Source organism: Acinetobacter sp. YH01006 (assembly GCF_013420445.1).
GTDB lineage: Bacteria > Pseudomonadota > Gammaproteobacteria > Pseudomonadales > Moraxellaceae > Acinetobacter > Acinetobacter pseudolwoffii.
In genome coordinates, this window is the sequence record NZ_VOYB01000012.1 from 1 (window position 1) to 57,671 (window position 57,671).

A 57,671-nucleotide genomic window follows, 5' to 3' on the forward strand; every position below is an offset into this window, starting at 1 on the left:
CTCGGTTAATTAAGGCTCGGTTATAGGATGACCAATTGGTTGTACGGTAGATTTTAGAGGCAGGCTTATTCATTTTGAAATTATATTGCTGAATAAGCTTTTGATGCTAGGTTTGTGCAACAAAGCCTTATATAGGTATAAAGTTGATTGATTAAATATTAATCTTTCCCAAATTAAATGAAAAAACAAATATGTGATGGGTTTTGCATTATTTTAACGTTTGCAGAATCAATATAGCCGATAAAAGATGAATCAGTTTAATTTTAGGAGTTTTAAACTGATTCAAGCATTATGTTAAAGATAAATTAAATCACATTCTTCAGATCTTTTTTATGCTGTTTCACTTGTTGTGCATAACGTTTGCCTTGCTTACGCATTTTACGGTTTTTCTCATAGGCAGTCGGACCTACATTATAATAGCCCAGTGCTTTTTCTAAGCTGCCACTGGATTCATGATAACGAGAAAGAATATGGCTACCACATGAAATATTTATAGCTTCATTATATAAATCATCACCACAAGTCGCTTGCCAATATCTTGGCATAATTTGCATGAGGCCAACAGCTCCAGCATGTGAAGCCACTTGGCTACGATAAGTTGACTCCTGACGAATTACGGCTGCTACAAGTAATGGATCCAGACGATTTTTTTCTGCATTCTGAATAATCAAAGGTGAAACGCGAGTTGCGGTGGTTGCTGGAACACCGTAGGCTGTCTGAATTCCTTTAGACAGTTGAGCAGAACGTTTTTCTAAAGAATTGCCGCCAAGAGAAGAACAGGCACTAAAAAACACGGTACTTAGACCAAGCAGCCCAATTTTAAAAATTGTGCTATTGAATACTGGTAATAATAAGTTTTTTCTAACAGAAAATTTGCCTAACAACTTTCAGCTTCCATGTATTTTTAAAATTAAACTGATCTTAGGAAGATGTATAAAAATCGTCAAGAAATTATATGATTTGTTTACAAAGTCAAAGCAGATCTGCTTGAATCATGGATGATTTATGAAGAGGTGATCAAAGAAAAGCCGATTGGAATAGAGATTTATTTAAGGCTTTTCTTGGTGTTATGGAGAAGATGAGGATCGACATCGATTAGGCTAGATTTTTAAGCATCCAGATTTCACAGGCTTGACTATGGCCAGTGTCGCCTTCAGGCCGATCCAGATGCTCAAAACCTAAGTTCTCGTACAGCTTCACCGCTTGCCAAAGGTTTTTGGTAGTCTCGATATAAATCCGTTCAAATTTATGTTGTCGGGCAAAATCAAAGGCCAAATTCAAAATCTGTTTTGCAAAGCCATATCTACGAATGGCTGGTAGAAAATACATTTTCTGTATTTCTAAAATATTGTGATCACCTTGTAGTGGAGCAATACCACCACCGCCATAGACCTGATCCTGTTCATCAACAATGACCCAATAGGCAGAATTTGGCTGTTGATATACGTTATACAGGTGATCCAGGATTGAATCACCTACAGCGAAACCGGACTCCGCTGCTAGACCAAACTCCATGGAAACGTTACGAATAATCTTGGCAATTTGAGCATTATCTTGAGGCTGAAGGGGACGAATAGAATACATAGCACATGACATAAAAGAAGATGGAATTTTTATAGTCCGAAAACTTTAAAAAAGCCATCTTTTTCGTTTAATTTTTCTTCGATAAAGTTTTATTTTAGCTCACTCGAAGATTTACCCAGTTCGCGTCGGGCGATAATCAGTTGTTGAATCTGCTGGGTACCTTCAAAAATATCCAGAATCTTGGAATCACGTGCCCATTTTTCCAACAGTTCAGTTTCGTTATAGCCTACCGCAGCTGCCAATTCTACACATTTTAAGGTGATTTCATTACCCATACGTCCAGCTTTGGCCTTTGCAATAGATGCTTCACGTGAATTCGGTTTATGATTATCTGCCATCCACGCCGCTTTGAGCATCAGCAAGCGCGCAGCTTCCCATTCTGCTTCCATGCGATAGATTTGTGCAGCGATATTGGAGCTTTGTAAATAGGGCGTGACATAACTGGAATCCAGTTGATCCTTAAAAATTTCCTTGATACGTTCCAGCGAGGCTTTGGCACAGCCAATTGCCATGGCAGCGACCAATGGCCGGGTATTATCAAAGGTTTCCATTACACTGGCAAAGCCCTTGGCAACATCGATTTCTGCATGACCGAGCAAGTTTGCCGCAGGTACTCGACAATTGATCAGGCGAATCGTGGCAGTATCCGAAGCTTTAATTCCTAACTTATGTTCCAGTCGTTCAACCTTCATTCCAGGCGTACCTTTGGTCACCACAAATGATTTAATTGCCGATCGTCCCAGTTTTTTATCTAATGTTGCCCAGACCACGACCGCATCGGCACGTTCCCCAGAGGTCACAAAAATCTTCTCACCATTTAAAATATAGTTATCACCATCTTTGGTCGCAGTGGTGCGAATTGCAGCGGAATCTGAGCCGAAACCTGGTTCGGTAATCGCCATGGCTGCCCAAGTCCCATGAAAACGTTGTCGCTGTTCTTCATTTGCCACCGCTGCAATGGCTGAATTTCCTAAACCTTGACGTGGCATAGACAGCAATAAACCCGTATCGCCATAGCACATTTCAATAATACTCAGGGCAGTAGACATATTAATACCATTTTTATTGCTGCTGTCGGTCTCGCCCCGTTTATTCACTGCTGCGCCCGCATTCATACCTTCACTGCCTTGGTTCATACCATCTACGATGGAGGCCAGCATATCCAGCTCTTTAGGATAAGTGTGTTCAGCCTTATCATATTTACGCGAAATAGGGCGGAGTACATTGAGTGCAACTTCGTGCGCTTGATCAATCAGGAGTCTGAATTTTTTTGGATTTTGTAGATTCATGATAGTTTTCTTTATTCTCCGATCAGGCATGTAGGCCAGAATGAACAATCGCAGTGGCTCTGAGGTCTCGATACCAGCGCTCGACCGGATGTTCTTTGGTAAAGCCATGACCACCCAAAATCTGCACGCCATCTGTACCGATTTTCATGGATTTTTCTGCGCAGAGTAAACGTGCCAGATAAGCTTCTCGATGAAAAGGTTGGCCGGATTCAGCCAGACTGGCAGCATTGAAAATCAGCATCTGCATGGCATCAATTTCAATCGCCATATCGGCAATCATAAAAGCGACACTCTGACGATGGGAAATAGGTTCACCGAAAGCAGTCCGTTCATTGGCATATTGTATGCAGTATTTTTTCATGGCTTCACAAGTGCCGACGGCCATGGCACACCACATCAAATTGCCTAAATCAACGAAAGTACGATAATCAAAATCATCATCACCCAAACGCTGCGCTGGTGTATTTTTAAATTGAAGTGTGACGCTTTCAGTTGCTTTTAGACCCATGGCAGGGGATTTTTTTGCAGTAATGCTAGGGTCACGTTGTACCACAAAGACCTCAGGTGTTCTGTCTAGATCTGCACTGACCAGATAAAGATCCGCATTTTCTCCGAGCATGACCAAGGTCTTTTCACCGCTAATCAGATAATGCGCCTGATGAGCAATCGCTTGAGTTTTTAGTTGATAAGGATTAAATGCGGCGGTTTCTTCCTGTACCGCAAAGCTTGCTTTCAGCTCTGGATTTTCTGCGAAAGCACCAAGATATTTTGCCTGAATCTGCTCTGAACCCCAGCGGGTAATGGCATTGATCACACTAAAGCTAGACAGTAAACCAGCAGTCAAACTGAAATCCCCCCGAGCCAAATGTTGCGCAATTAAAATATTACTGACAATGTTCTGTTCGGAGGCGACCCCTAACGCTTCGGGCAAGGCATAGAAATTCAGGCCGAGATCGGTGTTATATTGCCACAGTTCATACGGAAATATTTCCTGCTGATCGGCAGCATGCGCCAATGGATAAAGTACCTCTTGAGCAAATTTCTGCATCGCATCGCAGGTCAGTTGCTGTTCTGCAGACAGGTTTAGATCAAACAGTGCTTTAGATTGAGGGGGGAGACGCTGTTTTTGAATGTTCTGGCCAGATTTCAGGATTTTCTGGGTTTGACTCAGGGTTTTAAATCCTGCTTTGGAACTTTGATACAGGGATTTTTCTATAAATTTACGCAGCTTTAATTGATCTAATATTTCGCTACCCGCAATTTTGGTCAGCATGGACAAGCCAAATCCTTGAGCTTTGTTCACCATATTATTCATTTTGATTATCCTATGGGTGTTTTCACGTTATTTTAGTCATGCTGACATGCACGCCAAGAAAAAACCATGTCATCGCTGACATGAATGATTGACAATTTTTAAGTTATTAAAAGTTAATAGATGGTAAGCTAAGTTTATGAAAATATAATTAAAAACAAGAAAAGAGAAAATTATTTTTGAATAAAAATTGACCCGGATGACAAAATCATCCGGGTTTCTATGTAGCGTCTATTAGGGTATCAAAGGTAATTTTTGATCATGGCACGCACATTGGTTTTGGCATCAATCACGGTCATAAAGGTATATGCACCGATGAATTTACGACTAATAAACATAAATTCCTTGGGTGGAACACTGAAATAACGTGAAGCCATAGATCTTGAAGCCTGTTGCATGACACGGCTATGCAATTGGCTTTTTTTCCAGTCATAACGATTATGTTGATCCATCACATTAGCTGGCAGCTCCTGATTATTCAATGGTGAGCTAAAAGCCTCAGTGGCCAGTAAAAAGACCTTGGCCATATCTGGCTTGATGCTTTGCGGAATTGAATCAAAAAACTCATAACCGGTCATGGCTTTGACCATCATGTCTGAGTCGTGATGATAACCGGCCTGAATCAGATTGCGCGCGACGCTGAGCAGATGCTGGTCAAACTGACGGATGGCACCAAAGTCGAGCAGGACAATCTTGTCAGGAATATCTTCGCCATTGCCCAGACGAACCAGATAATTCCCAAAGTTCGGATCGGTCTGCATTTCACCCCATTCAAAAATTTCACGTACGGCAATTTCTAACGATGCTTCACCCAACTGGTTGCGTCGTTCTTGTGGCAGAGACAACATTACTGGGCTATTGATCGGCACACCGCGTTCGAAAGTCATGCACAGCACGCGATCAGAGCAATACTCATCAATAATCGTCGGCACGATATAGCGCGGATCGTCTTTTAAACGTGCAGCAAAACGCCGCGTGGTATCTGCTTCAATCTGATAGTCGACTTCACGATGCATCATCTCACGGACTTCATCGAACCACTGGTCGAACTCGCGGGTTTGCGGCACCAGACGCGTCAGTTTAAGCATGTTTTTAAACAGGCTCATATCTGAATCAATGGCTTCTGCCACACCGGGATACTGAATTTTTAAGACCAGTTCCATGCCATCAGATTTGCGGGTGGCGCGATGGACTTGGGCTAAAGATGCAGTGCCCAAAGGCTCATGATCAATGGTGAGATCATTCAGCTTTGCACCGAGCTGCTGCTGTAATTGTGTCTTGATCGCTGGCCAAGCAAGTGCCACGGTCTGGTTGTTGAGCGTATTTAAAGCCTGTGTGACTTCTTCTGGCAAAAAGTGTTCGCCATACAGCGCCATCATCTGGCCGATTTTAACAATTGAACCTTTGAGCTTACCAATTTCTGCAACCAGATAATCCGCCTGCTCTTTCATGGCTTTTTTACGTTTCTTTTCTTTTTCTTCTTCACTCGAAAATATGGAGCCTGCACTGGAAGCCGCCCAACGCGTGCCTGCCAGCAAGGATGCCTTTGCGATCGATAAGCGTCGATCCATAGAGGAGGTTTTCAGTTGTTTAAGCTTATCGTTCTGATCTGACATGTAAACTCAATCCTTTCATCATCAGTATGAAGCAGAATAAATCATTGTAGGGGATATTAGCGCTTCTGCACGTATTAAAAAAGTTTAAGCCGCTGAATTCATAGTAAAAGCTAGGCAAGCTTTCATTTATTCACCAGCCTGTATCAGTTTAGACAGGGCATTATGCCATTTGAAATTGGATTTTTAATTCAGATCGTTGTTGTAACTGTTGTTTATTTGTTTGAATATGTTGATGAATCAGGTGCTGGACACTGTCGTGCATAAAACCCAATGCATAGCCTTTTACAATCACAATACTCGGCAAACCAAAAAACAGATATTTGGCATCGTCCAGTGTCGCACTGCTAAATACACCATGCTGGATTAAAGTTGACTGCAAAAATACCTTTTCTTGCTGCACCTGACCGGAAACCTGGTCATTCCAGTAATTTTGGCGCATCGCCATAAGATTATTGTGCTTATAGCTCATAGGACCGGGCTCGTTTGAAGATTTAATTCGGATTATATGTGGGTGATAGGCCAGTTTTCAATTGCACAACTGTTTAATTTGCTGCCGGAGAAATACATAGGATTATTGCAAGGACTGCGTTAATATTCATGGATAATTTAAACAATATTGATTGTTAAACATTTATTGGAATTATACCAGTTTAGGTAAAGGGGATTTTATGCGTCTTGCATGGTTTTTGGTTGCAGTTTTTGCGGGTAGTGCAGTTCAGACTCAGGCTGCTGTAGGATATTCCAAGGAATATTCGCAGTGTATGAACTTTAGTTATGGTAATACCGCTAAAGCAGAGAAATGCCTAAAGAAAGAGCTGAAACTACACAACAAACGTCTGAAGAAAAGCTATAAAAATTATCTAAAGCTGAATCCGAATCAGACCGCGGCCATCCGCAGTCAGCATGTGCTTTGGGAACGTAAACTGTCGCAGCAATGTAATTTAAGAGTGTCTGGAAAATATGCCAAACAGCAACAAGGTCAATGTATGCTGGCCTTGATTATGGATCAGGCAAATCTTTATCAATCCCGCTCCTATGCACCAGGTTCACGATAAATCACCACATGAGGCATAGTTTGAATTGTCTGAACTTGCTCTGAAAAAACTAGAATGACAGGTTGAGGATTGGGTAAAAAAACACGAATTTTATCATTTTTATGAGCCTAGAGAATTCGTGTTTTTCATACTTTTAGCATTATAAAAGCAGGCAAAACAAGGTATCATAAGGCGTTTAAAAAAATGACCTTGGAGACGCCCTACGTGGATCGACCGACTATTAGCCCTGAACATATTCAGGAAGCCGCTGAAAACCTAAGCACAATTCGTGATTTTATCCGCTTTGGTGTGACAGCATTACGTCAATATGATGCGCACTTAGGCCAAGGTACAGAAGATTATTTTGCTGAAAGTTCAGCATTGGTATTACAAAGTATGTCATTGGAATGGAAAGCGGATGCTGAAATTCTCGAGGCAAAATTACTCCCAAGTGAAAAAGCTGAATTTTTAGGATTGTTGGAGCGCCGTATCAATGAGCGTATGCCAACTTCATATTTATTGAATTTAGCCTACTTTGACGATAAACCTTATTACGTGGATGAGCGTGTACTGATTCCACGTTCACCGATTGCTGAACTGATTCAAAATCGTTTTGCACCTTACTGTCTGGATGAAAATTATCAGGCGCGTGAAGGGGTAAACAATCTACCTGAAAATCCAGATCCAAAAATGCCTCGCCGTATTTTAGATATGTGTACAGGTTCAGGTTGTATCGCGATTGCTCTGGCTTATGCTTTTCCGGAAGCCGAAGTCGATGCCACTGATTTATCTAAGGATGCTTTAGAAGTAGCACAAATTAACTGTGAACATCATAACCAACAGTTTAATGTGGCCTTGCTTGAGTCTGACCTGTTTGAAAAAATTCCTGCTGAAAATCAATATGATTTAATCGTATCGAACCCACCATATGTGGATGCAGAAGATATGGCTGATCTTCCCGATGAGTTCCATCACGAACCTGAAATGGCATTGGCTGCGGGTCAGGATGGTTTGGACCTTGTACGTAAAATGTTGGCACAAGCTGCAGATTACCTGACTGAAGACGGTCTTATTGTCATTGAAGTCGGTAACTCGGAATGGGCGATGAAACAGAACTTCAATTCAGTCGATTTCTACTGGTTACAATTCCAGAAAGGTGGTTCAGGTATCTTTGCACTCACTGCACAGCAATGCCGTACTTACCGCGATTTATTCATTCAGTCTATTCAAGCATAAGGAGTCGTGTGACATGGCAGGTAATAGTATAGGGCAACTGTTCCGTGTGACGACTTGTGGTGAATCTCACGGTGTGGGCCTGATGGCCATCGTTGATGGGGTTCCACCGGGTATTGAGCTGTGTGAAGCCGATTTGCAAAAAGATTTGGACCGTCGTAAGCCGGGTACATCGAAATTTGCCACCCAGCGTAAAGAGCCGGATGAAGTAGAAATTATTTCTGGTGTGTTTGAGGGTAAAACCACTGGAACATCGATCGGGCTCTTGATTCGTAATACGGATCAGAAATCGAAAGATTATGGCAATATCGCGCAAACTTTCCGTCCGGGTCATGCAGACTATACCTATACCCAGAAGTACGGTTTCCGTGATTATCGTGGTGGTGGCCGCTCAAGCGCGCGTGAAACAGCGATGCGTGTGGCAGCGGGTGCCATTGCCAAGAAATTCCTGTTAGAGAAATTTGGCATTGAAATTCGTGGCCATGTCACACAAATTGGTACTGAAAAAGCAGAAAAACTGGACTGGAATGAAGTGCCAAATAATCCATTCTTCTGTGGTGATGCTGATGCCGTGCCACGTTTTGAAGCGCTCGTGACTTCACTACGTGAACAAGGCACCAGCTGCGGTGCAAAACTTGAAATTATTGCGTCTAAAGTACCTGTGGGTTGGGGTGAACCGGTCTTCGATCGTTTAGATGCAGATATTGCGCATGCCATGATGTCGATTAACGCGGTCAAAGGCGTTGAAATTGGCGATGGTTTTAGCGTCGCTGAGCAATTTGGTCATGAAACACGTGATGAGTTAACAACAGACGGTTTTCTGGCAAACCATGCCGGTGGTATTTTAGGCGGTATTTCTAGTGGTCAGGACATTCGTGTCGCGATTGCACTGAAACCAACGGCTTCAATCACTACTCCGGGTAAAACCATTAATATCGATCGTGAAGATACAGACGTGTTGACCAAAGGCCGTCATGATCCTTGCGTGGGCGTGCGTGCGACACCAATTGCAGAAGCGATGCTGGCGATTGTGCTAATGGATCACTTTATGCGTCATCGTGCGCAAAATGCCGATGTAGTTACGCCTTTTGAGCCGATTGAACCAAAATAATTCGCTTTTCATCTGAAGCGGATACGATTAGAGTCAGACTTCGGTCTGGCTTTTTTTATATTTATATAATGAAAAATAACAATATTCGCTTGGCAAAAACTACAGATATCCAGAACATTGTTGTATTGATCAATACAGCTTATCGTTCCAATCGTGGCTGGATACATGAACATAAGATGGTTGCTGGTCAACGGATTAATTGTGATCAGGTAATGATTCTCTTGGCACAGACTAATGTTAAGCTTTTTGTATTAGAGAATCATGATCAGATCATTGGCTGTATTGGGCTGACTGAATTCGATGACTCTATCGAAATTGGAAGTTTTGCCATTGATCCAGACCAACAAAACTCGGGTTATGGAAAGCAGTTACTAGATTTTGCCGAGTTTTATATTATTGATACGTATCAGAAGAAAGTGATTCGAATGTCAGTATTGAATGTCCGTACAGAATTGATTGCTTATTATCAGCGCCGTGGCTATCTATTGACTGAAAAAATTGAAGCATATCCACTAGATCAAAATGTCGGAGAGCCTTTGATTCCGTTACATTTACTGATTTTAGAAAAAATGATCAGATCAATATAATTAGTTGATGAAAATTCAAGCATTTTACTTCTTAAATTAATTGGTGAAACAGCCACTAAATATGCTAGTTTTTGTGCACCGTCTAAAGGGTATTGAAAAATAGACGGGAAACAGACCAGGATGGCACATGCTGCAAATTATTTTAACTTCTTTATTTCCTCTTATTGGCTTGATCAGCTTTGGCTATCTGCTTAAGCATGGGCAATGGTTGAGTGAAGACTTTTGGCGCGGTGCAGAAAAGTTAAATTATTATGCACTGTTTCCAGTGATGTTATTTTTAAATCTGGCCACTGCCAAGATTCAGATGAATGTGATTCAGGATGTGGTACTGGTGGTATTTAGTATCATGATCGTGGTCAGTATCGCACTGTATATGTTGCGCCATATGTACCAGATATCTTATGCGCGTTTTGGCGTCTATGTTCAGGGCTTGTTGCGCTTCAATACCTATATCGGACTTGCTGCGGTCAGTAGCTTATTTCATCAGCAGGGCATGACCATCTTCGCTGTGATCATGGTGTTGTGTATTCCTTTGGTGAATATCTTGTCGGTGCTGGCATTTACCCGCAGTCACGATATGCAGCTGAAAAAAATCATTCTGGATTTATCTAAAAATCCATTAATTTTAGGCTGTATTGTGGGTGGTGTGTTTAATCTTTCCGGTTTGGCACTCTGGGCCGGAGCAGAGCAATTTCTTAAACAGATTGCACTATGCAGTTTGCCACTCGGTCTGATGTGTGTAGGAGCAGCCTTAAAGTTTCAGGGCTTTCAGCGAGATGTATTGCCACTCAGTCTGATGACCTTTGGTCGCCTGTTTGGAATGCCGCTGATTGCATTTTTAGTCTGTAAAATTTTCCAGATTGATGTATTCACCACGCAAGTATTGGTATTGTTCTTTGCCTTACCTACTGCCTCAGCGTCTTATGTGTTAACCCGGGTATATGGCGGCGATAGCCAGTTAATGGCGAGCATCATTAGTGTACAAACCGTCGTAGCGGCGGGAAGCTTAATATTGGTACTTTCCTGGATTATTTAAAATTCCTTGATTCTCAAATAGATGATATAAGATCTAAATACTGAATTTAAACTCTCTATGCTTTGAACCATTAAAATAGCCTAAGCAATAAAGGTTCTATTTAAGCGCCAAAATCAAATCAATCCTAAAATCTTATAAAGTTTAGAATCTGTTGTATCTCGCTGAATAGAACAAAAGTGAAATCTAAAAATTTGGTAGATGGGCAATATCAGTCAGCAGCAATAATTCAGTTTAATTCGGAACAGTAATTACAAATTGATTCACGTGAACTCACATAAATAAAAACTGTCTTATTGAATAAAATGGTATATAAATTGCTCATGATAATAAAACATTATTGCAGGAGAGAAATGCTTCTGCATTCGCCGAAGGAGCAAGTTCCCAGGAAACTCTCAGGCAAAAGGACTGTGATAATGGATAAAAACTCTGGAGAGAAGTGTTCAATCACTCACCGAAGGGGAAGGTGCTCGCATTGATGTGCAATGCAGCGACCGAAGCTCTCAGGTACACATGACAGATGGGAAAAGACATCAATATAATCAAGGAGGTGTCTATGCGTCATGTCGTGGTGATAGGGGCGGGTATTACTGGGGTAACCACAGCGTATGAGCTTGTTTTGGCAGGCTATCAGGTGACTGTGGTAGATCGACATCTCTATCCGGCCATGGAGACATCTTTTGCCAATGGCGGCCAGCTTTCGGCCTGTAATGCCGAAGTATGGAACCAGAAAGCCACGGTACTCAAAGGTATCAAATGGATGTCTCAAAAAACTGCACCACTTTTGCTCAATCCTTCTTTTAGTGTGCATAAATATAGTTGGCTCATGGAATTTTTGGGAAATATCAAACATTATGAAGCCAATACCCGAGAGACTGTACGTTTGGCTTTATTGGCCAGAGCACGTTTGTATGAAATTGCCCAAACAGAACAGATTGATTTTGACCTGGAAAAACGCGGCATTTTACATTTTTATCATAACAAGACGGATTACGATGTCGCGATCAAGGTCAATGACCTGTTGTGTAGCGGCGGACTGGAGCGCAATGCCATTTCCAATGCGGAAATCAAGCAGATCGAACCTGCATTAACAGGCGATTACTATGCCGGATTTTACTGCCAGAGCGATGCGACCGGAGATATTCATAAATTCAGTACAGGACTGGCCAAAGCCTGCATGCAAAAAGGCGTGAAATTTGAATTTGGCCAAGATGTCTTTGCCGTCGATCATCAGGCTCAACATATTCGGGTGAAATGCAAACCCAGTACTGAAAATGTACATCATTTTACAGATGACATTCTGGAAATTAATGCAGATGCCATTGTGGTGTGTGCGGGTGTGGGCAGTTATCAATTGGCCGAGATTTTAGAGGAACGAGTCAATGTTTATCCGGTCAAAGGTTATTCAATTACCGTGCAGCTGAATGATGAACAGAGCCAAAACAATGCACCATGGGTCAGCTTGCTCGATGAAAGTGCCAAAATTGTCTTGTCACGTCTGGGTAAGGATCGTTTACGAGTCGCAGGAACCGCCGAGTTTAATGGCTATAACCGGGATATTCGTGCAGACCGGATTCAACCACTGATTGACTGGAGCAATCGTAACTTTGATCTGTGTACCGAGCATGTCGTACCTTGGGCTGGCTTACGCCCGATGATGCCAAATATGATGCCTGTGGTGCGCCGTGGTAAACATGAGCGGGTATTTTATAATACCGGCCATGGTCATCTGGGCTGGACCTTGTCGGCTGCAACGGCTGCACTGATTAGCAAGGAAATTGCTCAATACTATCCTGCTTAAATTGATGGCCCGCATGCGGGCTATTTTTTACATCAAATTTCTCATTTTATATAAGGTTAAGTTTTTAATATTTTTTAAATTGAATCAATCATATAAGCGATAAACCCCAGTAAAACGTTCACAACCTTTTTGCTGAGTGTTGACGGCTAGAATCGCTTTACTATAGTTAAACTCATAGCGGCAGTCATTTTCATTATCCATGATCTGTTCTTTTGCTGCAGGCGTGGTGTAGGCTAAAAATGGAACAGTCTGCGTTTCGGCCCGGTTATTGGGATTGCGATAGGCCAGACCTTCAATCTTGATGCGGTCTTTAGTCAGTTGATGAATCTTGATATGCACAGGCTGTTTGGCCATTTGTCCCTGCTCGAACTTAATATAATGCTGAGTCAGGCTTTGATTCAGTGAAATATAGATATTTAAATCATCGAGGCGCCATTCAAACTGCTGTTTAAAACAATCTAGGGTTTTGCATTGCTGTAACCGATTTGCCCATAACTGTTGGGTGTCTTGCAATAAGCGAACGGGGGCATCAGTAATTAAAAAAGCGGTCAAGTATTGGTCAGCGAGTTTTTCCCGAGCTTCGGACAGCGCTACTGAGCAGACTTTATTCATGGCCGCTGTTTTTTTGCTGTCGTTGTTACACTCGAGTGGGTTCGCTGAACTACCCGCAGATATCATCCCCAGGCCGAGCATCAGGCCAATTATTTTCAACATATTTATATCAGTTTTCAGTAGCATGATCGCTTATACTTTCACTGTGTTACGCTTGGTCTAACTATAGCGAAATAGAAAGCAAGTGTACAAGATTTCAATGGGCTATTTCTAAAGGATGTATAAGGTGATCGCACAAATTCGTATTGGTCAGGGTCTGGATGTGCATGCATTTGAAGAAGGTGATTTTGTTACTTTGGCAGGCATTCAAATTCCGCATACGCACGGTCTGAAAGCACATTCGGATGGTGATGTGATTCTGCATGCACTATGTGATGCTTTGTTAGGTGCATTGGCGCTGGGAGATATTGGCCAGCATTTCCCGGATACAGATCCGAACTTTAAAGGTGCGGACAGCCGTGTATTGTTGAAGCATGTTTATCAGTTAATTCTGGATCGTGGCTATCAGCTGAACAATGCCGATATTACGGTCGCCTGTGAACGTCCGAAACTGGCCAAACACAATCTGGCCATGCGTCAAAGTATCGCAGATGTGCTCAATGTCGATGTCACTCAAATCAGTATTAAAGCCACTACCACTGAGCAGCTCGGTTTTACCGGTCGTCAGGAAGGTATTTTATCTATGGCAACCGTGCTGTTGAGCCATAATAAATAGGCTCAGACAAAATAATTTGGATTAATCAGGGATCGTTCCAGTTCCTGGGTTGCTTTACGGCCTTGCAGCTGTAGGGCAACTGCATGCATGAGACCTGTCCAGGTTTCATTCGGTTCCCAGATTTGATGCAAATGTTCATGCGCTGTAGGAAGATCCACGTCCATATAGTATTGACGATATAAATACATCAGACAGCTGACATGATAGTTTTGTGAACAGTGTACCCAGACCATCTGTTCCTTAATCAGGTGATTGATCAGCTCGAGTACCAGTAAACATTGATTGTCTGAAGGGGTTTCCCATGAAATCGGTAACTGGATATAGTTCAGGCCCAGCTCAAGGCAAATTTTATCTTCATGTGGCAGATATTGGTCGTTATCTGTTAATGCTACATTGATGACCGTAGACACACCGTATTCTTTAATCAGCTGCAGCTGCTCAGTTGTCGGTTGACCGGATGTAAATAAATGGTCATGTATAAACTGAAAATTATCAATCTGGCTTAATGCTGTTTCAATATCATTCATCAGATAAAATTTCCTTGTTCAGAAATGCAAACGCCATCTTGGCGATGGCGTTTGTCAGATCATTTAACGATTAGCTAAAGTATCTTTTAATGCCTCATGCATGTCGAGTAAGACTTTTTCAGTCGTTTCCCAGTCGATACAGCCATCAGTGACTGATTGGCCATACTCCATATCACAAAGGTTCGTAGGAATGTCCTGACGACCGCCTTTAAGATGACTTTCTACCATAATACCAACAATTGACTTGTTTCCATCAAGAATTTGTTCGGAAATATTTTTGAGTACAAGCGGTTGCAGGTACGGGTCTTTGTTTGAGTTGGCATGGCTGGCATCAATCATGATTTTGGTGCTGACTTTGGCCTTGGCTAATGCGGCTTCCGCATCTGCCACTGAGCCTGCATCGTAGTTCGGCTTGCCATTACCGCCACGCAGTACCACGTGAGCATAAGGGTTACCTGAAGTACGAATCACAGCCACCTGACCTTGATCGTTTAAACCAAGGAAGCTATGGCCATGTTTGACCGATTGCATCGCATTGGTTGCCACGGTTAAACCGCCGTCCGTCCCGTTTTTAAAGCCGACTGGTGAAGACAGACCTGAAGACATTTCACGATGCGTCTGGCTTTCAGTCGTACGTGCACCAATTGCAGACCATGAAATCAGGTCTTGATAATACTGCGGTGAGTTCGGATCAAGTGCTTCAGTGGCACATGGTAAACCTATTTCATTCAGTTCAAGTAACAGCTTACGACCGATACGCAGACCTTTTTCGATATTGAACGAGTCGTTCATATCCGGATCGTTGATCAGGCCTTTCCAGCCCACTGTGGTACGTGGTTTTTCAAAATAAACCCGCATCACGATGTATAAGCTGTCTTTAACTTTTTCGCTTAACACTTTTAAGCGTTCAGCATATTCGTGTGCAGCCGCAGGATCATGAATAGAACAGGGGCCGATGACAACGAACAGGCGTTTGTCTTCACCATCCAGGATTTTACGAATCGTTTCACGACCATGCAGTACGGTTTGATAAGCAGTTTCAGTCAAAGGTAATTCTGCTTTAAGCTCAGCAGGGGTTACCAAAGGAATCATGCTGTGGATATTCACGTCATCAATATCTGATGCTGAAATGGGATTTGACTGTTGTGTATTCATTGCCGTCACTGGTTCGATCATACAAAAGGTTGTTTAATAGCCCGAATATAACATGAATGATGCGTCACTTTGTTATAAAAAAGATGAATACTTCTTTGAAAAAAAAGTGATGAATCGCATAGTTAAATTAAACGGACTGGGAATTCTGGCTCATGACGACCATCGCTGTTTCGGCAGGTTGAGCCGGTTTTGATTTTACAGGGTTAAGCATGAAATTCAGGCCGAGCCCAAATAAGGTAATGCCTAAAATTTTGCGAATCAGTTTTTCTGGCATCCGTGAACTGAGTAAAGTGCCGACAATAATCGCTGGAATAGAACCCACCAATAACCACATGAGCAGCATGAAATCGACATTGCCTGATGACATATGCCCCAAGCCTGCAACCAGCGTCAGTAACACCGCATGCACCACGTCTGAGCCAATGATACGAATCATCGGCAGATTCGGGAACATCACCACTAAAGCCATGATGCCAAATGCACCTGCACCCACTGAAGATAGCGTGACAAATATACCCAAGATAATGCCCATGATAATAATGGCTACGCGCTTTTCTTTGGCTTGCAGCTTCACTTTTTCCAGATCCTGCGTCATATCCGGCAGTTCTTGTTTTCTGTATTTATTAAAAAGATTTTCGATCTGGGTGCGGAACAGAATAGACAAGCCGGTAATGGTCAGCATAAAGCCCAATACCATGGTCAGGACGGCCTTGTAATGTGTCGATTGGCTTAAATAGTTGTCGAGTACCCAATGCGTGGCAAAAGATGCTGGAATACTGCCTACTGCCAGCCAGATCACAATTGGCCAGACAATATTCATTTTTTTGGCATGCACAAAAGAACCGCAGAATTTTGAAATCGCGGCATAGAGCAGATCCGTACCAATTGCAATGTGGGGTTCAATCCGGAATAGGCTGATCAGAATGGGTGTCATCAATGAGCCACCACCGACACCGGTTACTCCAACACAAAAACCTACCAACACACCTGCTAAAATAAACTCAATCGGACCAAACATGCATATATGCCAAAATCAAAAAACGTGGATATCTTATGACTTTTGGATATAAGTCGTTGTCTTGATTATTGATTTACTTATGCATAAAAAAGATAAAGCACTGGGCTTAAAATTAAATGAAGTTTCATGTTCATCCTCGCTAAGAAAATAACGTGAAACACCGGTCACTTATTTTAAAGGACACTTTGATCTGCCTGAAAATGAAGATGAATCAGGAAAACCACTTCAATAGAAAAAATCATCAGGGAAGATTAAGAGTAGGCTAAGTAATTCTAAAGCATACCTTTCTTAAAATATAAGATGCTCACTGCTTATTCAGGCATAAACCCAGCTTTATGTTAGAATTACGATTAAATACAGTTCAATACGGATCTGAGAGGGAACTCACTTGCTAAATCGAAAACTAAAAATTGGAATCGTGGTCGGTGAGGTCTCTGGAGATACGCTTGGCGCAAAGTTGATTCGCCGTTTTCGTGAGCAAGGGATTGATGCCGAATTTGAAGGCATCGGTGGTTCACAAATGATCGCAGAAGGCTTTAAAAGCTATTATCCGATGGATGTTTTATCGGTGATGGGCATTGTTGAAGTTCTCAAGGATATTAAAAAACTCTTTGCTGTACGTGATGGGCTGGTCGAAACTTGGACTAAAAACCCTGTCGATATTTTTATTGGTGTAGATGCACCTGATTTTAACCTGCGCCTGTCGAAAACCATTAAACAAAAACAGTTGCCGATGAAGACCGTGCAATATGTCAGTCCTTCGGTCTGGGCGTGGCGTCAGGGACGTGTGCATGGTATTAAGGCCAACATTGATCTGGTGCTGTGTTTATTCCCATTCGAAAAAACCTTCTTTAAAAAATGGGATGTGCCAGCCGCTTTTGTTGGTCATCCTCTGGCCAGTCAGTTGCCGCTTGAAAATCCGATTATCGATGCTAAACAAGAACTGAATCTTGATCCGAATCAGAAGCATATTGCACTATTACCGGGAAGTCGCCGCGGTGAGATTGAACGTTTGGGGCCTTTGGTTCTGGATGCAGCCAAGATTCTGCATCAGAAATATCCTGACTATACTTTCCTGATTCCGGCAATTAATGAGGCACGCAAGCAGCAGATAGAACGCTTGCTGGCGACTTATCCTGAAAGTCTAAAGGTTCAAATCCGCTTGCTGGAAAACAGCGGTACCGAGTCAAAAATCGGCCGTCAGGTCATGAATGCATCCAATATTATTGCGCTGGCGTCAGGTACTGCGACATTGGAAGCGATGTTATTACATCGTCCGATGGTGACTTTCTATAAACTGAATTGGTTGACTTATCATGTGGTGAAATTTCTCATCAAAATTCCTTATTATTCGCTACCAAATATCATTGCCGGCAAAAAAGTCATTCAGGAGCTGATTCAAGCCGATGCTACGCCTGAAAAGCTGGCGGCTGAAATTGAAAAACTAATGAATATTGAAACTGCACAAATTCAGGTGATGCAGCATATCACCATGCATAAGCAGCTATTGTCTGGTAATAGCGAAGACCCGGTCAAAGCCGTGCTCGCGCTAATCCAGTAATTTGACGTTATTGTTCTAACAATTCAGCCGGTACTGGGTGGGCGTCTGTTCAAACTGTTTTTTAAAACTTTGACTGAAGGCTGTCTCGGATGAATAACCGACCAAATAAGCAATTTGCTGAATGCTGAATCCGCTATTTCGCAAATATTGTGCCGCCAGTCGCAGGCGATGCTGTTGTAAATAAGCCAGTGGCGGCTCACCAACAATCTGGGTAAAGAGCTGGGCAAATTTGGAACGTGACATATGACATTGCTCAGCCAGACTTTCTACGGTCCAGAACTGCTCAGGTTTGCCATGAATTGCAGCCAGTGCATTGGACAGTTCCGGATGCGAGAGCGCATTCAGCCAGCTCGAGGCATTTTCCAGATTTAAAATATAATCCCGCACACATTCAATCAGTAAAATACTGACCAGATGATCCAGAATCTTGTCACGTCCCGGCCGCATCTGCTGGGTTTCCAGCGCCAGAAACTGCAAACCGACCTGTAACCATTCCGGTGCGGTGTCGCCCAGAATATGCTGAATATGCAGGTATTTAGGTAAGGCACTTAGTAGAGGTTTTGCCATCTGCATATCCAGACTGGAACGAAGGGTGAGCATGAAGCTGTGTGCTGCTGAACTCTCCCGATTAAGATCAACACATTGCTGTGCATGGGTCTGGAAATAAGCATTAATTGAACGATGCTCAGAAAAATCGGCACTGCCGGGGCAAGAAATGCGATGGGCAGAACCTGCGGGTAAGAGTACCAGATCACCTTGTTGCAGCTCGAGCAGATCGCCGTTGGCGAACTTTAATTGTGCCTGTCCTTGTAACAGGATATAAGCCAGCATAAAAGGCTCATGCTGATAGTCAAAGCCGCTCGGATGAAACACATTCAGATAAAGATATTCAGATTTTGCCAAATGAATATCATCAAAAATTTTACTCAAAGCATCCATGCCTAACTCTATTCTTCTATTTATTTCATTTAATCGACTATAAATTTTTTAACTTTGTGATTTTAGGCCAGAATTTGGCTGCATGTGCCAAAGACGCTGACATAGGTTTTCTGGACGTTGAATACTGTTCGCTGTTGCTGAAATATTCAACTATAAGTGCAGAGTAACATAAAAAAGGAAGCTCGCAATGAATGCCCCTGCACAAATCCAGAAAGCGCAGTTTACGCAGGAAGCGTCAGCACTAAAAGGTGTAAAGCTGGATAAAAAACGTTTTGGCTGGTTGCTCAGCCCAGGTTTGCCTGTGATCGGAATGGGAATTTTGGCCGGTTATCATTTTGGCCCCAAAGCGACTAAAAAAGTCTTTGCTTTGGGCGGGCCTTTATTATTGCATGTGATTATTCCGACTCTGGATGCCCTGATTGGCGATGATGCCAACAATCCGAATGACGAACAGATTCAGGCGCTGGTCAAAGATCCGTATTATGACCGGATTGTAAAAGCCTTTATTCCCTTGCAAATGGCAGCCAACGCTTTTGCCGGCTATGTGGTGACACGTCCAAATGTATCGATACTGGATCAGCTCTTATTGGGAGTTTCCATGGGTGCGATTAACGGCATTGCGGTCAATACGGCACATGAACTGAGTCATCGTCCGCAGAAAAAAGACCATTACTGGTCGCATGCCAGCCTGATGCCTTTGGCCTATAATCATTTCCGTATTGAACATCCTTATGGGCATCATAAACGGGTGGCAACGCCAGAAGATCCAGCATCTTCACAAATGGGCGAGTCTTTTTACCGTTTCTGGCCACGCACTGTGTTTGGCGGATTAAAGTCAGCGATCCAGATTGAAAAGAAACGTCTGGAACGTAAAGGATTGAAATTTTTAAGCAAGGAAAATGAACTGTTTCATGGCTGGGCGATGAGTGCAGGCTACCATGCCTTGATGCTAAGTGCTTATGGTAAAAAGCTCATTCCTTATACACTGACTCAGGCCTTTTATGGGGTAACTCTGTTTGAAATCGTCAATTATATTGAACATTATGGTTTGAAACGCACAGAAAAAGATGATGGCAGTTATGAACGGACCTTGCCTGAACATAGCTGGAATAATAACAATATTGTGACCAATCTGTTTTTGTACCAGTTGCAGCGCCATTCAGACCATCATGCCTTTCCAAGCCGCCCATTTCAGGCACTGCGACATTTTGATGAAGCACCCGAATTACCCAGTGGTTATGCCACCATGTTGATTCCGGCTTTAATTCCGCCGTTATGGTACAAAATGATGGACCAACGCGTCTATCAGCATTATCAGGGTGACCTGACTAAGGCCAATATTCATCCAGGCAAACGTGAGAAAATTTTTAAAAAGTTTGGACTTATTTTAAGTACTGAAGCATAAACCTAGTTTTAAATAAAAAATGCGCTTCTTACAGCTAATGCCAGTCAGTTAAGGAATTGACTGGCATTTTCTTTTTCAAATTCATGATTATATCTGATAGATAAAAAAGTCATCCGCAACTGTTTGAGGCAGGACTACATTTAAAAATGATTGTTTCTGCGACAAATTTACTAGTCGATGGTGGCTGACGAGTTTTGCGGTGAGGAGTGTTGCTCCGCAAGATGCCCTCCTTGCGAAGCTTCGCTTCTCATTTGGGCGAAACCAAAGTAACAAATAATTTACAAGAATTTGATTTATAACATTAATACTCCGCATTGAATGACTAAAAATTAAAGAGTCTGTTTCTAAACTCCTTAACTGATCAGCATTACTTCTTACAGCGCATTTTTATTTAGCTATGAACCTTAAAACCAGTCAGCTTGCATATTCCTGCAGCTATCATCAAAGTTCATCAGTAACTTGGCCTGATGTTCAATTTCAGGCAATTCCCAACGGATAAAATATTGGGCTGCCTGAAACTTGCCCGCCAAAAAGTCCTGATCTTCTTTTTGATCGGAATTGCCAAATTTAAGTTGTGCCTGCTGCGCCATGTCTAAGCAGAGCCAGGCAATCATGGTTTTTCCCATCATGTCTAAATAAAGCCCAGAGTTGGCTAATGCTTCATTGATTTGGCCTTGATGCAGAGCCTGACCTAAAACCTGGGTGGTTTTTTGCACGGTAGCCAGATGTTGTTGAAAGCTTTCTGCCAGTGCGACTAACTTGGGATTCTGAATCTCAGACAACGTATGCTGGATGCGTTGCATCAACAGGCTGAGTCCCTTGCCATTGTGCTGCCAGAGTTTACGCCCAAGCAAATCCAGGGACTGAATACCATACGTGCCTTCATGAATCGGATTGAGGCGGTTATCGCGGTAGCATTGTTCGACCGGATAATCACGGGTATAACCCGCGCCGCCCAAAACCTGAATCGCCAGATCATTGGCTTTTGGGCCATAGGCTGAAGGGAAGGATTTGACCACTGGAGTGATCAGATCAAGCAAGAGGGCACTGTCCTCATCATGTGCTGCCTGATGTTCATCAATCAGACGCGCCGCAAATAAACACAGGGCCAGTGATCCTTCGACATAAGCTTTTTGTGCCAGCAGCATACGTTTGACATCACTATGCTCAATAATATTGACCGGTTTGGAATCAGGCGATTTTTCATGTGCAAGACGACCTTGCGGACGGTTTTTGGCATAGTTTAAGGATTCCAGATAACCGCGATAGCCAATCATGGCTGCGCCCAAGCCTACGCCGACACGCGCCTCATTCATCATTTTAAACATATATTTTAAGCCATGACCTGCTTCACCAATCAAATAGCCTAAGCAAGCATCATTTTCGCCAAAGCTTAAAACCGTTGAAGTCGTTCCTCTATAACCCATTTTGTGCAGTAAACCAGCCAGCTGTACATCATTGGATTCACCTATAGAGCCATCTGGATTGGTTTTAAATTTCGGCACAATGAACAGGGAAATACCTTTGACCCCTTGCGGTGCATCCTGAATCCGCGCCAGAACCAGATGAATAATATTTTCGGTAATATCCTGATCACCACCAGAAATAAACATTTTCTGGCCTTTAATGTTATAAGTTCCATCTGCCAGAGGAATAGCTTTGGTCGTTAGATCACCCAGAGAAGAACCGACATTCGGCTCGGTCATGGCCATAGTGCCGGCAAAGCGGCCGCTCAACATATGCGGTAAAAATAGCTGTTTTTGTTCCGGTGAAGCAAAGGCTTGAATCAGATTTGCCGCCGCCGCAGTCAGAAAAGAATAGGCAACAGTTGAAGGATTGGCCGCCATAAAATAGGCATTGCAGGCCATATTTAATAAAGTCGGGAGTTGCATACCGCCATGTTCATAATCATGCTGGGCACAGAGCAGGCCGGCCTCGGCAAACTGCTGCCACGCCGTTTTGACTTCAGCAATGGTTTTGACCTGCTTCCCATCAAAGCTCGGTTCATGCTGATCGGCTTTGGCATTATGCGGGGCAAAGTAATCGGTCGCGATACCCTTGGCTGTATCTAAAATACTGTCAAAGGTATTTTTATCATGCTCCTGATAACGTTCCAGTTTTGTCAGAGCTTCAAGTTTGAAGACATCATAAAGTAGAAAATTAAGATCTTTATCATTTATTAGCTCGGTCACGGTACTGTCCTGAATGTAAAATCCTTGAGATAGCGCCAAGACTAACAGTTGCTTTTATTCAGCAGGATTGTCAATAATGACATCAAACAGGTAAAAAATGACAATGAGATCAAGATGCAGCGAGTCGTAGTTTTGGGTTTTGATGGCGCTCTGGCTTCTGCCATTACCGGTGTCGTCGATTTATTTGCCATGGCCGGTGTGAGCTGGAACCGCATTCAGCAGCAGGATGTACAGCGCCTGTTTAAAGTTAGTATTGCCAGTCCTGATGGACAACCGATTCGTTGTATTAATGGTCTGGAATTACAGGCACATTGTTCCTATCAAGAGATTCAAACTGCAGATATTGTGGTGGTGCCAACCATAGCTGCACCGATTCAGGATGTATTGCAACAAAACCCTGAGCTGATCCGGTTTCTAAAATCTGCTCATGCAGATTCGACCTTAATTGCTGGAAATTGCACCGGAAATTTCTTTCTGGCAGAAGCCGGTATTTTAGATAATCGCGTGGCAACGACGCATTGGGGCTTTCAAGATATTTTCCGGACGCATTATCCGCAGGTCAAATTGAATGCCGATCTGATGATTAGCCGCGACCAGAATATCTATTGCGCGGGTGGTGGCCTGGCCTGGTTCGACTTAGGTTTGCATCTGATTGAACGTTTTTATGGCTTTGAGGTGGCCATGCAATCGGCCAAATCTTTTGTGATTGATTATCGACGCGATAGCCAGCTGTCTTATTCCTTACTCAAGATTGGACAACCGCATCATGATGAACTGGTGCAAAATGTCCAGAACTGGCTGGAGCAGCATTTTCATGAGTCTTTTAGCTTGGATGATATTGCAACACGTTTTAATGTCACCACGCGTACCTTGATTCGCCATTTTAAACAGGCACTGGACTTGCCGCCAAATCAGTATCTGCAAGCGATCCGAATTGAAGCTGCACGCAAACGTCTGGAAGAAACCGATCAGGCGGTGGATGTGATCATGCAAAATATTGGTTATCAGGACCCAAGTTCATTTCGCCGTTTATTTCATAGAAAAACTGGCTTGACGCCGTTGGAATATCGGCGCCGCTTTAGCCGTCGCTTTTAGAAGTGTTTAATAAGAAGGTTGTATTTCCCCCGCTTTACGGCCATGCAACAGGTAATACCAGATCAGACAGCTGATGGTCAGTACAGCAGAGTACAGGTAAAGTTGACGATAACCGATCTGATCCAGAAGCATGCCGAGGAAATAAGGTCCAAAACCCAAACCTGCATCTAGCGCAATAAAGAAGGTTGAAGTCGCCAGCCCCATACGCTGCAAACTGGTACTTTTTACCGCAATGGTCTGACAGACGGACTGGAGATTACCAAAGCCAAAACCAAGCAGTGCGGCGCTGGCCAATAACATCGTAGCATTATGGGCCTGACTGAGTAATAAAATTCCTAAGGCCATAATCACAATGGCCGGATAGATGATGATGTTTTCACCTTTACGATCCATTAGCGGGCCGGTAAATGGACGTGAAAGCAAAATCGCAATGGCATACATCAGAAAGAAAAAAGAAGCCGTTTCGACTAAATTAATCTCTTTGGCATAGAAATGAATAAAAGATAAGACGCCGGAATAGCAGGTTGCCACAATCAGAACAATCATCGAAATCGGCAAAGCCTTGGGTTCAATATATTGCGCCAGTCTGCTAGATGACTGATTTTCTATATGATTGACTGGATTCGTTATTTTAATCTGTGGCGGCTGAATAAACAGGCTGCAAATCAGGCAGCTGAGTGCGACTACACTGGTAAAAACAAAAATCACCTGATAGTTAAAATTTGACATTAGCCAGATGCCTAAGAAGGGGCCAATCGCCGTGCCAAGTGTGCTGCTCATACTAAAATAACCAATGCCTTCACCACGTCGAGTCGCAGGAATGGTCTGGGCAATCACGGTGCCTAATACCGTTGAGGCCACACCCATCATAAAACCGTGCATCAGACGGATGCCCAGTAAAATTTCCAGCTTGGCCGGAATCAGATAGAGGCCAGAAAAAAGCAGAAAACCTGTCAGACCGGCCACAAGCGTAATTTTTAGGCCCAAACGGTTTAGCAGTTTCCCGATAATAAGACGGCCGAATAAGGTACCGACAATAAACAAGCCAGAAACCAGCCCTGCCTGTGCCGTGGTTGCACCTAATTCTGCTACCGAGTAGCCGACAATCACAATCACCAGCAAATAAAACACCAGCACCAACTGGAAATTCACCAGACTGATCAAAATAAAATTGGGAGTCCATAAAGGCGTTTGTTCTTGGCTCATTAAAGTCGATCCTGCGAAGCGGGTTGTAACTGCTGAATGAGCTGCATCAAGATATTTTTACTACTTTCAATATCATCTGAGGCAATTTGCTCAAGCAACTGCTTTTCAAATGCCTCAATCTGTGTGGAACCCAGGGCAAAAGTCTCGACTCCTTGCTCACTCAGTGTGAATAGCTTCTGACGCTTGTCTGCAGTTTCGAGTTGGCTAATTAGACCGAGTTCCACTAAATTCTGGATACGTTTACTGATGCTGGGTTTAGATACGTTCAAATAATGAGAAATATCCATCAGGGTACATTGCTGATGCGTCTGAATCACATACAGCACTTGCCATAAGGAATAATTTAACTGTGAAGATAATAAAATCGTATTTATTTCATCACTGAGTAACCGTGCACAACGTAATAACAAGGCGCGAAATGGAAGAGAGGCAGAAGGCATATAGTTAACCTGGCTAACTAATTTAGAGCCAATTTACGCCTATTTGGGGGATTACACAAGTGGTCACCGTTCAATTAAATATTCACTTGCATATTTAATTAAATAGCGCTTACACATTGTTAACTTGAGTAAAAAATAACCGACAAAAGTCTACATATTGCCAAGCCAAATTAAGCCTAAGCTAAGACCAAGAAAAAACACTTCACTAATAAATCTAAGCAAGGCTCCTACAAATAATTATATATAGGTGAAATGTATGACCCTGGGTTTAACCGCATTAGAGTTAGCGCGAATACAATTCGCCTTTACTGTCTCTTTTCATATTATTTTTCCTGCAATCTCAATCGGATTGGCCAGCTTTTTGGCGATTCTGGAATGGCGCTGGCTCAAAACCCAAGACCCGATTTATCGGGATCTGTTTAAGTTTTGGGTGAAAATCTTCGCTGTAGCATTTGGGATGGGCGTGGTCTCTGGCGTGGTCATGAGCTATCAGTTCGGCACCAACTGGAGTGAATTCTCCCGGATTGCAGGTGGCGTGACTGGCCCATTACTGGCCTATGAAGTTCTTACCGCCTTTTTTCTGGAAGCGGGCTTTTTGGGAATTATGCTCTTCGGCTGGGGACGGGTGGGGCCACGTGCACACTTTTTCTCGACCTTGATGGTCGCGGTAGGCACCTGTATCTCGATGTTCTGGATTTTATCCTCCAATAGCTGGATGCAAACGCCGCAAGGCTTTGCCATCGAAAATGGTCTGTTTGTCCCCAAAGACTGGATCGCCATCGTATTTAACCCGTCATTTCCCTACCGTTTGGCGCATATGGCCATTGCTGCCTTTTTGGTTTCTGCATTGCTGGTGGCAGCCACAGCAGCCTGGCATCTTATTCAGGGCCGTCGTGATGCCTTGGTCAAAACTTCATTTTCCATGGCAATGTGGCTGATTCTGGCACTTGCGCCGCTACAGGTTTTGGTGGGTGATGTACATGGTCTAAATACGCTTGAACATCAACCCGCCAAACTGGCGGCAATGGAAGGTCATTGGGAAACCAATCATGATGGCGGCATGCCTTTATATCTGTTTGGACTGCCAGATATGCAGGCTGAGGAAACCAAATATGCCATCGCCATTCCTAATCTGGGCAGCTTGATCCTGACACATTCCATGGACGGTACTGTCACCGGCTTAAAGGATTTTGTACCTGAAGACCGTCCTAATTCGGCAATCGTGTTCTGGAGTTTTCGGATCATGGTCGGGCTAGGAATGTTGATGCTACTGCTGGCAATCTGGGGGGCATGGTCACGTAAAAAAGGTCGCTTTTATGAATCCCGAGGATTACATCGGTTTGCCCTGATTATGGGGCCTTCCGGTTTTATTGCCATGCTGGCTGGGTGGTTTACGACGGAGGTTGGCCGTCAACCCTGGGTGGTCTATGGCATCATGCGTACCAAAGATGCCCTATCGCCGGTATCGGCAGAGCAGGTAGGCTTGACCCTGATTATCTTTGTCGTGGTCTACTGTGTGGTCTTTGGCGCCGGTATTTATTATATGTTGCGACTCATGCACAAAGGCCCGGAATTTATTCATTCTACACCCCCACATGAAATTGATAGTGACGTAATTCAGGCATCTCGCCGGCCATTGAGCAGTATTCGCGAGAGTATTGAGGATGGGGCCGATAATGCAGATCAGGAGAATAAAAAATGATTGATTTGTCATTGATTTGGGTGGTGATCATCGCCGTTGGTGTCCTGATCTATGTCATTCTGGATGGTTTTGATCTGGGCATTGGCATTCTATTTCCGTTTTTTCCGCATCAGGATGACCGTGATGTGATGATGAATACTGTTGCGCCTGTCTGGGATGGCAATGAAACCTGGATGGTATTGGGTGGCGCAGGTTTATTTGCAGCATTTCCGCTGGTCTATTCCACCGTATTATCTGCACTGTATATGCCGATCATCCTGATGGTGATTGCGCTGATCTTCCGTGGTGTTGCTTTTGAATTCCGTTTTAAGGCCAATCGCAGTAAACATTGGTGGGACAAAGCCTTTATTGGTGGTTCTGCGCTGACCAGCTTCCTGCAAGGGGTGATTTTAGGCGCTTATATTCAGGGAATTGAAACCCGAAATGGCATTTATGCGGGCGGCGGGCTGGACTGGTTGACACCATTTAGCCTGTTTACCGGTCTGAGTGTCATGGTGCTGTATGCTGCCTTAGGCTGTGGCTGGCTGATTTTTAGAACGGCCGATCAGTTACAAGACCGTATGTATCAGCTAATGCCAAAAATGATTATCGCCTTATTGATTATCCTGGGCGCTGTCAGTATTTATACGCCGCTGACTCATCCGCAGATTGCGGAACGCTGGTTTAGTCAGCCACAATTTATGTATCTCATGCCCGTGCCGATCTTAGTCCTATTATTTACCTGGCTGGCTTTACGTGCCTGCAAACAACGTAAGGAACTTAGCCCATTCATGTACATGCTGGTGCTGGTTTTTCTGGCCTATACCGGATTTCTGATCAGTCTCTGGCCTTATATCATTCCACCGTCAGTGACCATCTGGGAGGCGGCAGCGCCAGAAAGTAGTCAATTATTTACCTTAATTGGTGCTTTATTACTTATTCCAATCATTCTGATTTATACCGGCGTGTCGTACTGGGTATTCCGCCATAAAGTGCGGGTCGGGGATGATGGCTATCATTAAGGAGCAACAATGAAAGGGAAGCAGATATTATGGTTTGTGGGCCTATGGATTTTAGGCTTCGTTACTCTGGCTTTAATTGCAGGCGCATTCAGGTTTTTTGTCCATCTGGCGTATTAATTTAAAAATTAAAAAGTGATCTGGCGAGCCGGATCACTTTTTAATAGCGAAGAGAAATCAGCAAAGATTAGGATTTTACCTGTTTTCGATACACACTTGGGCGTACAGGTCGGCTACTTTTCCAGAGTCCTTTTTTCTGTTTTTTGGCTTTGTTTTGCAAGTCCAGCATATAGCGTAAATGGTTTTTATCTTTAATATAATCTTCGTAGACCCATGCTGCGCCGCGTTTCACGATTTCTTCATTGATATTTTTACGATAGCGGTAAACGACGCCGACGCAGCGACCATAACGGTCAATATCTGTAATTTTCACGCGAACTATTTTGTTTTTCACCATGCTTTTAACTAGACGCTGTGACTCTTTGCCATAGCTTTGGCTGGATTCTGGCGCATCCACATAGGCAAAACGTAGTCTGGTTTCAGAACGTCTAATATTGAAACGGTAGCAGGTGAGGGTATCCCCATCGCTAACCGCCTTAACACGACACCAGTATTTCTGTCCTTTTTTAAAGGGACGAAATATATCCTTGAGGTAAATGGTGAGTTTGTGCAGCAAATAATAGGAAAAGCATAAGGCAAATAAACCCAGCACAATTTGCCAGGTGGGAGAAAGAGGCAACAAGCTAAAATCCAGATCATCAAAAGAAGCTGTAGAAGAACAACAGCAAGCAGATGCATGATTGTAGAGGAAAGCCCCAAGCACTAGAGTTCAAAAGCTAAACAGTCAGTGTTTCATTTTGTATTTATAAATAGCCTAAGCAATTTAGGTTGAGCCTGACATTTCAGGCTACAATACCAACCATTAGAATAGCCTAAGCAAAATTCATATCTACTTAAAATAGCCTAAGTAAAAATGTTATTAATTTCGCTTCGCAAAAATTGATGTCTCTTATTTTCCTGTAAATCTTTGTGCCAATACATTCCCATATTAATCTTAGGCAGTTGCACAGGCACTTCAAAAAAATTCAGAATTTTGGCTATCTGTAAATGTTCTAAGATATTGCGTGGCATAGTCAACATCGCTTGGGGATATTGCTCCAAAATTTGCAACGCAGTTGAATAATGCTGACAGCGTAAAAAAATTTGTCTTGAAAGCTGCTTACGGCTCAAATACAGATCTTCAATTAAGATACCTGTACGGCGAGACGATACGCCTATATGTGGGGAGGAAAGATAGGATTGTTCTGAAATTTTATTTTGCTGCGTACAGACGACAAATTCATCTTGTACTAAGGGTTCAAACTGAATTTTATCTCCCAGTTTTTGCTCAAGATCCATGACAAAATCGACCTGCTGCGCTGCCAGGTCAGCACTGATATTTTTACGATCCAGTTTGATGCTACTAAACTGAATATCCAGATTCATTTTCTGAAAATGTGCCACCAACTTTGGAAAAATCATTGGTTCAATTTCATCATGTACGGCAATTTTTAAACTTTGCACCATATTTGGTTGAAATTGTTGATGCTGAATAGAAATACTTTGAATCGTCATCAGGGCATTTTTAATGGCGGGATAAATCTGTTCAGCAAACGGCGTGGGTTGCATTTTTGCACCAAAACGTACGAACAGATCATCCTGCAACTGATTTCTGAGCCGCTGCAAAGCGTGACTGGCAGCAGATTGGGTGATACATAATCGCTGTGCTGCTTTAGAAATACTGTTCTGTTCAAAAATAGCGACAAAAAGTGGATATAAATTGATATCTATACGATGGAAAACACTCATATCCATCAGTGTTTTATTATGAATGCTATGCATGATAAGCTATGGATTAAAATCATTTTATTCATAATAGTTTTTAAGTTAAGGTCTTGTAAAGCAGAATACAAAATATCCAGAGGGAAATAGCCATGTTTGAGTTATCCGCACGCGCACAAGACTATGTTGAACGGACTAAAAAATTTATTAAAGATGAAATCGACGCCGTTGAAGCCGATTTTTGGCAGCAAGTGCATGAGTTAAATCAAGGCAGTGACTGGACCAAATGGCAATGGCCGACTGAACTGGAAACTTTAAAAGCCAAAGCCAAAGCAGCAGGGCTGTGGAATATGTTTCTGCCATGTCCTGAACTGGGCCAAGGTTTATCAGTCAATGAATATGCTCATATTGCCGAGCTTTCGGGCCGTAGCCTGATTGCACCGACCGTATTTAACTGTAATGCGCCAGACAGCGGCAATATGGAAGTCCTCTGGCGTTATGGCTCTGAAGAACAGAAACAGCAATGGCTTCTGCCATTACTTGAAGGCAAAATCCGTTCTGTATTTTGTATGACTGAACCGGCGGTGGCTTCTAGTGACGCGACCAATATGCAAGCAACGGCGGTCATCGAAGGCGATGAAATTGTTCTGAATGGCCGTAAATGGTGGTCATCAGGTCTGGGCGATCCTAATGCCAAAGTCATTATTTTTATGGCGCATACGCCAGATGAAAGCAAAGACCGTCATCATCAGCATTCCATGGTTCTGGTTCCTGTCGATACGGCGGGTGTGAAAATCGAAAGAATGTTACCGGTATTTGGCGACTATGATGCACCGCATGGTCATGGTGAAGTCAGTTTTGAAAATGTCCGCGTTCCAGTTGCCAGTTTTATTGGTGGTGCCGGCCAAGGCTTTGAAATTGCTCAAGGTCGTCTCGGGCCAGGCCGTATTCACCACTGTATGCGTTGTATCGGCGCTGCGGAAAAATCTTTGGAGCTGATGATTGACCGCGGTATGAGCCGGACTGCCTTTGGTAAAGAAATTTTAAAACTGGGAGGCAATCTGGAACGTGTTGCTGAAGCACGGGTCGCGATTGATCAAGCACGTCTTTTAACCTTGTATGCAGCCTATAAAATGGATACTTTAGGGAATATGGCGGCTTTGACTGAAATCTCGGCCATTAAAGTGGTTGCGCCAAGTGTATTAGAAAAAGTAGTAGACATGGCCATACAAATTCACGGTGGTGCTGGTGTCTCCCGTGATACGCCACTCACCGGATTCTTTGCTCAGGCACGTGCCCTACGTTTGGCGGATGGACCAGATGAAGTGCATAAAGGTATGATCGCAAAACTGGAACTGGCTAAACGTGGTTACAGTACACGCCATAAAAAATAAGCTTAAACACGATATAAAGTTTGAAGACATTTGAAAAAGAATTGAAGGAAAAATTATGGCAGTTATTGATGTCGGTGGATCGGTTCGTGCAGGTGAGGAACTGGATGTTCAGGCTGTAGGAAACTGGCTGATTGGGCAGGGAGTTCAACTTGAAGGTCCGGTCGAAGTTACTCAATATTCGGGTGGCGCATCGAACTGGACTTATCGTCTGAAATATACCAATGCCGATCTAATTCTGCGTCGTCCACCCAAAGGTACCAAAGCCAAATCTGCCCACGACATGGCCCGTGAATTTAAGGTTCAGCACGCACTTTCCGAGTTTTATCCAGTATTACCAGAGATGGTGGCACTTTGTCAGGATGAATCCGTGATTGGCTGCGACTTCTATGTGATGAAACGCATTGAAGGCATTATTCCACGCGCCAATTTACCCAGAGAACTGAATTTTAATGAAGCTCAGGTACGTGAACTGTGTATTAACGTCATTGATAAGCTGATTGAGTTGCATCAGGTGCCTTATGTGGGTACTGAACTGGAGAAATTAGGCAAAGGCGAGGGCTATTGTCATCGTCAGGTAGATGGTTGGGATGCACGTTATGCCAAAGCCAAGACCTTGAATGTGCCATCTTTCAGATATGTCCGTCAGTGGCTTAAAGACAATACCCCAGTGGATGCTAAAACCTGTCTGATTCACAATGACTGGCGTTTTGATAATGTCATTTTAGATCCAAACGATCCGACTCAAGTCATTGGCGTTCTGGATTGGGAAATGGCGACACTCGGTGATCCATTGATGGATCTGGGTTCAGCTTTGGCTTACTGGGTTGAAGATACGGATAATGCAATTTTTAAAGCCACACGTCGTCAACCCACCAACTTAAAAGGCATGTTTAGCCGTAAAGAAGTGGTGGATTATTATCTGGAAAAAACCGGATTAACCCCTGAAAACTGGACCTTCTATGAAGTCTTTGGAGTTTTCCGTTTGGCGGTGATCGCGCAGCAAATTTATTATCGCTATTATCATAAACAGACCAATAATCCAGCATTTAAAGATTTCTGGATTGTGATTCATGCCTTGCATATTCGTGCCTTAAAACTGATTGGCCGCCAGAAAATTGAGGCCAATGATATTGCACAGAAATATATGACCAAATTTAAGGAGTTGATGCCGAAATGACGACGATTTATTTAATCCGCCATGGACAGGCGTCTTTCGGTGCAGAAAGCTATGACAAACTTTCTCCAAATGGTGAATTACAAGCCAAATTATTGGGTCGCTATTTTGATGAAATTTTAAAAGAAGCACCTTATGTGGTGGCAGGCTCCATGCAGCGTCATCAACAAACGGCGCAATTGGCCTTGGCTGAATGTTTTCCTGAAAGTGAGCCAGTTACAGATTCAGCCTGGAACGAATTTAATCATCAACAAGTCTTTGCTCAATATGAGCCACGCTTTAATCAACCTGAACTGTTGAAAGAAGATGTATCGCAGCATGCCAATCCACGCGCCTATTTAAGTAAAATTTTTGAAGGTGCAATTGAGCGCTGGACTGGCGGTAACTATCACCATGAATATGAAGAATCCTGGCCGGATTTCAAACAGCGGGTGGAAACGGCATTGCAGCATTTGTGTGATGATCTGGCTGAAAAGAAACCGCGCTATGCTGTAGTGTTTACGTCGGGCGGAGTCATTTCGGTTGCTGCGGGCAAAATTCTCGGTTTGTCTCCGAATAAAACTTTTGCTTTAAACTGGGCAATTACCAATACCAGCATGACCACGCTACGTCTGGTAGGCAACCAACCCCAGCTATTAAGCCTAAATGAACATCATTATATTAAAGCGCAACGTCCGGATTTATTGACCTGGATTTAAATCTATATTGCAAATCTGATTGCTTAGAAAAATAAAGGAATAAGGTAAAACACATGGCAAAAACAATTTTAATTACTGGTGCAAGTTCAGGAATTGGTGCAGGTATGGCACGCGAATTTGCTCAGAAAGGCTATAACCTGGCCATCTGCGCGCGTCGCCTGGATCGTTTGGAAATACTTAAACAAGAGTTGGAGAGTCAATACGGCATTCAAGTAATTGCTAAAACTTTAGATGTCACTAATTATGATCAGGTCTTTGACGTATTTCGTGCTTTTAAACAAGATTTTGGCACGATTGACCGAGTGATTGTCAATGCCGGAGTCGGTGAAGGCCGTCGTATTGGCAAGGGCAACTTTGCCATTAATAAGGCCACAGTTGAAACCAATTTCATTTCGGCCTTGGCACAATGTGAAGCAGCAGTAGAGATTTTCCGGGCGCAAAATTCAGGCCATCTGGTCATGATTTCTTCAATGAGTGCCATGCGCGGTATGCCTAAACATTTAACCGCTTATGGTGCAAGTAAGGCAGGTGTTGCACATCTGGCCGAAGGGATTCGTGCCGAACTGATTGATACACCAATCAAAGTCACCACAATTTTCCCGGGCTATATTCGTACCGAACTTAATGAAGGCGCCAAGAAACTGCCATTTGAAGTGGATGAAAAAACCGGATCGCGTTTACTTGCTGCTGAAATTGAAAAAGCGCCAGTAAAGGCTTATGTGCCAAAATGGCCATGGCTGCCATTGGGTCTGGCGATGAAAATATTGCCGCTGAAATTGGTGAATAAATTAGGCTAAGGTTTAAAATCTAAAAGCTCCATAAGGGGCTTTTTACTTTTCTAGAACTTCAGAACTTTTTTTGCTGGTAATTTCACTTGAAAAAATTGCTTTGCAAAGTCAAAGCTAATGCTAGCGTTAGCAAAGTTGCAGATAAAAATGTGCCAAATACATGCACTATCCTGTGTAAAGAAAACAAAGCTCGTTAATTCGATTAATCAGGATCAGGTAGTTTGATAAGCTTTTAATAATGAAATATTTATTATTTCAAGGCAAACCAAGTTTAATTAATATAGAGATAAATTGCTGTTAAAAAACAGATTTTTTAGAGACTGAATCTCATAAAAAATTACGCATGACCTCCCTGTATTTTTATTCATCTTAGAAAAAGTGCCAAAATTGTCCAAAACTTGGACATACTCGCTCGGACAGTCAAAAGATCACTTCTCTTTTTTTTAATTTCCTTTAATGTGCAACTGTCCAGAAATTAAAGGTTCTCTATATGTCTACATCTTCAGAGATGACAGACCAGCAGCGTATCTCCAAAGTTAGAACTGTGGTGACACAGGCAGGTGAAGATTTACGTAACCGTTATCCAATATTGAAACATCAAAATTTTATTGGTGCCAGTATTCTCGGTTTTGCCTGGATCGGTATGGTTTTATGCGCATTGGCCTATGCCTATGGCTATCTTTCTGTATGGCTGACGATTCCTTTAATTGCAATTTTTGCTTCATTAACGCATGAATTAGAGCATGACTTAATTCATTATATGTATTTCAAAAAAACGCCCTGGGCACATCACTTGATGCTGGCTTTGGTGTGGTTGGCGCGTCCAAATACCATTAGTCCGTGGGCACGTCGTCGTTTACACCTGCATCATCATAAATATTCTGGAACTGAACATGATCTGGAAGAACGTGGAATCAGCAATGGTATGCCCTGGGGAATTCGCCGGATTTTGATCATCAGTGATCAATTGATGTCGGTTTATCTGCGTCCTTTTCAGATGTTTAAAATGATCCATCTTTTTCTGGAAAAACAGCCTGAAAAAGAACGTAAAATTGCCATGATTTCCCAGCTATTGGGCTTTGTGCCATTAAGCATTCTTTATTATGGCTTATTTTATTTATTTGTCGTGTTCCATGTTTCAAATGCAATCGTGCCTTTATTTGGCTATGAGATGCGCTGGTCGCAAGTCGTAATCGAAGCAATGCCAATCATTAATTTTATTGCAGTCATCTGGCTGATTCCCAATTTTATCCGTTCATTTAGCCTGCAATTTGTCAGCTCGAATATGCATTATTATGGCGATATTGATCCGAGGGATGTCATCAAGCAAACACAAGTACTGACGCCTTGGTGGATGATGCCATTTCAGTTGTTTTGCTGCAATTTTGGGGCCACGCATGCGATTCATCACTTTGTCGTTAAAGAGCCTTTTTATATTCGTCAAATGACCTCGAAAACGGCGCATAAAGTGATGAAAGAAGTGGGCGTACGTTTTAATGACCTGGGCACATTTAAACGTTTAAACCGCTGGAATGATATTCAAACAAAATAAAACTAAATTAAAAAAATCCTGCAAATGCAGGATTTTTTTATCTACTCTTTGGAATTTGCAAAGAAGTGCAGCAAAGCATCTTGCAATATCACCTGCCAAATTACATAGGAATGTGCGCCTTCATAAACCTGATATCTGACCTCATGTCCTTTGGATTTTAAAGCTTGTGCCACGATGGGTGACGTTTCCAGAATACTTAAGTCATTGTTGGTACGCGAAGATTCATAACGATTCGCTGAAATATGAAAATACTGTTGAGGCTGTTTTTTTAAATTATGAATCAATTGATTCATACCATTGATTTTTGAGTGTGGTTCAGGTGACCACCAGAACGAGCCGGATAAAGGCACAGCATGACTAATGTGCTGTGGATTTTCCAAGGCAAGATAAGCTGCACTCAGCCCTCCCAAACTGGAACCGAGAAGAACTGTTTTTTGCTTATCACGTACAATTTTCTGATCGAGCCAAGGCAAAAATTCCTGATTAAAAAAACCTGAAAATTTCGGGTTTGGTGTCAGCTCTTTAGGACGAAGTTCACTATTCGGTGCATGTAAAAAAACCGCTTGAATCGGTGGAAGTTTGCCTTGTTCCACCAGAATATCCAGCACTTTTGGCACATCAACCAAATGGGCATATTCATTTCCATCAAAGAAAATAGCCGTGATATAAGATTGTTGTGCAGTTTTTTTAGATTGATAGATTTCAACACGACGTTGATTTTTTAAAAACTGGCTGGATAGCTGATAACGTTTTAGTTCAGGCTGCGGATGATCTGGATAGCGTTTAGGATCGATAAAGGGAGGGGCTTGATCCAGGGCGATAATATTTTCATTCCTCAGTTTAGAGGCAGTATTTTCTTTAAGCCAGCGTTTTGGATTCAATGGATCAAGTTGTAATACCTGCAATACAGCACGGCGCTGCGCCTGGGGTTCTTTGAGTTCTGGGTTTAAATGTGCACAGTAATTCGATAGATAACCGTCCAAATTTGGTAAATCCACTGCAAAACTATAACTGCCGATATAGCGACGGTTCACAATATTTTCCTTAAACCAGATATCGGTATCGGGCAGGCGAGTCAACCATTCATGATCATTACTCGGGCCACCGACCAGACGCACATTATGTTTGGCTGCTTTCCATAAAAAAATCAGTCGAACATGATCCTGATCAAGTGGCTCAATAATCGGTGTAGTTTGATTTTGCACTTTTTCCCAGAATTGTTGGATTAATCCCGCTCGGTTTTCAGGAGACTGCTTTAATTGCTGCTGTAAACTTTTTAACAGGTCGCTTTTGGGTTGAACTGCTTCACACGCTGCAGCATAAGGTGCTTGCTCCATTGAGGAAGGTGAATCTGCCAAACTATGTAATGATAGTGCGCTTAGTAAGAGTGTGCTTAAGTATAAGTATTTCAAATCATCCCCTGTTAGTTTAAAAAAGTAATGATAATTATTATCAATTGTAAATACAGATTTGTCTTTCAATTATTTTTATATATTTATTCAATTATTTACATGATGTTTTATCAAAACTCATAGCATGACAGGCTACAATAAAGTTCTAATTCATTGTTTTATATTTAAAGTATAGATTTATGTGGCTGAAAATATCGACTCTTGCATTAATTCCAGTATTGGTAATTCAGGGCAATCGCGTCAAAAAAAACACTGTGCAACTCCCAGAACCGGAGGGTGAACGTGAAGGAACGCGGTCAAGGCCAGCCGCTTTCTATACTGATTGTCGGCGATTCTGCGGCTGCCGGCGTTGGGGTAGAGCATCAGGATGATGCATTGCTGGGCGACATTTTAAAAGATTTGCAGCATGACTTTAAAATTCAATGGAAATTGCATGCAAAAACAGGGGATAGCACAGCTAAAGTGATTCGTGCCATAGAACAACTGGAGACAGAACATTTTGATGTGGTCATTAGCTCGGTTGGTGTAAATGATGTAACCAAGCTCATGCCGGCTGATATCTGGATTCAAAAACAGAAAAAACTATATGCCATGATTCAACAAAAATTCAGTCCTGAATTGGTCATTGCAGCAGGTGTGCCACCCATGAATATGTTCCCGGCATTACCAAATCCTTTGGCCTGGTTATTTGGACAATATGCCAAAAAAATGAATCAGCAACTGGCGAAATTCGTAGCAAGCCAAGACAGCATGCAATGGATTGAATATGATATTGAAAAATATCGTGCCATGAATTTAGAAATGGCTGCAGATGGTTTTCATCCGAGTAAGGAAGTTTATACACTTTGGGGACAAGAAGTGGCTAGCAAGATTCGGCAAACACTCTAAAATAGTTGAAAGTTCTCAATTTAAGGAATTCTATGTCTGATATTGAAACGCATCCATTACCGCCTTTTTTACCGCCAAATGCCAAGTTGCTGATGCTGGGTAGTTTTCCACCACCAGCAACTCGCTGGAAAATGAATTTTTATTATCCAAATTATCAAAACGATATGTGGCGGATTTTTGGTTTAATTTTCTTTCAAAATAAAGATTATTTTCTGGATATTGAGAATAAAAAATTTCAGGAATCATTGATCCGTGAATTTCTATTGGAGACTGGAATTGCGATTTTTGATAGTGCCTCTCAGATCAGACGGCTGACGGGCAATGCTTCAGATAAGTTTCTGGAAATTGTGGTACCGACCAATTTAAAGGATTTATTACTACAGATCCCAGAATGTACCTATATTATGACCACCGGTGATAAAGCCACCGATACCATGATGCTGTCTATGCCTGAAGATGCAGAAAAGCCCAAAATTGGAGAGCCGACGCAAACCAACCTGGAAGGACGCGAACTGCATTTATATCGAATGCCTTCATCTTCTCGAGCATATCCGGTTTCTCTGGAGAAAAAAGCCGAAAGTTACCGGATGATGTTTGAGCATGTGGGTTTGGTTTAATATTTAATCTAATAATCAGATAAAAAATGGTTAAAGAGGTTTTAGGTTGTAGATAAGAAATAAACTTACTATTTGTAAGTTAGTAGCTTTATTCATTCACATATTTGGATATTTGACCCAGCGATAGCTATTGATTTTAATCTCCCGGACATGATGAAAGCTGGACCAGATTAACTGGCTACCTTTGGTCCATTTTAAAGCTCGAATACGAGACTCCACCTGCTGTATTTCCTCTGGCGAGGCCGGACGTAAAGGGCCAATTTCTGCATATAAGCGTACTCCTGGATAACGCTTAAATTTACCTTTAAGCAACGAATGAATCCAAAACAGTTTGCTACTGTTGACGGCCTGTATGCAGGCCATGGGTTGATGCTGTAAATTTTCAGAAAAAGTAGTGGAATAAGTATCAAAAAAGAAACCCGCACTGGTCTTTTTGTTGAGAAATATGGTTCCAATCGGAGTAATACTAGGAAAACCTTTGCAATTGACTGTTGCAATAGAGCAATGCATGGCAGCCCGTTGTGCATCAGCGACCACTTGGCGTATCTGATGCCATTCATTATCAGAAATCATGTCTTGATTCTCTTATTATTTTTTATAAATTTTATAACAACTTACTTAGCTTGGCATTGTCTGAAAAAATTGAAGATAGGGCAATTTAATCAATCTAAAATGCTATTTACATCATAAAAAAAGAGCCACATGAGCTCTTTAAAAAATAGAAAACTCGGCGATTAACCATCATATTCCACATAGTCCCACAGGTTTAAACGGGTTTTAATTTCCTGACGGATCTCTGGCAACATCGGCAATAACGTCCCATCAATCCATAAACTGAGCGCCTGTGCAGAGAGCAATTGCTGTTGTTCATCGACTAGTTGTGCGCCTTTTAAGATCACGCAGGTTTCTTCAAGCGCTTCAGTTTCGACACCTTTGAATAATACCTGTAAATCATGACCGCTATCGTGAATCAACCACTCTAACTCGAGCTGTATATTTTCACTGGATTTTAGAACAACTTGACCCTGAATAATATCGGATTCAGACAGACAATCATGTTCTACCCGAATTTTGGCCAAATACCATTCTTGCTGAGATAAATCATGGAGAGTTTTTACAGGCGTCAGAATATCACTGAATTTAAACTGACGGCTTAAATCAAAAAATTGCATGGGAGTAGAGGGCGAAAAAATCGCAAAATATTGGAAAAGTTGAATTTTAAAGCAAGGCTAATCGCCTGTAAAACCCTTTAAGCGATGATAGCGCCAGATGACTTGACGCTACCATGCCCGGAAAATAGATTCTGTACGTTGTGTAATACCAAAGTCATTACAATGTCATTACATTAGCCATTCCCCGGGGAATTTTGTCACCAGATTCATCATAAAACGCTGAAATTTTGTGGTTTCAGGGTCATGTACATGCTGAATAGTACGGCCATCTTTTTGATGCTCTAACCAGATTATTTCATCTTTTTCATTTAGTTTGAGCTGATAGGCCACGCGCGGTAAAAATTGATTCATCGCATTAGAGATTTCCTTTTGAAAATCTTCCGATTTAACCACCAAACCGACTTCGGTGTTCAGATAAGCTGAACGCGGATCAAAATTAAATGAACCCACAAACACCATACCATCCAGATCAAAAAATTTGGCATGTAGACTCGAACTGTTTTTATTTTTGGCCGGGATGATGTCACCAGTCATAATTTCATACCAAGTCCGTTCTGGCCGGACTATATAAGGTTTAAACTCCCAGAGTTCGATGCCATTTTTCAAGAGTTGCTGACGATATTGCTGATAATAAGCATGTACCACAGCTACATCATTGGCCTGAAAAGAATTGGTCAGGATTCTAATTTTGACACCCTGTTGTGCACGCATACTTAAATAATCTGTGCCTTTTTGTGTGGGAATAAAATACGAGGAGACCAGTTCCAGATGATTTTTCGGCTCGCCCATCAGTTCAAGCATATGGGTGTAAATATAATCGCCATTTTTTGCATGCGGACGTGCTTTTGCAGGTGTATCCGCGACAAAATAAGCCGGTGCCCAGTAGATAGGTTGTTTCTTTAAGTGCTCTGCAACTTGTTTTTCGGCAATACCTACTCGGCGTTTTAATTCAGTTTCATCCACTTCTTCGCGCGCAAAATCAGCTCTTAGCCTTTTTAACATTTCCGGATGACCTGAATCATTCAGAGTCTGCCGAACATCATAACTCAGTTTATCATTCCAGAAATTGATGAAGGTCTGATTGGCATTTTCGACGGGTTGACCTGCAAAGAAAATATCGACATCGGTAAACTGGAAATTTTCGCTGGCATCAAAGTATTCACTGCTGATATTGCGGCCACCAGTGACAGCTGCGGTACCGTCTGCAATGATCAGTTTATTGTGCATGCGATGATTGATCTGTTTCATTCGAAAGCCATAATCCAGCGCACGTAAATGACGGAATTTATAAGGATTAAAAATCCGCACTTCAAAGTTTGGATGTTGGCTTAAGGCCAGCAGTTTATCATCAAGCTGGGTGCCATTTTGGTCATCAATCTGCACTCGCACCTTGACACCGCGATCTGCGGCTTTTAACAGCTGGGCCAGCATTATGTTGCCGATAAAATCATCCTTCCAGATGTAATATTGCAGATCCAGATGATATTGGGCTTTATTGATCAGGTGCAAACGTGCGGCCATACTCATAAAACCATCATAGAGCGGTAAAAAAGCGGTTTTTCCTTCATTCATCTGCTGTTTTGAAATTTGATTATCAATCCAGTGCGCAGGTCGAACCGGCGTGATTTCTGCTTGTTCAGCAGTATTTGCAGCCAGTTCGCAGCCAGAAAGAATCATGCTCAAAGTTAAAATGTTCAAACAAACAAAAGGTGAAGGGTTAGTCATTGATGTTCCATTGATTATAGGATTTTTTATTCCTTATCTTCTGATGTTAATAGTTGAATCTCCGAATAGAAAGAGATTACTGTTAGTCATCTGTAAATCAGCAAAAAAGGATAGTTTTACATGAAATCACGTGCAGCGGTTGCGTTTGGTCCAGGTCAGCCCTTAAAGATCGTGGAAGTAGATGTTGCTCCACCCAAAGCAGGTGAAGTATTGGTAAAAATTAGCCATACCGGAGTGTGTCATACCGATGCATTCACGTTGTCTGGTGAAGATCCTGAAGGCGTATTTCCGGCGATTTTAGGCCATGAAGGCGCAGGTGTGGTGGTCGAAGTTGGTGAAGGTGTCACCAGTATGAAACCGGGCGATCACGTAATTCCGCTTTATACTGCTGAATGTGGCGAATGCTTGTTCTGTCAATCTGGCAAAACCAACTTGTGTGTGGCTGTGCGTGCAACTCAAGGTAAGGGTGTCATGCCGGATGGAACCACACGTTTTTCTTATAATGGTGAGCCGATTTATCATTATATGGGCTGCTCAACCTTTTCTGAATATACCGTGGTTGCTGAAGTTTCCCTGGCAAAAATCAATCCTGAAGCCAATCATGAGCATGTCTGCCTGCTCGGCTGTGGCGTAACCACTGGTATTGGTGCGGTGCATAACACGGCTAAAGTCCAAGAAGGCGATAGTGTTGCAGTATTCGGTTTAGGCGGTATCGGTCTGGCTGTGGTACAAGGTGCACGTCAGGCCAAAGCAGGTCGTATTATTGTGGTAGATACCAATCCGGATAAATTTGAACTGGCAAAACAGTTTGGTGCCACAGATTTCTTAAATCCAAAAGAATTTGATCAGCCAATCCAGCAGGTAATTGTAGAAATGACGGGTTGGGGCGTAGACCATTCATTTGAATGTATCGGTAATGTTGATGTAATGCGTTCAGCGCTTGAATGTGCGCACCGTGGCTGGGGTCAGTCGGTGATTATTGGAGTCGCTGGAGCAGGTAAAGAAATTTCCACCCGTCCATTCCAGTTAGTCACAGGCCGTAAATGGATGGGGACTGCATTTGGTGGAGTGAAGGGTCGTTCACAATTACCAGGCATGGTAGAACAATCCATGAAAGGTGAAATTCAACTTGAACCTTTTGTGACGCATACCATGCCGCTTGAACAGATCAATGATGCTTTTGACCTGATGCATGAAGGCAAATCAATTCGTACCGTTATTCATTTTGAATAAGTGAGCGTTTGATTTTGAAAAGACTGGTTTAATACCGGTCTTTTTTATGCGCGTTTCACTTAATTCAGGATACATTAGTGCATGAAAGCGTCACAGAGAATCACTTAAACAACACAAGCCTGCTAATGTCATTACATTCGAGATGCTTATATTAAATAGAGCGTATCAAAATACGTGATTAAACCATTTTAAAAAATAAGGATAAGCGCTATGTCGAATGATAATTTTGATCGTGATGTAATAAAAAACTCTCCTAAAGATGTGCGTGATGATTTAAATGCCGATCCAATTACCGGTGAACCGGGCGCACACCCTGTTGGTACAGGTGTAGGCGCTGCAGGTGGCGCAGCGGCAGGTGTAGCCATTGGTGCAGCAGGTGGCCCTGTAGGTGCAGCTGTGGGTGGGGTTGTTGGTGCAGTGGTCGGCGGTCTGGCAGGTAAGGGTGTCGGCGAAGCAATGAACCCAACAGAAGAACAAGCTTATTGGCGTGATAATTCCATTAATACACCATACTATTCAGAGGCTCGTACCACCTATAGCGATCTGGATTATGACCGTGATTATGATACGGCGTATCGGGTCGGTTATGAAAACCGCGGCAGCTATGATGCCAATACCCGTTTTGAAGATGTTGAACCTGAGCTTAGAGTAAAATGGGAACAGATGAAGGGCCAATCGCGTTTAAACTGGGAACAGGCGAAATATGCGGTACGTGATGCCTGGAATCGCGTTACACACTAATTTTTAATCTGTGTATTGAAACAAGTTTGATTGGCAAGACCTATATTAAATTTACAGGTTTTGCCAATTTTATCGATATTCAACACTATTCAGTAAATTGATAAATAAAAGTAGAAAAGTTAATAAATATTTTTTTATATTTAATGCTTGTCAAATGCGCAGAGACCGCGTATTTTAATTTTAGATTCACATTTTATGAAAGACATAACATGTTAAAGCAACCTATCATTTCAAACGCATATTTTTATTTCTGGCAGTTTAGATAATTGCCTGAATGCGTTTGGGCAATGAACAGGTTGCCCACCAGTTTATACCTGATCGGCAACCCTGATCAGGTTTTTTTATGCTTATCATTTTTACAAAACTTTGGAGACAGCCATGACAAACTTTAACTATTCATATTTTAACAACTTTTATTGGTCTTACTTTAGTCAGCTCATGACACTCTCGACCTCGTTAATTAGACCCATAACGCTCAAATAAAAGTTTGGACTGATTGCCAGTCCCAGGATTAAAGTCATGAATACCTTAAATACATCACAACAACATCACGCTGAAACCATTTTAACTTTACCTCAGCAACTGAAACAGCAATTGCCCCTGTCTGCGCAATTGGCTCATCAAGTCGCTGAACAACGTCAAACCATTCAAAATATATTAGAAGGCAAGGATCATCGATTAATGGTGGTTACAGGCCCGTGTTCCATTCATGACGAAGCCTCGGCTTTAGAATATGCAGAAAAATTAAAACAGCTACAAGCTCAGGTGTCTGATCAAATTTTTCTGGTCATGCGTGCTTATATCGAAAAACCACGCACGACCGTGGGCTGGAAAGGTTTTCTTTACGATCCGAACCTCGATGGTTCTTCCAATATGCAATTGGGCCTGGAAAAATCCCGTGCTTTATACCTTAAAATTATTGAAATGGGCTTGCCAATTGCATCTGAAATTTTAAGCCCGATGGCAACTGCTTATTTTGATGATCTACTGGCGTGGGGTGCCATTGGTGCACGCACCAGTGAATCGCAAATTCACCGTGAAATCTCAAGTCACATGCCCTACAGCATCGGTTTCAAAAACGGCACTGACGGTTCAATCCAGATTGCTCTGGATGCAATCCAGTCTGCCTCTCATCCGCATCAATTCCTGGGCATGAGTCAGTCCGGTTTACCCTGTATTTTAAACTCTCAGGGCAATCCTAAAGCACATTTGATTTTACGTGGCTCAAACAGTGGGCCGAATTACCAGTGCTCAGAAATCGAGAAAATCAAAGCGAAATACTCAGCAGAATTGCCAGCACTGGTGATTGACTGTAGTCATGGCAACAGTGCGAAAAATCCAATGCTGCAAGCTAAAGTGCTGGAGCAAATCGTCGCAGAACGCCTGCAGACCAATGTTCGCGGCGTGATGCTGGAAAGTCATCTGGTGGATGGCAACCAGAAAATTTCTGCAGAGATGGTGTATGGTCAGTCAGTTACTGATGGATGTCTGGGCTGGGCAAAAACTGAACAGTTGTTGCTTGGCATTGCTCAGCATTTATCGCTTCGCTGTCTAAAACGCAGTGCATAAAGCTTTAAAAGCACTTTCTCTGAACAGGTTTGGTGAAAGTGCATTTTATTTTAGAAGCTTAAAGTGCTTCCCAGTAAATTGACTTAACATGAAATACATCACACAAATAAGATGATAAATTTTATAAAATAAATAAAATCTGTTTGTGTCCTCTTATAAATCCCTACACAATTAAAAGACAATATATCCATTTGAATATATAACCTTTTTTTCAATAATTTAATGTCATGGCAGGTTGTTTGGGGATCTTGATGTTTGCAACAGAGCTCTTAGAAGAAGCACGAAAATTCATGCACCACATGCTGACCAAAGTGGTCGAATATGGTGGTTCAGATTTATTTATTACCGCCGACTTTCCACCGAGTATTAAACATCAGGGTTTAATGAAGCCTTTTGGACAGCAAGAACTGACGGCTGAAAAAACCAAGCTGTTTGCCTATAGCCTGATGAATGAAAAGCAGCGCAAGGAATTTGAAACGGAACTGGAGTGCAACTTTGCTATCACTGTGCCGGGTGTTTCGCGTTTTCGGGTCAACGTGTTCCAGCAACAACTCAATGTTGGCATGGTGATTCGTACTATTACCGCAGAAATTCCAAATTTCCAGAAGCTCAAACTTCCTGATTCACTTAAACATGTGATTATGGAGAAACGTGGTCTGGTGCTGGTGGTCGGGGGAACCGGCTCAGGAAAGTCAACCTCGCTCGCTGCGATGATTGACTACCGCAATGAAAATTCAGCCGGGCATATTATTACCGTGGAAGATCCGGTGGAGTATGTACATAAACATAAAAAATCCATGATTACGCATCGTGAAGTCGGCGTGGACTGTCATTCCTGGCACAATGCGCTGAAAAATACCTTGCGTCAGGCACCCGATGTGATTCTGATCGGGGAAATTCGTGATACTGAAACCATGGAACATGCGATTGCTTTTGCCGAAACCGGGCATCTTTGTCTGGGAACTTTGCACTCCAACAATGCCAATCAGACTTTAGACCGGATTATTAACTTCTTCCCGGAAGAGCGCCGCAATCAGTTATTGATGGATTTATCCTCGAATATGAAGGCGATTATTTCCCAGCGTCTGATTCGGACGCAGGATGGTAAAGGCCGTCGTGCAGCGATTGAAATCATGTTAAATACACCATTGATTTCCGACCTGATTTTGAAAGGTGAGTTTCATGAGCTGAAAGCGATTATGGCAAAATCCCGTGAATTGGGGATGCAAACCTTTGACCAGGCCTTATTTGAATTGTATAACCAGGGCGAAATTTCTTATGAGGAAGCGTTACGCAATGCCGACTCCACCAATGAATTACGCTTACAGATCAAGCTGAAAAGTAATCGTCAGGATAATGCAGCAGTCGGAGAAAGTACGCAGTTTTCTATGCTACAAGAACCAAAACCTGAAGAAAAATCAGCAGAAAATCAAAATGTAGCTGAATAAAGAGTGTCTTGAAGCACAATCAAAACAGGTAGATTTGAATTCTGCCTGTTTTGGGTTAGCTATTTTTGACTGCTTTAGCCTGAACCACCAGATGAAAATATCCCATACTACTTAGGGTCAAGACAGCACAAATCACAAAAGCAGTTTGATAACTATAAGCGGCAATGATAGCACCGATCAGGACTGAGCCAATGGCAATACCCAGATCATAGCAGGTATAAAAAGTCGAAGTTGCGTAGCCAATCCGGTGTTTTGGTGCACGTTGAATGGCTAAGGTTTGAATGCACGGTTGCACACTACCAAAACCGACTCCGACCAGAACCGCAGCCAGCATAAATCCCCATAAAGTCTGAATCTGGCTCAGTAAAAACAGACCCAGACTAAAAGCCAGCAGTGCCGGATAAATCACGTATTGTGGACCTTTGCGGTCATAAATTTTTCCAGTGATCGGACGCAGGCTCATCATGGAAATTGCAAATATCACAAAGAATAAACCGGCATAGGCCATTAAATCCTTACTGGCTGCAAATGGCGCGATAAAAGACATGATGCTGGCATAAGAAAAGGAAATCAGCATGGCAAGTCCTGCCACAGGCAGTGCTTTCTTTTCGACAAAATCAGTCAGCCCTAGTGATGTTTTCTTGTCGGTGTTGTCGATCATTTTTTCAGGCTCTTTGACCGGAATCAGTAAACAGAAGATAAAGCCGATAAAAACCAAAGAGATCAACAAGGTGCTGACCTGAAAATAAGACCAGTATTCAATTAAACTCAGACCAATTAAAGGCCCCAGGACAATTCCCAGATTGACAGACATGACAAAATAACCCATGCCTTCGCCTTTACGCTGTTCTGGAATAAACTGGTTGACCACCGGCACACAGGCTGTGGTCAGAATACTAAACCAGATGCCATGCAAGAAACGGATGATAAACAGAATCGTGAGCTGATCAGCGAGCAGGTAAGCTAAGGAAAAAAGACTGAAAAATATTTCTGAGACAATTAAAGTTTTGCGTATGCCAAATTTTTCGATAATTAAGCCACTAAAAGGACGTACTGCAATGGCAGAGACCATAAATAAGGTCATGGCCAGACCAGCTTGGGTCAGATTACCACCTAATTCTTTTAAGATATAAATCGGCAAAATTGTGGTTTGCGCAAAATAGAAAATAAATAAAAACAGGTTGTTGGCCAGACACAGTACAAATGACTTGGTCCATAACGGCGCTACAATGGCATTCATGATTATCCTAAAATGATGGGTGATGAGACGCTGGTCTTAGAATGGGGGAATTATTGTTATAAATAAGTGTGGCATATTCAGGAGTGCAGCGCGTCCTGTTCAGTACTTTAGGAAATATACGTGAAAAATACAATAATATTTTAATATGAATATATGTAATTGAAGCCGATTGGGAAAGCTGAACAATATCTATGGCATAAAAAAAATCAGCCCGCAGGCTGATTTTCTAAATATAAGCGGGTTTATAGGCCAGCTTCATATGCTGTATTGGAAAGCAGGTGTTCAACATCTGACATATTGTCTGGTTTGATTTTATAGATCCAGCCTTTGCCATAGGGATCGTCATTAATAAAATCAGGATCATCTTCAAGATCAGGATTGATTTCAACAACAATACCAGAAACAGGTGCATGAATATCAGACGCAGTTTTGACCGATTCAACTACACCGGCTTGCTGACCCGCAGTGATGTGTGAATCAAGATCTGGTGCCTCTACATAGACCAAATCACCTAATGCATCCTGTGCATGGTCGGAAATACCGGTCACAACAAGATCACCCTCAATGCGTACCCATTCATGCGTACTTGCGTACTTTAATTCTGAAGGATGATTCATTGATAACTCCTTAAAAATCTTTAGATCATTTTTGACATGTTTTATACATTCTTTTTGGCCAAAACAAAAGGCTTATGACCCTTTATAAATAAGGATCTTTGCGCCAGTTGCTCGGGCTGCGACCACTCCAGCGTTTAAATGCCCGGCTAAAATTGGCGACATCACTATAACCAAGTTCATCAGCAATCTGCTCCAAGCTAAAGTCGGTCCGGGACAATAACGACGTCGCATGCCGGTAGCGTACTTCATCGACCAGCGTAGAAAAAGAGGTACCTTCAGCCGCCAGCTGACGTTTTAGGGTGCGGTCGGACATATGCAGACGATCTGCCACACTTTCAATACTCAGATAATGCTGCTCGGAATGGGTTAGAATATCACGGACCCGCATCGCAATCCGGTGTCGCTCGCCCAAGGCCGAGAGTTCAGTTTCACACTGGTTAATTGCAATCTGACTGGCAATCGGGTCGGCATGTACCAGCTTGTTCATCAGGTAGCTCTTATCAAAGCTCAAGATCAAATGCGGCTGTTCAAAGCGAAACTGATGATGTGGAAATTTGGCCATAAAGCGCTCAAAGCCTTCCGGTTTTTTGAAATCAAAATCGATTTCTCCAGCGGCATAATCAATTCCGGTAATGGCCTTGGCCATACTGATCATGCCAAAAATCAGTGCAATCGAGATTTCGGTGCGTAAGGGTTCCAGCTGAATATCGGTTTGCAACTGGACTGTAGCCTTGGCACCAAAGGTGGAAAAGAATAGCTGTAAAAAGGGCATACGCAGCTGGATGAAACGGTTGGCCAGTACTAATGCATCGGTAATATCCTTGGCCGTCATGATGGCATAGCCGATAAAACCATGAATAGAAATCCGCATCTGGGTACCCAGATGATAACCAAGTGTCGGTTCACCGCTCAGCTTGAGGGCATGTTTGACCAGTTCATTGGCCACAGGTGTCGGGATGCGAAAATCAGGATCCGCCAGCTGCTCCGTACTCAGGCCAAAGGACTTGAACAACGATTCGTCATTATATCCCCAGCGGGAAATGACATCGAGCAGCAAAAGAGCGTATACACCTGGAATTCCCTGATCTTGGCGTGGAGCAATTGTTTTCATGCGCGATCCGTTGCACTCACTTAAATTTTTTTATTTATGGTCTGATATTGGCATGAAACTGCCATTTTTTTCATTAAAATTGTTGGACAAAGTTTTGGCTATTGCCACAATCATTGTGGCAGATTAGCCTGAATTTCGCCTAAAAATCAATTTAAACCGGAGAAAATCCTCGTTTAAATACCACAATTTTAGTGGTTGAACTAAAAATCATTTTATGATGCTGGTCAAATGCCTGCGTCTGGTAGCTAACGATCCCACGATCAGTTTTGCTTCTGGAGGGCTGAATATCCATGATTTCGACTTCGACGTGAATTTCATCCCCGGGGCGGGTCGGACAAGGCCAACGCAGATGCGACTCTGAACCAATGAGCCCATAAGCCACAGGAAAACATTCAGTCCACAAGCGCATAACCACTGCCGCAGTATGCCAACCACTGGCGGCAATTCCCTGAAATACCGGATGGGCTGCAGCTTGCTGTTCATCAGTATGAAAGACTTGTGGGTCATAAGCCCGGGCAAAATTTTGAATTTCTTCCAGTCCCATATGATATTTACGGCTGCTAAAGCGGTCAGCGATGTTCAAATCTTCCAAATACAGCATTATTCACGATCCTTCGTTGCTTTGATCTGTTGTTGTATCAGTAATCCGCCCGTTTGACGCTGCCAAAACTGGGCGTAGATTCCATTTAATGCTACCAGTTCATCATGGGTACCTTGCTCGGCAATTTTGCCTTGATCCATTACAATCAGGCGATCCATCTGGGCAATTGTCGATAAACGATGCGCAATGGCAATTACGGTTTTGCCTTGCATCAGATCATCGAGGCTGTTTTGAATGGCCGCTTCGACTTCAGAATCCAGCGCACTGGTGGCTTCATCCAGAATCAAAATGGGTGCATCTTTTAGAAATACCCGTGCGATTGCAACACGTTGACGTTGACCACCAGAAAGTTTTACACCACGCTCACCGACATAAGCCTCATAGCCTCTTTTGCCGCGTAAGTCGGTCAGATGAGGAATAAACTCTTCTGCTTTGGCTTTACGTACCGCTTCATACATCTCTTGATCGGTTGCATCCGGACGACCATATTTAATGTTTTCAGCGACAGTGCGATGTAGCAGTGAAGTATCTTGAGTCACTAATGCAATGTTCTTGCGCAAACTGTCCTGAGTCACATCGTCAATATCCTGACCATCGATCAAGATACGACCCTGGTTAATATGATAAAAGTGCAACAACAGTTGAATCAGGGTCGATTTACCTGCGCCTGAACGTCCCACAATCCCGATTTTTTCACCCGGGCGAATGGTCAGGTTAAACTGGTCAATGACATTTTTATCATTATAGGCAAAGCTGACATTGTCGAATTTAATTTCACCATGCTGAAGCTGTAGCTCTTTGGCATTGGGTTTATCTTCAATGGCAATCTTGCGGCCTAAAGTTTTCATACCATCCTGAATGGTCCCGACATTTTCAAACAGGGCAGAGGTCTGCCACATCATAAACTCGGCAATACTGTTCAGTTTGAGTATCATGGCCGTGGTGGCTGCAATAATGCCCAATTCGGCCTGTCCTTCCATCCATAGCCAGATGGCCGTACCCAACACACCGCCATAGAGAATAATGCTCAGAAATAAAATACTGATTTCATACTGAGCCCCCAGACGCATCTGTTTGTAAACCGTGACCATAAATTCCTGCATGGAGGTTTTAGCATACTGGCTTTCTCGACCAGCATGGGCAAACAGCTTGACAGTCTGGATATTGGTATAGGCATCGGTGACACGGCCGGTCATGACGGCACGCGCATCGGCCTGTGACTTGGAAATCTTGCTTAAACGCGGAATAAAGTACCAGGCCGCACAGATAAATAGCAGTAGCCACACCATCAAAGGGATAACTAAATAGGGAGAAATATTGCCTAAAACGATATTGATGGTGACGAAATAAATCAGCACATAGGCCAGCATATCTCCCAAAATGACCCAGAATTCCCGGATGGCCAGCGCCGTTTGCATGACTTTGGCAGATAAACGTCCGGCAAAATCATTATGGAAAAAATCCAGACTTTGTTTCATCAGTAAATTATGAAAGCGCCAGCGTAACCGCATCGGAAAGTTGCTATACAAAATCTGGTGCTTGATCAGGGATTGGGCACTGGCAAAGAAAATATTGGCCAGCAGGATAATGCTCAGCAAGGTTAGGTTGCTGGCATGTTGTTCCAGAAAAGTATCTGGCTGGCTTTTGCTGAGCCAATTTACCAGATCGCCAATTTTTGAGTAGAGTAAGGCTTCAAAGCTGGCAGCACCGGCCGTACACAGCACCAGAATCAGCAAATAACGGCGCACACCGTAGGCTGCCTGCCAGACAAATGGAAAAAACTTGGTCGGTAAAGGTTGATTCAGGTTTTTGGTGGGATAGGGATCAACCAGTCTTTCAAGCCATCGAAACATTATCGTACTCTTATCATGCATTTTGCTTTGTAGTGATTATAAAGGATTGAATTTTTTTAAGCCTAGGATTAGATGAAATAGCCACAAAATTATTATCCAAATCAGACTTTACTTTTCATGCCAGATACGTAATTCTAAATCCATAATTATATTAAAGTTTAAACCATTTTTCCTCATAAAAAGAATCAAAAACGAGAGAGCTTAAAGATGAGTATTTGGGTAGTGGCCAGCCGTAAACGAGGCTCAGGAAAAACCATGATTGCGATGTATATCAATGAGTTATTACGTGGGCAAGGCGCGACCTTGCTAATTGATGCCAATCTGGAACCGTATGGTTATGAATGGGCAAATCTGAAAAATAAACAATTTTCTTTCGAGCATCTGGATATCTTAAAACAAGATGGTCGTAGTCTGGATCATCGTCTGGAACTACTGAAACAGCAGTTCGCCTATATTATTGTTGATATTGACGGGCAGGATACATCTGCCTTGCGTTCAGTCCTGAAACATGCAGATAAGCTGATTATTCCCAGTTCCATCAATCCAGAAGATATTCAACTTGAAACCGAACTGGTGCAATTGGCGATTGGGATCGCACAATATAATACTCAATTAAAAATTTATACGGTATTGAATAAGATTCCTGAACAGCAGCAACTTGCAGAAATGAAACAGACACAGCACCTGCTCAAGCATATGCCCGGTGCACAGTTTCTGAACACGGTGATTTATGAGCATCAAAGCTATCATCATTTATTACTAAACGGCGAAAGGATCTGTGAAGAGCAGTTTGACTCAGAACATGATTTTTATAAAATGCTACAAGAACTGATGCAGCCGCAAGCGTCTGTAATCTCAGCCTGAGCATCTCAATATCCAATCTAATATTTGTTTAAGTTGTCGTTTTTTATATTTTTATTTAATTAGACCAATTAAAAAGCCTGAAACTGTAGCCAGTTTCAGGCTTTTATTTTATTTGAAGATTGTCGCAGCTTTTCAGGAAACGCTAAAAGATTCCTTGAGGTCGAAACCTGAAGGTGCCTGATACACTTTTAGGCCAAATTCAGGAATAATCGCCAACAGGTGATCCAGAATATCCGACTGGATATTTTCATACTCGACCCAGACCGTGGTATTGGTAAATGCATAAATTTCCAGAGGCAAACCTTCACTGGTCGGTTGTAACTGACGAACCATCAGCGAGTGATTTTTACTAATTCCCGGATGCTGTTGCAGATAAAACTCCACATAGGCACGGAAAGTCCCCAGATTGGTCAGACGGCGCTGGTTATATTGCGAATGATGGCTGAGCTGCAAGTTAAATTGCTGCAGTTCTTCAGTTTTGGTATTTAGATATTGATCCAGCAGAATAAATTCTTTCAGCTTGTTCTGTTCCTCAGCTGACATGAAATGCACGCTGCTCTGATCGACATGAATGGAACGTTTAATCCGGCGCGCACCGGCTTCCTGCATGCCACGCCAGTTTTTAAAGGTATCCGTCACCAGTTTATTGGTCGGAATGGTGGTGACTGTTTTATCAAAGTTCTGCACGGTAATAGTGTGTAATGACATATCAATGACATCGCCGTCCGCATTTAAAGATGGCATTTCAATCCAGTCACCAATACGCACCATGTCATAAGAGGAAATCTGTACCGAAGCCACCAGCGATAGGATAGTATTTTGGAACACCAGCATCAGTACCGCAGCCATGGCACCAAAACCGGCCAGCAAGGTAAAGACATCTTTCTTGAGGAAAGTCCCCAGAATCATCAGACCACAGACGATGAAGATAATCAGCTTGACCAGTTGCAAATAACCTTTAATCGGTTTGTTGCGCGACTTCGGATTGCGCTGATAAATCAGGTTGAAAATATTCAGCAATTCACCAATCGCCAGAGCAATGGTCAGGAAGATAAAGGCTTGCGCACCCATCTGGATAAAGGTCTCGACCTTGTCAGATAAATGCGGAACGGTGGTAATTCCGTTCATAATCACAATGGCCGGTACAATATTGGCGATACGGCGAATGACGCTATGCTCGGCAACAATTTCATTATGGGCAAAAGGCATTTTGGAAATCAGTTTGCGAATTCCACGAACAACGACTTGTTTGGCAAATAGATTTGCAATAATTGCCAGTAAAATCACGATGCTCAATGAAGAGAACATTTCTAGCCAGGGATACTGATCAGCCCACACTTGTATATTCTGGACAACCTTAAACTGTTCCAACTTAACTTTTCTCGCACTATTAAAATTGTGAAAGAGTTTATAGCTTTAACCTGGGTTTTTTAATTTTAATTAAACTTTTAATACATATCTTTGGGAAATATTGACCGGAAACCTGATTTGAATAAGTGTCTGGCATTAAAAAAACCGGCCTGAGCCGGTTTAATAACATGTTGAAGTTAAAAATAAATTACCACATCAGGTCATCTGGAATCACATAAGCTGCATATGGATCTTCTTCATCGGTGATTTCTTCATTTTTCTCTGAATTATTCACAATGATAAAGCCCTGCATTTTGGCATTAATACGATCTCCCAGAGCTTTGGGCAAGAACACATAACTGTCATTTTCACGCGCAATCACCAGACTGCCTGCCACCAGCGCATTATAGATCTGCTGGTTCAGGTAAACCTTCTTGATCTTGCTGTCATCAATAAACTGATATACCGCATCGCCATCCGTATCGCGGATTTTGTGCTGGTTAATCATCTGGATGATTGCGGCTTTCAGTTCTTTTTCCTGTAAAGCTGCTTTTTTCTCTAGCTCGATGGCTTGATCTTTGGCCAGTTTCTGCTGCTTGTCTTGCTCGATTTTCGCCTTGATTTCAGCATCGGTGCTGTCACCAGTACGTTTTTCATGCACAGCCTGTTTAGACAGTTTTTTGGCTTTTTTATTATCGACCAAACCTGCCTTTAACAATTGTGCCTGCAATGCATTTTTAACCATGAGAATGTCCAGAAATTAATCGTATTGATGTCGATAACGTAAATAAATCACCCAGTAGGTCAGGCTGAGAATCAGGCTCAGCACTGCCGGGATCAGGAATGCATTTAATTTTAAATAAGGATAAAGCCAGCTGGCAAGAATACCACCGCTTAAGAAACCGAGCAAAATAAGTAAATGTAAGACGACTCGTCGTGGCTCTACATCCAAGCCACGCAAACGGTAGCCCAGCGCCAAGCCGAGGTCGGTCAGTACGCCAGATAAATGCGTGGTGCGAATGATGGCACCTTTATAGTGGCTAACCATGGCATTTTGCACACCCATGGCAACACAGGCCCATAACAAGGCGTAGCGCGGGAAATAGGGCAATAATAACCAGCAGATCAAAATAAAAATAGCCACCAGGCTTAAAGGGTAACCATAAAGCTGCCCCAGGCGAAAGTGACTATTTCCAAGAATGAGCCCGCTATAGGATGAACCAATGACATAGCAGAGTGTGACCAGAAAGAGATACAACATCTGTTCTGGTTGCCAGTTCAGCAGGGCCATGGCCAGCATGCTGACATTGCCGGTCATATGTGAAACAGACTGGTGCAGTACCGTCACCAGACCGAGGACGTTAATCATGCCGGCATTGACCGCAAGAAAAAACGCCCCTAATTGTACCCAGGTAGGTAAACGCTGTAATGGCATAACAACATCATTGGCTAAACATATTGATTAATCAATATAAAATCAATTTGATGCGCGGTCTACTGCTGCAGTAAATAAAACATCAGTCGATGAGTTTAGCGCGGTTTCAGTAGAGTCCTGCAATACGCTGATGACCATACCAATCGCAACGACTTGCATGGCTATATCCGAAGAGATCCCGAACAGGCCGCATGCAACTGGAATCAGTAACAATGAACCGCCTGCAACACCAGAAGCACCACATGCCGAGACGGTTGCCACCACAGAAAGAATCAGCATGGTACTAAAGTCCACGCTAATGCCCAAGGTATTGACTGCTGCCAAGGCGAGAACCGTAATAGTCACTGATGCACCACCCATATTGATGGTCGCTCCCAGAGGGATGGCAATGCTTGAAGTCGATTCTTTAACACCCAGACGTTTCGCCAAGTCCAGATTGACCGGAATGTTGGCTGCTGAACTACGGGTAAAGAAGGCGGTAATGCCACTTTCACGTAAGCAGGTGAACACCAGTGGATAAGGATTTTTGCGAGTAACGGCAGCAACAAGCAACGGATTGATGACCAGTGCAACAAACACCATTGTGCCTAACAATACAGTCAACAAATGTACATAGCTCGTCAGCGTGTCCAGACCAGATTCAGCAAAAGTGACTGCCACCAGACCAAAAATACCCACAGGCGCAAAGCTGATCACTAAACGAATCACATAGTTCACTGCAAAGGCTGCATCATTTAAAAGCGTCTTGGTGCTATCCGATGCATGACGGAAAGCGATGCCTAATGCCACTGACCAAGCCAGAATACCAATAAAGTTTGCTTCAGCAATCGCAACGACCGGATTGGTAACAAAACTGAGCAGTAAATTCTTCAGGATTTCTACCAGACTGCCAGGTGGCTGTAAGTCAGCTTGTGCAGCGATATCCAGAAACAGCGTACTTGGAAATAAGATACTCGCAACCACGGCGCTCAGTGCAGCAAGGAACATACCCACTGCATACATGATCATAATCGGTTTGATGGGGGTGTTGGATTGACCCACCTTAAAATTCGCGATAGAAGCTAAAACTAAAATGAAAACCAGAATCGGTGCAACAGACTTCAAGGCTTTAATAAACAGGTCGCCCAATAGGCTTAATGAGGGAGTAGCTTCGGGAAATACCACAGCCACACCCACACCTAAAATAATGGCGATGATGATTCGAGAGACTAAGCTCATGCGCATAAGGGCAGAAAACATAAGGTTGCCTTGTGAAAATTACGAGGGCTAAATTTGGGAAAAAGTTGCGCTATTTTATACTTAATTTAAACAAGGCTTAAAATATATTTTCATATAAAAACCAACATATTGATATTATTGATTTATTCTAAAATTAATTGATTTAAAACAGTGCTTATATTGAAGAAAAACTTCTTAAAATGATGAATAAATCACCACTTTTAAAATTGTATTCATGAAATAAATATCAAAGTTAAATCGATAAATTCAAATTATATTTGAAAATTCAGAAAAGACTACACTTATGACCGGTCGAAATTTCCGGCCATAAGTTCAAGTATCGGCTTTCTTAAATCATATAATCTTTATGCTGCTCAAAGATCTCTGGCGCCAGATCCTGAATCGCCTGAAAATGGGTCAGATAAATGCGCCCGCTCAGATGCGTCATCAATTTAGAAGCTTGCAGCTTGTCCATGACCGGACCTTTAACTTCGGCAAAATGCAGGCGAATATCCAGTTTGGCCAGTTCCGCATTTAAATCTTCCAGCATTTCCAAAGCGCTTAAATCAATGGCACTGATACTGGAGCAATTTAAAATCACATGTTGCAGCTTGTCATTCAGGCTGATCTCATTGATCAGATAACCTTTAAAGCTATTGGCATTCAGAAACGTCAGATTCTCATCAATCCGCAGTGACAGCACCCGATCGGAGGTACTGACCTGATGACGCTGAATATTGCGAAAATGCTGGGTTCCTTCGACCAGACCGACAACTGCAATATGCGGACGGCTGATTCGCCATAACATCAGAACAAAGGTCGACACGATTCCAATAATCAAACCGGTCGAAATATCAATAAGAACCACGCCGAGAAAGGTAATCCACATGGCAAGGCCATCTGCCTTGGAATAACGCCAGGCATCAAAAAATGGCTGGAAATTAACCAGCTTCCAGATGGAAACAATAATCGTCGCGGCCAGAAT

At 42.7% G+C, this 57,671-nt stretch carries 54 protein-coding genes, 1 pseudogene and 1 riboswitch (1 of these 56 running past the window's edge); of the genes and pseudogenes, 25 read left to right on the forward strand and 30 right to left on the reverse strand.

Going from position 1 to position 57,671, the window contains the following annotated elements; genetic code table 11:
- Positions 1-305 precede the first annotated feature (305 nt).
- The 6 genes from FTT73_RS10945 to FTT73_RS10970 all read right to left on the reverse strand — a co-directional run bounded on the left by FTT73_RS10945 (position 306) and on the right by FTT73_RS10970 (position 6,270).
- Entirely contained in the window at positions 306-884 is a 579-nt protein-coding gene (locus FTT73_RS10945; RefSeq protein WP_180001429.1) for a transglycosylase SLT domain-containing protein, read from the reverse strand.
- Positions 885-1,095: 211 nt separating this feature from the next.
- Positions 1,096-1,584 (reverse strand): GNAT family N-acetyltransferase, encoded by a 489-nt coding sequence (locus tag FTT73_RS10950; protein WP_180083600.1) that lies wholly within the window; start codon positions 1,582-1,584, stop codon positions 1,096-1,098.
- Between the two features lie 89 nt (positions 1,585-1,673).
- A complete protein-coding gene (locus FTT73_RS10955) occupies positions 1,674-2,873 on the reverse strand; it encodes an acyl-CoA dehydrogenase family protein (RefSeq protein WP_180191428.1) in 1,200 nt (399 codons plus the stop codon).
- A gap of 22 nt (positions 2,874-2,895) precedes the next feature.
- Positions 2,896-4,188 (reverse strand): acyl-CoA dehydrogenase family protein, encoded by a 1,293-nt coding sequence (locus FTT73_RS10960; RefSeq protein WP_180191429.1) that lies wholly within the window; start codon positions 4,186-4,188, stop codon positions 2,896-2,898.
- A 239-nt stretch (positions 4,189-4,427) separates the two neighbouring features.
- Positions 4,428-5,801 carry an AarF/ABC1/UbiB kinase family protein gene (locus FTT73_RS10965; RefSeq protein ID WP_074382716.1) on the reverse strand — a complete coding sequence of 458 codons (1,374 nt, stop codon included), beginning with the start codon at positions 5,799-5,801 and terminating at the stop codon, positions 4,428-4,430.
- Between the two features lie 160 nt (positions 5,802-5,961).
- Positions 5,962-6,270: a hypothetical protein gene (locus FTT73_RS10970; RefSeq protein WP_005097049.1), complete on the reverse strand. Its 309-nt coding sequence runs from the start codon at positions 6,268-6,270 to the stop codon at positions 5,962-5,964.
- Between the two features lie 199 nt (positions 6,271-6,469).
- Here FTT73_RS10970 and FTT73_RS10975 point away from each other — a divergent pair, with 199 nt between their 5' ends.
- The 6 genes from FTT73_RS10975 to FTT73_RS11000 all read left to right on the forward strand — a co-directional run bounded on the left by FTT73_RS10975 (position 6,470) and on the right by FTT73_RS11000 (position 12,600).
- Complete coding sequence (locus tag FTT73_RS10975) at positions 6,470-6,856, forward strand: hypothetical protein (protein ID WP_005097047.1); 387 nt, start codon at positions 6,470-6,472, stop codon at positions 6,854-6,856.
- Positions 6,857-7,060: 204 nt separating this feature from the next.
- Entirely contained in the window at positions 7,061-8,071 is a 1,011-nt protein-coding gene (gene prmB / locus FTT73_RS10980; RefSeq protein ID WP_034609000.1) for a 50S ribosomal protein L3 N(5)-glutamine methyltransferase, read from the forward strand.
- Positions 8,072-8,084: 13 nt separating this feature from the next.
- Entirely contained in the window at positions 8,085-9,179 is a 1,095-nt protein-coding gene (gene aroC / locus FTT73_RS10985) for a chorismate synthase (RefSeq protein WP_074382718.1), read from the forward strand.
- Between the two features lie 68 nt (positions 9,180-9,247).
- Complete coding sequence (locus FTT73_RS10990) at positions 9,248-9,766, forward strand: GNAT family N-acetyltransferase (RefSeq protein WP_005170686.1); 519 nt, start codon at positions 9,248-9,250, stop codon at positions 9,764-9,766.
- Between the two features lie 127 nt (positions 9,767-9,893).
- Complete coding sequence (locus FTT73_RS10995) at positions 9,894-10,802, forward strand: AEC family transporter (RefSeq protein WP_180191430.1); 909 nt, start codon at positions 9,894-9,896, stop codon at positions 10,800-10,802.
- Positions 10,803-11,132: 330 nt separating this feature from the next.
- A riboswitch (glycine riboswitch) is annotated at positions 11,133-11,220 on the forward strand.
- 135 nt (positions 11,221-11,355) lie between these two features.
- Positions 11,356-12,600, forward strand: coding sequence for a D-amino acid dehydrogenase (locus FTT73_RS11000; protein WP_180075400.1), 1,245 nt, complete (start codon positions 11,356-11,358; stop codon positions 12,598-12,600).
- A gap of 84 nt (positions 12,601-12,684) precedes the next feature.
- Here the strand turns inward: FTT73_RS11000 and FTT73_RS11005 are convergent, their stop codons facing one another.
- A complete protein-coding gene (locus tag FTT73_RS11005; RefSeq protein WP_180072760.1) occupies positions 12,685-13,338 on the reverse strand; it encodes a hypothetical protein in 654 nt (217 codons plus the stop codon).
- Between the two features lie 100 nt (positions 13,339-13,438).
- Here FTT73_RS11005 and ispF point away from each other — a divergent pair, with 100 nt between their 5' ends.
- A complete protein-coding gene (ispF, locus tag FTT73_RS11010) occupies positions 13,439-13,927 on the forward strand; it encodes a 2-C-methyl-D-erythritol 2,4-cyclodiphosphate synthase (protein WP_180000407.1) in 489 nt (162 codons plus the stop codon).
- Between the two features lie 2 nt (positions 13,928-13,929).
- Here the strand turns inward: ispF and FTT73_RS11015 are convergent, their stop codons facing one another.
- The 3 genes from FTT73_RS11015 to FTT73_RS11025 all read right to left on the reverse strand — a co-directional run bounded on the left by FTT73_RS11015 (position 13,930) and on the right by FTT73_RS11025 (position 16,627).
- On the reverse strand, positions 13,930-14,454 hold the full coding sequence (locus FTT73_RS11015) for a protein tyrosine phosphatase family protein (protein ID WP_100535153.1): 525 nt from the start codon (positions 14,452-14,454) through the stop codon (positions 13,930-13,932).
- A 63-nt stretch (positions 14,455-14,517) separates the two neighbouring features.
- Complete coding sequence (locus FTT73_RS11020) at positions 14,518-15,609, reverse strand: 3-deoxy-7-phosphoheptulonate synthase (RefSeq protein ID WP_180000403.1); 1,092 nt, start codon at positions 15,607-15,609, stop codon at positions 14,518-14,520.
- A gap of 127 nt (positions 15,610-15,736) precedes the next feature.
- The gene (locus FTT73_RS11025) at positions 15,737-16,627 is read right to left on the reverse strand and encodes a sulfite exporter TauE/SafE family protein (protein WP_159138081.1); all 891 of its coding nucleotides are present in this window, start codon (positions 16,625-16,627) and stop codon (positions 15,737-15,739) included.
- 388 nt (positions 16,628-17,015) lie between these two features.
- On the opposite strand from FTT73_RS11025, the gene lpxB reads away from it, so the two are divergent.
- The gene (gene lpxB / locus FTT73_RS11030) at positions 17,016-18,188 is read left to right on the forward strand and encodes a lipid-A-disaccharide synthase (RefSeq protein ID WP_180191431.1); all 1,173 of its coding nucleotides are present in this window, start codon (positions 17,016-17,018) and stop codon (positions 18,186-18,188) included.
- A gap of 15 nt (positions 18,189-18,203) precedes the next feature.
- Here lpxB and FTT73_RS11035 read toward each other — a convergent pair whose 3' ends face one another.
- Positions 18,204-19,127, reverse strand: coding sequence for an AraC family transcriptional regulator (locus tag FTT73_RS11035; protein WP_005097030.1), 924 nt, complete (start codon positions 19,125-19,127; stop codon positions 18,204-18,206).
- Between the two features lie 187 nt (positions 19,128-19,314).
- Here FTT73_RS11035 and FTT73_RS11040 point away from each other — a divergent pair, with 187 nt between their 5' ends.
- Positions 19,315-20,532 (forward strand): alkane 1-monooxygenase, encoded by a 1,218-nt coding sequence (locus tag FTT73_RS11040; protein ID WP_005170714.1) that lies wholly within the window; start codon positions 19,315-19,317, stop codon positions 20,530-20,532.
- Between the two features lie 404 nt (positions 20,533-20,936).
- On the opposite strand, the gene FTT73_RS11045 is transcribed toward FTT73_RS11040, so the two are convergent.
- On the reverse strand, positions 20,937-22,724 hold the full coding sequence (locus FTT73_RS11045; protein WP_180077796.1) for an acyl-CoA dehydrogenase: 1,788 nt from the start codon (positions 22,722-22,724) through the stop codon (positions 20,937-20,939).
- Positions 22,725-22,838: 114 nt separating this feature from the next.
- On the opposite strand from FTT73_RS11045, the gene FTT73_RS11050 reads away from it, so the two are divergent.
- Positions 22,839-23,819 carry a GlxA family transcriptional regulator gene (locus tag FTT73_RS11050; RefSeq protein WP_005097027.1) on the forward strand — a complete coding sequence of 327 codons (981 nt, stop codon included), beginning with the start codon at positions 22,839-22,841 and terminating at the stop codon, positions 23,817-23,819.
- A 6-nt stretch (positions 23,820-23,825) separates the two neighbouring features.
- Here the strand turns inward: FTT73_RS11050 and FTT73_RS11055 are convergent, their stop codons facing one another.
- Together FTT73_RS11055 and FTT73_RS11060 are read right to left on the reverse strand one after the other, a co-directional pair.
- Positions 23,826-25,025 carry an MFS transporter gene (locus FTT73_RS11055; protein WP_005097026.1) on the reverse strand — a complete coding sequence of 400 codons (1,200 nt, stop codon included), beginning with the start codon at positions 25,023-25,025 and terminating at the stop codon, positions 23,826-23,828.
- Positions 25,025-25,465, reverse strand: coding sequence for a MarR family winged helix-turn-helix transcriptional regulator (locus FTT73_RS11060; protein WP_005170722.1), 441 nt, complete (start codon positions 25,463-25,465; stop codon positions 25,025-25,027). Before FTT73_RS11060 ends, FTT73_RS11055 begins: the two co-directional genes overlap by 1 nt.
- Positions 25,466-25,721: 256 nt before the next feature.
- On the opposite strand from FTT73_RS11060, the gene FTT73_RS11065 reads away from it, so the two are divergent.
- The 3 genes from FTT73_RS11065 to FTT73_RS16380 are packed head-to-tail and all read left to right on the forward strand — an operon-like array spanning position 25,722 to position 28,285.
- Positions 25,722-27,167: a cytochrome ubiquinol oxidase subunit I gene (locus FTT73_RS11065; protein WP_005097024.1), complete on the forward strand. Its 1,446-nt coding sequence runs from the start codon at positions 25,722-25,724 to the stop codon at positions 27,165-27,167.
- Positions 27,164-28,168 (forward strand): cytochrome d ubiquinol oxidase subunit II, encoded by a 1,005-nt coding sequence (gene cydB, locus FTT73_RS11070; protein ID WP_005097023.1) that lies wholly within the window; start codon positions 27,164-27,166, stop codon positions 28,166-28,168. Before FTT73_RS11065 ends, cydB begins: the two co-directional genes overlap by 4 nt.
- 9 nt (positions 28,169-28,177) lie before the next feature.
- Positions 28,178-28,285: a DUF2474 domain-containing protein gene (locus tag FTT73_RS16380; protein ID WP_100328576.1), complete on the forward strand. Its 108-nt coding sequence runs from the start codon at positions 28,178-28,180 to the stop codon at positions 28,283-28,285.
- 67 nt (positions 28,286-28,352) lie between these two features.
- Here FTT73_RS16380 and FTT73_RS11075 read toward each other — a convergent pair whose 3' ends face one another.
- Together FTT73_RS11075 and FTT73_RS11080 are read right to left on the reverse strand one after the other, a co-directional pair.
- The gene (locus FTT73_RS11075; RefSeq protein WP_005170726.1) at positions 28,353-28,907 is read right to left on the reverse strand and encodes a thermonuclease family protein; all 555 of its coding nucleotides are present in this window, start codon (positions 28,905-28,907) and stop codon (positions 28,353-28,355) included.
- A 221-nt stretch (positions 28,908-29,128) separates the two neighbouring features.
- Positions 29,129-30,046, reverse strand: a complete 918-nt coding sequence (locus tag FTT73_RS11080; protein ID WP_074382731.1) for a LysR family transcriptional regulator — start codon at positions 30,044-30,046, stop codon at positions 29,129-29,131.
- 92 nt (positions 30,047-30,138) lie between these two features.
- Between FTT73_RS11080 and FTT73_RS11085 the strand changes: the two genes are divergently transcribed.
- From FTT73_RS11085 to FTT73_RS11105, 5 genes are all read left to right on the forward strand, one after another.
- Entirely contained in the window at positions 30,139-31,380 is a 1,242-nt protein-coding gene (locus FTT73_RS11085; protein ID WP_180049330.1) for an acyl-CoA dehydrogenase family protein, read from the forward strand.
- A gap of 55 nt (positions 31,381-31,435) precedes the next feature.
- Positions 31,436-32,557, forward strand: a complete 1,122-nt coding sequence (locus FTT73_RS11090) for a phosphotransferase family protein (RefSeq protein WP_180191432.1) — start codon at positions 31,436-31,438, stop codon at positions 32,555-32,557.
- Positions 32,554-33,252 carry a histidine phosphatase family protein gene (locus FTT73_RS11095; RefSeq protein WP_180191433.1) on the forward strand — a complete coding sequence of 233 codons (699 nt, stop codon included), beginning with the start codon at positions 32,554-32,556 and terminating at the stop codon, positions 33,250-33,252. The genes FTT73_RS11090 and FTT73_RS11095 overlap by 4 nt, the downstream gene beginning before the upstream one ends.
- 53 nt (positions 33,253-33,305) lie before the next feature.
- The gene (locus tag FTT73_RS11100) at positions 33,306-34,049 is read left to right on the forward strand and encodes an SDR family oxidoreductase (protein WP_005097014.1); all 744 of its coding nucleotides are present in this window, start codon (positions 33,306-33,308) and stop codon (positions 34,047-34,049) included.
- 481 nt (positions 34,050-34,530) lie between these two features.
- A complete protein-coding gene (locus FTT73_RS11105) occupies positions 34,531-35,592 on the forward strand; it encodes a fatty acid desaturase (protein WP_074382733.1) in 1,062 nt (353 codons plus the stop codon).
- Positions 35,593-35,633: 41 nt separating this feature from the next.
- On the opposite strand, the gene FTT73_RS11110 is transcribed toward FTT73_RS11105, so the two are convergent.
- The gene (locus FTT73_RS11110; protein WP_257232879.1) at positions 35,634-37,004 is read right to left on the reverse strand and encodes an alpha/beta hydrolase-fold protein; all 1,371 of its coding nucleotides are present in this window, start codon (positions 37,002-37,004) and stop codon (positions 35,634-35,636) included.
- A 179-nt stretch (positions 37,005-37,183) separates the two neighbouring features.
- Between FTT73_RS11110 and FTT73_RS11115 the strand changes: the two are divergent.
- Positions 37,184-37,892, forward strand: a pseudogene (locus tag FTT73_RS11115) (SGNH/GDSL hydrolase family protein).
- A gap of 32 nt (positions 37,893-37,924) precedes the next feature.
- On the forward strand, positions 37,925-38,509 hold the full coding sequence (locus FTT73_RS11120) for a uracil-DNA glycosylase family protein (protein WP_005097010.1): 585 nt from the start codon (positions 37,925-37,927) through the stop codon (positions 38,507-38,509).
- Between the two features lie 96 nt (positions 38,510-38,605).
- On the opposite strand, the gene FTT73_RS11125 is transcribed toward FTT73_RS11120, so the two are convergent.
- The 3 genes from FTT73_RS11125 to FTT73_RS11135 form a co-directional block, all read right to left on the reverse strand.
- Positions 38,606-39,082, reverse strand: a complete 477-nt coding sequence (locus tag FTT73_RS11125; RefSeq protein ID WP_005097009.1) for a hypothetical protein — start codon at positions 39,080-39,082, stop codon at positions 38,606-38,608.
- 161 nt (positions 39,083-39,243) lie between these two features.
- On the reverse strand, positions 39,244-39,681 hold the full coding sequence (locus tag FTT73_RS11130; protein WP_005097007.1) for a hypothetical protein: 438 nt from the start codon (positions 39,679-39,681) through the stop codon (positions 39,244-39,246).
- 168 nt (positions 39,682-39,849) lie between these two features.
- Positions 39,850-41,406 (reverse strand): phospholipase D family protein, encoded by a 1,557-nt coding sequence (locus FTT73_RS11135; protein ID WP_180077809.1) that lies wholly within the window; start codon positions 41,404-41,406, stop codon positions 39,850-39,852.
- A gap of 120 nt (positions 41,407-41,526) precedes the next feature.
- Here FTT73_RS11135 and FTT73_RS11140 point away from each other — a divergent pair, with 120 nt between their 5' ends.
- The 4 genes from FTT73_RS11140 to FTT73_RS11155 all read left to right on the forward strand — a co-directional run bounded on the left by FTT73_RS11140 (position 41,527) and on the right by FTT73_RS11155 (position 46,397).
- A complete protein-coding gene (locus tag FTT73_RS11140) occupies positions 41,527-42,639 on the forward strand; it encodes an S-(hydroxymethyl)glutathione dehydrogenase/class III alcohol dehydrogenase (RefSeq protein WP_005097005.1) in 1,113 nt (370 codons plus the stop codon).
- 210 nt (positions 42,640-42,849) lie between these two features.
- A complete protein-coding gene (locus FTT73_RS11145) occupies positions 42,850-43,380 on the forward strand; it encodes a hypothetical protein (RefSeq protein WP_005097004.1) in 531 nt (176 codons plus the stop codon).
- 519 nt (positions 43,381-43,899) lie between these two features.
- Positions 43,900-44,949 carry a 3-deoxy-7-phosphoheptulonate synthase gene (locus tag FTT73_RS11150; protein ID WP_100535139.1) on the forward strand — a complete coding sequence of 350 codons (1,050 nt, stop codon included), beginning with the start codon at positions 43,900-43,902 and terminating at the stop codon, positions 44,947-44,949.
- Between the two features lie 251 nt (positions 44,950-45,200).
- A complete protein-coding gene (locus FTT73_RS11155) occupies positions 45,201-46,397 on the forward strand; it encodes a PilT/PilU family type 4a pilus ATPase (protein WP_100328582.1) in 1,197 nt (398 codons plus the stop codon).
- A gap of 55 nt (positions 46,398-46,452) precedes the next feature.
- On the opposite strand, the gene FTT73_RS11160 is transcribed toward FTT73_RS11155, so the two are convergent.
- From FTT73_RS11160 to FTT73_RS11180, 5 genes are all read right to left on the reverse strand, one after another.
- A complete protein-coding gene (locus tag FTT73_RS11160) occupies positions 46,453-47,637 on the reverse strand; it encodes an MFS transporter (protein ID WP_180191434.1) in 1,185 nt (394 codons plus the stop codon).
- Positions 47,638-47,879: 242 nt separating this feature from the next.
- Positions 47,880-48,254: a glycine cleavage system protein GcvH gene (gene gcvH / locus FTT73_RS11165; RefSeq protein WP_005097000.1), complete on the reverse strand. Its 375-nt coding sequence runs from the start codon at positions 48,252-48,254 to the stop codon at positions 47,880-47,882.
- Positions 48,255-48,336: 82 nt separating this feature from the next.
- Positions 48,337-49,365, reverse strand: a complete 1,029-nt coding sequence (locus FTT73_RS11170) for an AraC family transcriptional regulator (protein ID WP_005096998.1) — start codon at positions 49,363-49,365, stop codon at positions 48,337-48,339.
- A gap of 151 nt (positions 49,366-49,516) precedes the next feature.
- Complete coding sequence (locus tag FTT73_RS11175; protein WP_005096996.1) at positions 49,517-49,966, reverse strand: MaoC/PaaZ C-terminal domain-containing protein; 450 nt, start codon at positions 49,964-49,966, stop codon at positions 49,517-49,519.
- Positions 49,966-51,819 (reverse strand): ABC transporter ATP-binding protein, encoded by a 1,854-nt coding sequence (locus FTT73_RS11180; protein ID WP_180191435.1) that lies wholly within the window; start codon positions 51,817-51,819, stop codon positions 49,966-49,968. Before FTT73_RS11180 ends, FTT73_RS11175 begins: the two co-directional genes overlap by 1 nt.
- Before the next feature lie 207 nt (positions 51,820-52,026).
- On the opposite strand from FTT73_RS11180, the gene FTT73_RS11185 reads away from it, so the two are divergent.
- Positions 52,027-52,683 carry a hypothetical protein gene (locus FTT73_RS11185; RefSeq protein ID WP_180191436.1) on the forward strand — a complete coding sequence of 219 codons (657 nt, stop codon included), beginning with the start codon at positions 52,027-52,029 and terminating at the stop codon, positions 52,681-52,683.
- A 132-nt stretch (positions 52,684-52,815) separates the two neighbouring features.
- Here the strand turns inward: FTT73_RS11185 and FTT73_RS11190 are convergent, their stop codons facing one another.
- The 5 genes from FTT73_RS11190 to FTT73_RS11210 all read right to left on the reverse strand — a co-directional run.
- Complete coding sequence (locus FTT73_RS11190; protein ID WP_180085364.1) at positions 52,816-54,054, reverse strand: mechanosensitive ion channel family protein; 1,239 nt, start codon at positions 54,052-54,054, stop codon at positions 52,816-52,818.
- A gap of 187 nt (positions 54,055-54,241) precedes the next feature.
- Positions 54,242-54,778, reverse strand: coding sequence for a DUF2058 domain-containing protein (locus FTT73_RS11195; protein ID WP_180191437.1), 537 nt, complete (start codon positions 54,776-54,778; stop codon positions 54,242-54,244).
- 15 nt (positions 54,779-54,793) lie between these two features.
- Positions 54,794-55,468: a YoaK family protein gene (locus tag FTT73_RS11200; RefSeq protein ID WP_180191438.1), complete on the reverse strand. Its 675-nt coding sequence runs from the start codon at positions 55,466-55,468 to the stop codon at positions 54,794-54,796.
- Between the two features lie 42 nt (positions 55,469-55,510).
- On the reverse strand, positions 55,511-56,707 hold the full coding sequence (sstT, locus tag FTT73_RS11205; RefSeq protein ID WP_180085366.1) for a serine/threonine transporter SstT: 1,197 nt from the start codon (positions 56,705-56,707) through the stop codon (positions 55,511-55,513).
- Between the two features lie 328 nt (positions 56,708-57,035).
- On the reverse strand, positions 57,036-57,671 hold the 3' end of the coding sequence (locus FTT73_RS11210) for a SulP family inorganic anion transporter (RefSeq protein WP_180191439.1). 1,113 nt of this gene lie beyond the right edge of the window; only the last 636 of its 1,749 coding nucleotides appear in the window; its start codon lies beyond the right edge, outside the window; the stop codon is at positions 57,036-57,038.

Excerpts from the sequence above, each read along its gene's own strand:
- FTT73_RS11150 (WP_100535139.1), top strand. The coding sequence starts at position 43,900 with ATGAATACCTTAAATACATCACAACAACATCACGCTGAAACCATTTTA.
- FTT73_RS11170 (WP_005096998.1), bottom strand. The coding sequence starts at position 49,365 with ATGAAAACAATTGCTCCACGCCAAGATCAGGGAATTCCAGGTGTATAC.
- FTT73_RS11185 (WP_180191436.1), top strand. The coding sequence starts at position 52,027 with ATGAGTATTTGGGTAGTGGCCAGCCGTAAACGAGGCTCAGGAAAAACC.
- cydB (WP_005097023.1), top strand. The coding sequence starts at position 27,164 with ATGATTGATTTGTCATTGATTTGGGTGGTGATCATCGCCGTTGGTGTC.
- FTT73_RS11050 (WP_005097027.1), top strand. The coding sequence starts at position 22,839 with ATGCAGCGAGTCGTAGTTTTGGGTTTTGATGGCGCTCTGGCTTCTGCC.
- FTT73_RS11060 (WP_005170722.1), bottom strand. The coding sequence starts at position 25,465 with ATGCCTTCTGCCTCTCTTCCATTTCGCGCCTTGTTATTACGTTGTGCA.
- FTT73_RS11140 (WP_005097005.1), top strand. The coding sequence starts at position 41,527 with ATGAAATCACGTGCAGCGGTTGCGTTTGGTCCAGGTCAGCCCTTAAAG.
- FTT73_RS11200 (WP_180191438.1), bottom strand. The coding sequence starts at position 55,468 with ATGCCATTACAGCGTTTACCTACCTGGGTACAATTAGGGGCGTTTTTT.
- FTT73_RS11180 (WP_180191435.1), bottom strand. The coding sequence starts at position 51,819 with ATGTTTCGATGGCTTGAAAGACTGGTTGATCCCTATCCCACCAAAAAC.
- FTT73_RS10990 (WP_005170686.1), top strand. The coding sequence starts at position 9,248 with ATGAAAAATAACAATATTCGCTTGGCAAAAACTACAGATATCCAGAAC.
- FTT73_RS11090 (WP_180191432.1), top strand. The coding sequence starts at position 31,436 with ATGGCAGTTATTGATGTCGGTGGATCGGTTCGTGCAGGTGAGGAACTG.
- FTT73_RS11025 (WP_159138081.1), bottom strand. The coding sequence starts at position 16,627 with ATGTTTGGTCCGATTGAGTTTATTTTAGCAGGTGTGTTGGTAGGTTTT.
- FTT73_RS10995 (WP_180191430.1), top strand. The coding sequence starts at position 9,894 with ATGCTGCAAATTATTTTAACTTCTTTATTTCCTCTTATTGGCTTGATC.
- FTT73_RS10965 (WP_074382716.1), bottom strand. The coding sequence starts at position 5,801 with ATGTCAGATCAGAACGATAAGCTTAAACAACTGAAAACCTCCTCTATG.
- FTT73_RS11160 (WP_180191434.1), bottom strand. The coding sequence starts at position 47,637 with ATGAATGCCATTGTAGCGCCGTTATGGACCAAGTCATTTGTACTGTGT.
- FTT73_RS11130 (WP_005097007.1), bottom strand. The coding sequence starts at position 39,681 with ATGCAATTTTTTGATTTAAGCCGTCAGTTTAAATTCAGTGATATTCTG.
- FTT73_RS11085 (WP_180049330.1), top strand. The coding sequence starts at position 30,139 with ATGTTTGAGTTATCCGCACGCGCACAAGACTATGTTGAACGGACTAAA.
- FTT73_RS10950 (WP_180083600.1), bottom strand. The coding sequence starts at position 1,584 with ATGTATTCTATTCGTCCCCTTCAGCCTCAAGATAATGCTCAAATTGCC.
- FTT73_RS11095 (WP_180191433.1), top strand. The coding sequence starts at position 32,554 with ATGACGACGATTTATTTAATCCGCCATGGACAGGCGTCTTTCGGTGCA.
- FTT73_RS11105 (WP_074382733.1), top strand. The coding sequence starts at position 34,531 with ATGTCTACATCTTCAGAGATGACAGACCAGCAGCGTATCTCCAAAGTT.
- FTT73_RS11020 (WP_180000403.1), bottom strand. The coding sequence starts at position 15,609 with ATGAATACACAACAGTCAAATCCCATTTCAGCATCAGATATTGATGAC.
- FTT73_RS10960 (WP_180191429.1), bottom strand. The coding sequence starts at position 4,188 with ATGAATAATATGGTGAACAAAGCTCAAGGATTTGGCTTGTCCATGCTG.
- FTT73_RS10970 (WP_005097049.1), bottom strand. The coding sequence starts at position 6,270 with ATGAGCTATAAGCACAATAATCTTATGGCGATGCGCCAAAATTACTGG.
- sstT (WP_180085366.1), bottom strand. The coding sequence starts at position 56,707 with ATGTTTTCTGCCCTTATGCGCATGAGCTTAGTCTCTCGAATCATCATC.
- FTT73_RS11015 (WP_100535153.1), bottom strand. The coding sequence starts at position 14,454 with ATGAATGATATTGAAACAGCATTAAGCCAGATTGATAATTTTCAGTTT.
- FTT73_RS11035 (WP_005097030.1), bottom strand. The coding sequence starts at position 19,127 with ATGGATGCTTTGAGTAAAATTTTTGATGATATTCATTTGGCAAAATCT.
- FTT73_RS16380 (WP_100328576.1), top strand. The coding sequence starts at position 28,178 with ATGAAAGGGAAGCAGATATTATGGTTTGTGGGCCTATGGATTTTAGGC.
- FTT73_RS11145 (WP_005097004.1), top strand. The coding sequence starts at position 42,850 with ATGTCGAATGATAATTTTGATCGTGATGTAATAAAAAACTCTCCTAAA.
- gcvH (WP_005097000.1), bottom strand. The coding sequence starts at position 48,254 with ATGAATCATCCTTCAGAATTAAAGTACGCAAGTACGCATGAATGGGTA.
- FTT73_RS11055 (WP_005097026.1), bottom strand. The coding sequence starts at position 25,025 with ATGAGCCAAGAACAAACGCCTTTATGGACTCCCAATTTTATTTTGATC.
- FTT73_RS11155 (WP_100328582.1), top strand. The coding sequence starts at position 45,201 with ATGTTTGCAACAGAGCTCTTAGAAGAAGCACGAAAATTCATGCACCAC.
- FTT73_RS10955 (WP_180191428.1), bottom strand. The coding sequence starts at position 2,873 with ATGAATCTACAAAATCCAAAAAAATTCAGACTCCTGATTGATCAAGCG.
- FTT73_RS11120 (WP_005097010.1), top strand. The coding sequence starts at position 37,925 with ATGTCTGATATTGAAACGCATCCATTACCGCCTTTTTTACCGCCAAAT.
- FTT73_RS10975 (WP_005097047.1), top strand. The coding sequence starts at position 6,470 with ATGCGTCTTGCATGGTTTTTGGTTGCAGTTTTTGCGGGTAGTGCAGTT.
- FTT73_RS11195 (WP_180191437.1), bottom strand. The coding sequence starts at position 54,778 with ATGGTTAAAAATGCATTGCAGGCACAATTGTTAAAGGCAGGTTTGGTC.
- FTT73_RS11080 (WP_074382731.1), bottom strand. The coding sequence starts at position 30,046 with ATGCATAGCATTCATAATAAAACACTGATGGATATGAGTGTTTTCCAT.
- FTT73_RS11100 (WP_005097014.1), top strand. The coding sequence starts at position 33,306 with ATGGCAAAAACAATTTTAATTACTGGTGCAAGTTCAGGAATTGGTGCA.
- aroC (WP_074382718.1), top strand. The coding sequence starts at position 8,085 with ATGGCAGGTAATAGTATAGGGCAACTGTTCCGTGTGACGACTTGTGGT.
- FTT73_RS11065 (WP_005097024.1), top strand. The coding sequence starts at position 25,722 with ATGACCCTGGGTTTAACCGCATTAGAGTTAGCGCGAATACAATTCGCC.
- FTT73_RS11175 (WP_005096996.1), bottom strand. The coding sequence starts at position 49,966 with ATGCTGTATTTGGAAGATTTGAACATCGCTGACCGCTTTAGCAGCCGT.
- FTT73_RS11000 (WP_180075400.1), top strand. The coding sequence starts at position 11,356 with ATGCGTCATGTCGTGGTGATAGGGGCGGGTATTACTGGGGTAACCACA.
- FTT73_RS11125 (WP_005097009.1), bottom strand. The coding sequence starts at position 39,082 with ATGATTTCTGATAATGAATGGCATCAGATACGCCAAGTGGTCGCTGAT.
- FTT73_RS11005 (WP_180072760.1), bottom strand. The coding sequence starts at position 13,338 with ATGCTACTGAAAACTGATATAAATATGTTGAAAATAATTGGCCTGATG.
- FTT73_RS11040 (WP_005170714.1), top strand. The coding sequence starts at position 19,315 with ATGAATGCCCCTGCACAAATCCAGAAAGCGCAGTTTACGCAGGAAGCG.
- FTT73_RS11135 (WP_180077809.1), bottom strand. The coding sequence starts at position 41,406 with ATGACTAACCCTTCACCTTTTGTTTGTTTGAACATTTTAACTTTGAGC.